Origin of the sequence: Erwinia aphidicola, from assembly GCF_014773485.1 — a bacterium.
In the GTDB taxonomy this organism is placed as follows: Bacteria; Pseudomonadota; Gammaproteobacteria; order Enterobacterales; family Enterobacteriaceae; genus Erwinia; species Erwinia aphidicola.
Genome location: NZ_JACXBP010000001.1, coordinates 627,484 through 685,154 on the forward strand (window position 1 = coordinate 627,484; position 57,671 = coordinate 685,154).

A 57,671-nucleotide genomic window follows, 5' to 3' on the forward strand; every position below is an offset into this window, starting at 1 on the left:
CTGGCGATGGGGGGATTTCCGCAGGGCGGCTGATAGTATCGCCTGTTGTAAACCCTTGCGCGGACTGAATAAAGTGATTTATGCCTGAAAAAGTGGGTGAGTTCAATCAGCGCTTTAGCATATTCATGTGCTGTTACCGGGTTACAGGCGACTCAACGCGGGGACTCCGCTACACTAGAGCTATCTATAACATAATGTAAATTAAGGCGGATTGAGTGGATCTACTCTCTTATTATGGACTCTTCCTGGCAAAAACCGTCACCGTGGTGATTGCTATAGTGGCAATTGCGGTGGTGATCGCCAACCTTGCGCTGCGCAAACGCGCGCATAATGGCCAGCTCAAGCTCACTCAGCTGGGTGAGAAGTACAGTGATATGCAGGACGATATGCGCCTGGCGAAGATGAAGCCGCATCAGCAAAAACAGTGGCACAAAGAGCAGAAGAAAAAAGAGAAGCTGACGGCGAAAACGGCCAAACAGCAGGCGAAGCTGGGCCGCCCGGAAGAGAAAGCCAAATCCACGCTGTACGTGCTCGATTTTAAGGGCAGCATGGATGCCGGCGAAGTCTCTTCGCTGCGTGAAGAGGTTTCTGCGGTGATGGCGGTGGCAGCACCGGGTGACGAAGTCCTGCTGCGTCTTGAAAGCCCGGGCGGCGTAGTTCACGGTTATGGACTGGCTGCTTCACAGCTGCAGCGCCTGCGTGATAAGGGTATTCCGCTGACGGTAGCCGTGGACAAAGTCGCCGCCAGCGGCGGGTATATGATGGCCTGCGTGGCGGACCGTATCGTCGCCGCGCCATTTTCCATTATCGGTTCCATCGGCGTGGTGGCGCAGATCCCTAACTTCAACCGCCTGCTCAAGCGCAATGAAATTGACGTTGAGCTGCACACCGCCGGCGAGTTCAAGCGTACCCTGACGCTGTTTGGTGAAAACACCGAAGAAGGGCGTGAAAAATTCCGCGAAGACCTTAATGAAACCCACCTGCTGTTTAAACAGTTCGTGCATCAGATGCGCCCAACGCTGGATATCGACAGCGTGGCGACCGGGGAACACTGGTACGGCACCCAGGCGCTGGAGAAGGGACTGGTGGATGCGATTGGCACCAGTGACGATCTGATCATCGATCGGATAGAGAAACATCAGGTGATCGGCGTGCGCTATGCGCGGCGCAAAAGCATGATGGACCGCTTCACCAACAGCGCCACGCTGAGCGTTGAACGCCTGCTGCTGCGTATCTGGCAGCGCGGTGAAAAACCGCTGCTGTAACTGCCACGGTTCACCCTGCTTAACGCCCGCACCCGCGGGCGTTATTTTTCCAGCCGGTAGCGCGCCGAGAGATTCACCGCCAGCGCTTTATAGACGTTAAACACCGTGGTGCTCTTTGCCGTCGCCAGGCCCTGGTCATCAAGATAGTAGTTGCCGCGAAATACCAGGACGTCTCCCTTCTGCTCGACATCGTCAACGCTCAGGCCTGAGAAATAGTCTGGATGGTTGACGATCATTTCCCGGGCCAGCGCCAGCAGATGTTCACGATTGACGGCTTGCTGTTGTGACATGGTCCTTTTCCTTCTTTATATAGTCATTTTCTGGCCGCCATTGTACGCCAGCCCGTTAAATCCGCAATCTTTGTAGTGATATACAAAAGTGACTCTTTTTTCTTAGTTTTCTGGCGTAAATGGGGCATGGATGCTAATTAAGTTGCGTAACAGATTTTATCAGGTAGAGTGTGGGCGTTTCGGGTTCCGGGCGTAAAACAGACTTTACGCCTTGTTAGAGATTCGCTTAACAGGTAGTAAAAAGTACCGTTAATCAACGTGTTGTAACGTCAGATTTCGCACTGGAATCGATGAAAAAGTTGTTCGGGTTGAATTCATTTTCCCCAATAACCTTATCCTTAGTGCGCTGCGTAGCTTCAGGAATACGGCACAACTTACTCTCGGACGTTTTAATCAGGTAAAGGTAACTATGGGAAAAGCTCTCGTAATAGTTGAGTCCCCGGCAAAAGCCAAAACGATCAATAAATATCTCGGTAATGACTACGTGGTGAAATCCAGCGTGGGTCACATCCGTGATTTGCCGACAAGTGGATCAACAGTTAAAAAGAGCGCTGACTCTACAACCAGTAAAACCGGCAAGAAGGTCAAAAAAGACGAAAAGACTGCCCTCGTTAACCGTATGGGCGTCGATCCTTATCACGGCTGGGATGCGAATTATCAAATCCTGCCAGGTAAGGAAAAGGTCGTTGCTGAACTGAGAGCACTGGCCGAAAAAGCTGACCACATCTATCTCGCAACGGACCTTGACCGCGAAGGGGAGGCCATTGCATGGCACCTGCGGGAAGTGATCGGTGGCGATGAATCACGCTACAGCCGCGTGGTGTTTAACGAAATTACCAAAAACGCTATCCAGCAGGCATTTGAAAAGCCGGGTGAGCTGAATATTGACCGCGTCAATGCTCAGCAGGCACGCCGCTTCATGGACCGTGTGGTCGGTTATATGGTCTCCCCGCTGCTGTGGAAAAAAGTCGCACGCGGCCTTTCTGCGGGGCGCGTGCAGTCAGTCGCCGTTCGCCTGGTGGTTGAGCGTGAACGTGAGATCAAAGCGTTTGTCCCGGAAGAGTACTGGGATCTGAATGCTGACCTGACTACGCCGAAAGGCGTTGACCTGCCAATGCAGGTGACTCATCAGGCCGACAAACCGTTCCGCCCGGTTAATCGTGAGCAGACTTATGCTGCCGTTAGCCTGCTGGAAAAAGCCCGCTACGTGGTGGCCGATCGCGAAGACAAGCCAACCAGCAGTAAGCCAGGCGCACCTTTTATTACCTCTACGTTGCAGCAGGCGGCAAGTACCCGCCTTGGCTTCGGCGTGAAGAAAACCATGATGATGGCGCAGCGTCTGTATGAAGCGGGTCATATCACCTATATGCGTACTGACTCTACCAACCTGAGCCAGGATGCGGTGGGCATGGTGCGTGGCTACATTGAGGATGAATTTGGCGCGAAATACCTGCCGAAAGCCGCCAATGTTTACAGCAGTAAAGAGAACTCTCAGGAAGCGCACGAGGCCATCCGTCCTTCGGATGTCAAAGTGCAGTCTGAGCAGCTGAAAGATATGGAAACGGACGCGCAGAAGCTGTATCAGCTGATCTGGCGCCAGTTCGTGGCCTGTCAAATGATGCCAGCGCAGTACGACTCTACGACACTTACCGTAGAAGCAGGCGATTTCAAACTGAAGGCCAAAGGGCGCACGCTGCGCTTTGACGGCTGGACGCGAGTAATGCCGGCGCTGCGTAAAGGTGATGAAGATCGCGTACTGCCACCGGTTGAAGTAGGCAGCGAACTGAGCCTGCAGCAGTTGGTACCCAGCCAGCACTTCACTAAGCCACCGGCGCGTTTCAGCGAAGCTTCGCTGGTGCGTGAGCTGGAAAAACGCGGTATTGGTCGTCCTTCTACTTATGCTTCGATCATCTCAACGATTCAGGATCGTGGCTATGTGAAAGTGGAAAGCCGCCGCTTCTACGCTGAGAAAATGGGCGAGATCGTTACTGACCGTCTGGAAGAGAACTTCCGTGAGCTGATGAATTACGACTTCACCGCGCACATGGAAGACAATCTCGATAAAGTAGCGAACAACGAAGCGCAGTGGAAAGCCGTGCTGGACAAGTTCTTTGGCGAATTCAGCCAGCAGCTTGAGCAGGCAGAGAAAGACCCGGAAGAGGGCGGCATGCAGCCGAACCAGATGGTGTTGACCTCTATTGACTGCCCGACCTGTAGCCGTCAGATGGGTATCCGTACCGCCAGTACCGGGGTATTCCTCGGCTGTTCCGGCTACGCGCTACCGCCGAAAGAGCGCTGTAAGCAGACCATTAACCTGATCCCAGAGAATGAAGTACTGAATATTCTCGAAGGGGATGATGCGGAAACTAACGCGCTGCGCGCCCGCCGCCGCTGCCAGAAGTGTGGCACCGCGATGGACAGCTACCTGATCGACCCCTCGCGCAAGCTGCACGTCTGTGGTAACAACCCGGAATGTGACGGTTACGAGATCGAGCAGGGCGAGTTCCGTATTAAGGGGTACGACGGGCCAATCGTTGAGTGTGAAAAATGCGGCTCTGAAATGCACCTGAAAATGGGGCGCTTCGGCAAGTACATGGCCTGCACCAACGACGACTGTAAAAACACGCGTAAAATTCTGCGCAACGGCGAAGTGGCGCCACCGAAAGAAGATCCGGTGCCGTTACCTGAGCTGCCGTGTGAGAAGTCAGACGCTTACTTCGTGCTGCGTGACGGCGCTGCGGGCGTATTCCTTGCGGCGAATACCTTCCCTAAATCGCGTGAAACCCGCGCGCCGCAGGTTGAAGAGCTGCAACGCTTCCGTGACCGGCTGCCCGAAAAGCTGCGTTACCTGGCCGATGCTCCGGCAACGGATGCCGATGGCAACAAAGCCGTGGTACGCTTCAGCCGTAAAACTAAACAGCAGTATGTCAGCACCGAGAAAGACGGCAAAGCCACCGGCTGGTCCGCCTTTTATGTTGACGGTAAGTGGGAAGTGAGCGCGAAGAAATAATTTGTTGCTTCCCCCAGTGAGCGAGCCGCCTCGTGCGGTTCGCTCAGGCTTCATCTTCCTCACGCTTTCCCCTTCCGATGCTATACATATCCCACTTTTTTGATATAGTTGTTATAGATAACACCTTTCTTATTATCAATTTGCATTAGACCGTGAACCCGATCGCAGCGCGAGCTTGCTGACGGGGATTCGGCGCGTTGCTTCAAACCCTGGATGGAATGAAAAATGAAATTGCAGCAGCTGCGTTACATCGTTGAAGTGGTGAACCATAACCTCAACGTCTCTTCAACGGCCGAGGGCCTGTATACTTCACAGCCCGGCATCAGTAAGCAGGTGCGCATGCTGGAAGATGAGCTGGGCATCCAGATTTTCGCCCGCAGCGGTAAGCACCTGACTCAGGTTACGCCCGCCGGGCAGGAGATTATCCGCATCGCGCGTGAAGTCCTGTCAAAGGTTGATGCAATCAAATCCGTGGCGGGTGAGCATACCTGGCCTGATAAAGGCTCACTGTACGTGGCGACCACGCATACGCAGGCGCGCTATGCACTGCCAAACGTGATTAAAGGCTTTATCGAACGCTATCCGCGCGTCTCGCTGCATATGCATCAGGGCTCGCCAACGCAGATTGCTGAGGCCGTGTCGAAGGGAAATGCCGACTTTGCCATTGCCACTGAAGCTCTGCATCTTTACGACGATTTGATCATGCTGCCGTGCTATCACTGGAACCGTGCCATTGTCGTCACGCCTGACCATCCGCTGGCGGCGAAGAGCAAAGTGTCGATTGAAGAACTTGCAGAATATCCATTAGTCACCTACACCTTCGGTTTTACGGGCCGTTCAGAACTGGACACGGCGTTTAACCGTGCCGGGCTGACCCCACGGATTGTCTTTACTGCAACCGATGCTGACGTGATAAAAACCTATGTCCGGCTGGGACTGGGGGTAGGGGTAATTGCCAGTATGGCGGTGGACCCCGTATCCGACCCTGACCTGGTGAGAATTGAAGCGACCGACGTCTTTAGCTACAGCACCACCAAAATTGGCTTCCGCCGCAGCACCTTCCTGCGCAGCTATATGTATGACTTCATCCAGCGCTTTGCGCCGCATCTGACGCGTGATGTTGTTGATACTGCTGTAGGTTTACGCTCGAATGAAGATATTGAAGCGATGTTCAAAGACATCAAGCTGCCGGCAAAGTAGTAACCCACAATATTATTGATGATATACGTGGGCCGCTTGCGGCCCACTTTTTTTATGATTGGTGCCACCGATTACTGCAAACGTTAACCCCATTTCATTATTTTTTCGTAAATGAAACATGTATCACATGTTCCTTCATTGTTATTTCTTAAATGAGAAACAGTACACACTTTTCATTGTCGCTCTTTGCGCCAGGATAGGATGATTCTCATACTCTAGTTAAAAGGAGTGGAGATCGCCTGTGGCCTGAGGCGTGCTAAATTTATCTCTAATTTAGGCTGGACCTAATAGAGGGGCCAATGAAACCAGTTTGGGTTAAGGGGTAATTATTCCCCTTAAGTTAATTTAGCGTTTTTAATTAATCTTTTTGATGCTTGATAAATCCTGTTAATCGTTTTGTTCAATAAAAATTACTGGATTTTGCAACACAGAATGTTTAGGATTCATCCTAATTTCTGATTGGTTCAAACAATCGTTTTAATGAGAGTGATTATCAAAAACTATGGCTACTAGATTATCTGTACAACCCGACTTCGGGGACAAAACCATCAAGGTTGAGCGTAACAGCAATCTGAAACGCAAAGCCTGGCTCACGGTATTCGCTGCTTCCTCATTGTTCTGGGTTGTGGTTGCTTTATCTGTCTGGCGTATTTGGGGGTAACAATGCAACTTGGACTGCACGATCGTAAAGCACAGCAGGTACGTAAAACCGAGCGTTTTTGCAAAGGCAAAAATGACACTCAGGATTCGATTCCAGCATCATGGAATCTGAATGAACTGCAGCGTAATTTTATTGAGTCAATGTTCGAAGACAAGAAAGCAAAATAAGTCACGACGTGACTATTTCCCAGGCAACCTTGCCGGGCAATATTATTAAAACAGATTCATTTAATCTTAAGACCGAACCACTGGTCAGGGCTTCTTGACGCCCAATTCTGATGGTAACGCCATCATTTAACGGTGAAATCCTTGTGGTAGATGCCGAGGGTTTAATGCGGTACGTTTTGGCCAGCAGTGGCCTGAGAGAGAATATGATGAATTTAACCCAAATTACCTGGTTCAGCACCTGGACATTTTCAGCCCTGTTCTGGACTAGCGCGTTATGGCTTGCAATGGTGATGCGCTAATCGCGCATTTAATTAAAAGCTTAGCGTAATAAACAATAACGCCCTGCTGACCTGTACAGCGGGGCGTTTTGTTTTTTAATTTTCATTTTGTTTCAGCTGTTGTCAATTAGTGTTGTTATCAAAACGTTGCTGCCGAGTTGTGCTATGTTTAATCAAACCTTGCAATCACTAAGGTTATGATTATTCGAGCGCACGAATGGAGGAGCAATGTCGACATTAAGCCAAATCAGTCAAGACACGCTGGAAGTCAACGATCAGCGCTACCATTTCTACAACCTCACGAAAGCACAATCAGAGCTGGGCGACATCAGCCGCTTACCCAAATCAATGAAAGTCCTGCTGGAGAACTTGCTGCGCTATCAGGATGGCGATTCCGTCACGGCGGAGGACATCAGCGCACTTGCCGGCTGGCTTAAAGACGCCCATGCCGACCGGGAAATAGCCTATCGCCCGGCACGGGTTTTAATGCAGGACTTTACTGGAGTGCCGGCGGTGGTCGATCTTGCGGCCATGCGCGAGGCGGTTAAGCGTCTCGGCGGTGATGTTGCCAAAGTCAATCCACTGTCGCCCGTCGATCTGGTCATCGACCACTCCGTCACCGTGGACCACTTTGGCGACGACGACGCGTTTGAAGAGAACGTGCGCCTGGAGATGGAGCGCAACCACGAGCGCTACGTGTTCCTGCGCTGGGGGCAGAAAGCCTTTAACCGCTTCAGCGTGGTGCCTCCAGGTACCGGTATCTGTCACCAGGTAAACCTTGAGTATCTCGGCCAGGCCGTCTGGCACGAAGAACAAAATGGCCGCCAGGTCGCTTACCCCGACACGCTGGTTGGCACTGACTCGCACACCACGATGATCAATGCGCTCGGCGTACTGGGTTGGGGCGTTGGCGGCATTGAAGCCGAAGCGGCGATGCTCGGCCAGCCGGTGTCGATGCTGATCCCGGATGTGGTGGGCTTCAAATTAACCGGCAAGCTGAAAGCGGGGATCACCGCCACCGACCTGGTGTTAACCGTTACGCAGATGCTGCGCAAGCACGGGGTGGTTGGTAAGTTCGTGGAGTTCTATGGCGACGGGCTGGATGACCTGCCGCTGGCCGACCGTGCGACCATTGCCAATATGGCGCCAGAATATGGCGCAACCTGCGGCTTCTTCCCGGTCGATGACATCACCCTCAGTTATATGACGTTGACCGGGCGCAGCAGCCAGCAGATTGCGCTGGTCGAGGCCTACGCGAAAGCGCAGGGGCTCTGGCGTAATAGCGGGGACGAACCGGTGTTCACCAGCAGCCTGTCGCTGGATATGGGCGTGGTTGAGTCCAGCCTCGCCGGACCGAAGCGCCCGCAGGACCGTGTGGCCCTTGGCGATGTGCCTGCTGCCTTCCGCGCCAGTAATGAACTGGAAGTGAATCGCGCGCAGAAAGATCATAAAGCCATTACTTACCGCGACAGCCACAGCGGGCAAGAATATCAACTGGAAGACGGTGCGGTGGTCATCGCTGCTATCACTTCCTGTACCAATACGTCAAACCCTAGCGTGCTGATGGCCGCCGGCCTGCTGGCGAAAAAAGCCGTGTCGCTTGGGCTGAAACCAAAACCGTGGGTTAAGGGTTCACTGGCACCAGGCTCCAAAGTGGTGTCTGACTATCTGGCCAGCGCGGGGCTGACGCCCTATCTCGATAAGCTTGGCTTTAACCTGGTCGGCTATGGCTGTACCACCTGCATCGGTAACTCGGGTCCGCTACCTGCAGAGATTGAGAGCGCGATTAAGCAGGGCGATCTCACCGTGGGCGCCGTGCTGTCCGGCAACCGTAATTTTGAAGGGCGCATTCATCCGTTTGTGAAAACTAACTGGCTGGCTTCACCTCCGCTGGTTGTCGCCTATGCGTTGGCGGGCAACATGACCCTGAATCTGCACAGCGATCCTATCGGCGCAGACACCACCGGCAAACCCGTGTATCTGAAAGATATCTGGCCGTCGCCGGAAGAGATTGCCGAAGCGGTACAGTTAGTTTCGACCGATATGTTCCACAAAGAGTATGCCGAAGTCTTCGAAGGCACCCCGGAGTGGCAGCAGATCAAAGTCAGTGAGGCGGCGACCTATGACTGGGATGAGGGCTCTACTTATATTCGTCTCTCGCCGTTCTTTGATGACATGGGCAAAGAGCCGAAGCCGGTGCAGGATATTCACGGCGCGCGCGTACTGGCAATGCTGGGAGACTCGGTGACCACTGACCATATTTCGCCTGCGGGCAGCATCAAGGCGGACAGCCCTGCCGGGCGCTACCTGCTGGAGCATGGCGTGGAGCGCACGGACTTTAACTCCTACGGTTCGCGCCGTGGTAATCACGAAGTCATGATGCGCGGAACCTTCGCCAATATTCGCATTCGCAATGAAATGGTGCCGGGCGTGGAAGGGGGCATGACCCGCTTTATCCCGGGTAATGAGCAGATGGCGATTTATGATGCCGCTATGCGCTATCAACAGCAGGGTACGCCACTGGCGGTGATTGCGGGTAAAGAGTACGGCTCCGGTTCCAGCCGCGACTGGGCAGCGAAAGGCCCGCGTTTGCAGGGCGTGCGCGTAGTCATTGCTGAGTCGTTCGAACGTATCCACCGCTCGAATCTGATTGGTATGGGTATTCTACCGCTGGAGTTCCCGCAGGGCGTAACCCGCAAGACGCTGAAGTTGACCGGGGATGAACTGATCGATGTCCACGACCTCAACCAACTGCAGCCGGGAGGGAGCGTCAAAGTGACCTTAACCGGCGTGGATGGGGCTAAGGAAGTGCTGGAGATGCGCTGTCGTATTGATACCGGTAATGAGCTGACCTATTACCAGAATGACGGCATTCTGCACTATGTGATCAGGAATATGCTGGATTAGCGCGAGTCAGAAGAGAGAGCGGGCCAGGACAGGCCCGCTTTTTTTTGCACTTATTTAGATAACAAATGGCCCATTTTGGCGGCTTTGGTATCCAGATAGTGGGCATTTTTTGGGTTGCGCCCGACGATCAGCGGAACGCGCTCGACGATGTTGATCCCGGCTTCACTGAGGATCTCCACCTTGCGCGGATTGTTGGTCAACAGGCGAACTTCTTCCACGCCCAGCAGCTTAAACATATCGGCGCACGGGGTGAAGTCACGCTCATCAGCGGCAAAGCCGAGCTGGTGGTTAGCTTCAACCGTGTCGTAGCCTTTATCCTGTAGCGCATAAGCGCGGATCTTGTTCAGCAACCCGATATTGCGGCCTTCCTGACGATGGTAAAGCAGAATGCCGCGGCCAAGTTCGGCAATCTGCGCCATTGCGGCTTCCAGCTGGAAACCACAGTCACAGCGCAGGCTGAACAGGGCATCGCCAGTCAGGCATTCAGAATGAACGCGGGCCAGCACCGGTTTGTTATCAGATATATCGCCATAAACCAGGGCAACGTGGTCATGACCGGTTGCCAGTTCTTCAAAACCGACCATGAGGAAATCTCCCCATGGCGTGGGCAGATTGGCTTCTGCCACCCGTTTAAGCTGCATGTGACTCTCCAGAAACTTCAGGTAGTACGCTATCATCAGATAGCGCTTTGTCAGTCGCCTGACGCAAACAATCCCTCTATTTTGCCACAACACAGGCCGGGGCGGTTAACACGTTAGAGCGATTGTTGTAATACAGCACAAATATCATAAGTACTATCCTTATGTTATTATTTTTTAAGATAATCTTATTACATTGTTGTCAATCAGAGATGCGTAAAAGGAACAAGAATGGCTGATATCGTTAAACGCACCACCCTCGGCGCACTGCTGTTACTGATTATGCCGCTTGGCGTGATGCTATCTGGCTGGCAGTGGCAGCCGGGCGAAATGGGAATAGGCCATCTGGTTCTGTTTTGGTTCACCGAAACGGTCACCAGCCCGTGGGGCACGCTGACCAGCGCGGTTTTGTGCATTTGGTTTCTCTGGTGCCTGCGTTTCCGCCTTAAACCTGCCATATTTTTATTAGCGATAATCATTGGCACGCTGCTGGCTGGTCAGTACACCAAAAGCGTGATTAAAGAGGGGGTGCAGGAGCCGCGCCCTTATGTGCTGTGGCTGGAAAAGACCCACAACATCAATGAACGGCAGTTCTATGAGCAGAAGCGTACGCAGCGCAGTGAGATGGTGCGCAGTGCGGTGGCGAACGATCCCCAGCTGCCCGAATGGCTGAAAAAGCACTGGGCGTTTGAAACCGGATTTGCGTTCCCTTCGGGTCACAGCATGTTCGCCGCCAGCTGGGCGCTGCTTGGCGTCGGGCTGCTATGGCCGCGTCGCCGCACCGTGACGATTGTTATCCTGATGGGGTGGGCGGTGACGGTGATGGGCAGCCGCCTGCTTCTCGGAATGCACTGGCCAATTGATCTCATCACCGCCACGCTGATTAGCTGGCTGTTTATCACTCTGGCAACCTGGCTGGCCCAGCGTTTCTGCGGCCCGCTCACCGTGCCGCCGCAGGAGCAGCAGGAAATAAGCGCGCGTGAAACCGAAGCGGATGGATTGTAAAGAGGGCATTTGACCCCATATCTTACTTTTCGCCGGCGCCGTGGCGAAGGAGAGTCAGGGCGCTGTTTCATGTTCTGCCGCGGTTTGCACTCATCAATGCAAGCATCAGGACGATTTTTTTGGCATAATTCATCTGCTTAACTCCGGCATATGGGACGAACTGTGAAATATTTGCTCATTTTTTTAGTGGTTCTGGCGATTTTCGTCATTTCGGTCACGCTTGGCACCCACAACAATCAGGTGGTGACCTTTAACTACCTGCTGGCACAGGGCGAATTCCGCATTTCAACGCTGCTGGCATCGCTGTTTGCGGTCGGTTTTCTGCTGGGCTGGGCGATCTGTGGGCTGTTCTGGCTGCGCGTGCGGGTTTCGCTGGCGCATGCTCAGCGTAAACTCAAACGAATTCAGCAGCAGCTAAGTACGGCTGAAAGCAACGTGACCTCGTCACAGCATCCTGCCGTCAAGGAATAACACTTTATGTTAGAGCTGCTCTTTCTGTTACTTCCCATCGCCGCCGCTTATGGCTGGTACATGGGGCGCAGAAGCGTGCAACAGGATAAGCAACAGGAGGCCAGCCGCCTGTCACGTGATTATGTCACTGGGGTGAACTTCCTGCTTTCTAACCAGCAGGACAAGGCCGTTGACCTGTTCCTCGATATGCTTAAAGAGGACAGCGGCACGGTTGAAGCACACCTGACCCTCGGTAACCTTTTCCGTTCGCGTGGCGAAGTCGACCGCGCCATTCGCATCCACCAGGCACTGATGGAAAGTGCTTCTCTGACCTACGATCAGCGTCTGCTGGCAATTCAACAGTTGGGCCGTGACTATATGGCTGCCGGTTTTTACGACCGGGCGGAGCAGATGTTTGGTCAGCTGATCGATGAAACTGATTTTCGCGTGAGCGCACTGCAGCAGCTGCTGGTGATCCATCAGGCAACCAGCGACTGGCCTAATGCGATTGAGGTCGCTGAGCGGCTGGTGAAGTTGGGTAAGGATCGCCTGCGGATGGAAATCGCCCATTTCTACTGTGAGCTTGCGCTTCAGGCAATGGGCAGTGATGACCTTGACCGTGCGATGAACCTGCTGAAAAAAGGGGACTCTGCCGATCGCAACAGCGCCCGCGTCTCGATCATGATGGGGCGCATTCATATGGCGAAAGGCGAGTATGCTAAAGCGGTAGCGCACCTGCAGCGTGTTATCGAGCAGGATAAAGAGCTGGTCAGCGAGACGCTGGAAATGCTTGAAAGCTGTTACCAACACCTGGAACAACCGCAGGCGTGGGCCGACTACCTTCGTCGCTGCGTCGAAGAGAATACCGGAGCGTCAGCCGAGCTTTACCTTGCTGGCATCCTCGATCGGGAAGAGGGCGCGGAAGCCGCGCAGACCTACATCACTCGTCAGCTTCAGCGCCATCCAACCATGCGGGTGTTCCATCGCCTGATGGACTTTAATTTGCAGGAGGCCGAAGATGGCCGCGCGAAAGAGAGCCTGATGGTACTGCGTGAGATGGTGGGCGAACAGATCCGCACCAAGCCACGCTATCGCTGCCATAAATGCGGGTTTACCGCCCATGCGCTTTACTGGCACTGCCCATCCTGCCGCGCCTGGTCATCGGTCAAACCCATCCGCGGCCTCGACGGCCAATAACCTTCTGTTTTTATTAGCTATCACCCTTTTTATTGTAGGGGCTGACCTTCTTTTCCGGTCAGCCCGTAAAAGATTCTAAGCATTATTAGTTACAACATACTAAGGTGTTTAATTTAATAGCGGTTCCAGCCGCACCCGTACTCTCCTGTGCTTAACAGGGAAGGATAATTGTCAGCGTAAACTGTGAATTTCCCTGCGCTATAGGTAGAATGCTCCCCGTTTATCGTTTGCGCCGTGCGGTGCACCAATTAAAGAGGGTATATCCATGCTTTCACCTCAGGTTACCGGCTCACCGATTGTGGTCGCGTTAGATTATGCCGATCTCAATCGCGCAATGGCGTTTGTTGACCAGATTGAGCCCGGCAGCTGCCGCTTAAAAGTCGGCAAAGAGATGTTTACCCTGTTTGGTCCGCAGCTGGTGCGCGATCTCCAGCAGCGCGGGTTCGAGGTGTTTCTCGACCTCAAATTCCACGATATCCCCAACACTACCGCGCATGCCGTTGCCGCCGCAGCCGATCTCGGCGTATGGATGGTAAACGTGCACGCCAGCGGCGGGGCGCGGATGATGAACGCCGCGCGTGAAGCGCTGCTGCCAATGGGGAAAGATGCGCCGCTGCTGATTGCCGTAACCGTATTGACCAGCATGGATGCTGATGACCTGCGCGGCCTGGGCATTGAGCTGTCGCCGGCAGAGCAGGCTGAGCGTCTGGCGCGCCTGACCCACCAGTGTGGTCTGGACGGCGTGGTCTGTTCGGCTCAGGAAGCCAGCCACTTCAAGCAGGTTATCGGACAGCAGTTCCGTCTGGTGACGCCTGGCATTCGCCCGGCAGGCAGCGATGCTGGCGATCAGCGCCGTATCATGACGCCCCAGCAGGCTGTGCAGGCTGGCGTCGACTATATGGTGATCGGTCGCCCGATTACCCAGTCCAGCGACCCGGCGGCGACGCTGCGTAACATTCTCAGCGAACTGCAGGGGGCATAATGGCCGATGATAACAGCCGCCTGGTTTACTCCACGGAGAGCGGGCGCATCGATGAGCCGAAAGCGGTGGTGCAGCGGCCAAAAGGCGACGGCATCGTGCGAATCCAGCGTCAGACCAGCGGCCGTAAGGGCAAAGGCGTCTGTCTCATCAGCGGAATTGACCTTGATGATGCGGAGCTGACAAAGCTGGCTGCCGAGCTGAAAAAGAGATGCGGCTGCGGCGGTGCGCTAAAGGATGGCATTATTGAGATCCAGGGGGACAAGCGCGATCTGTTGAAAACCCTGCTGGAAGGCAAAGGTTTTAAGGTCAAGCTGGCTGGCGGTTAATCGTTCGCTGCGCTGAAAAGAAAAGAAGGCCGCGATAAATCGCGGCCTTCTGCATGTAGATGTGCGTGCGGAGCCAATTTCTTATAGTTAGTCGACCTGATGGCCGATAATCCCACCAACGGCAGCGCCGCCTACGGTGCCGAGACCACTACCGTTGGTCAAAATTGACCCACCAATTGCACCGGCACCTGCACCGATGGCCGTATTACGATCGCGTTTCGACCAGTTTGAACAGGCGCTCAGGGAAAGAACTAACGTTGCTGCCAGTACGGCGGCGGTGATGCGTTTTGCATTGATTGACATTATGACTACTCCTTAGTTACAGCGTCAGAAATACCTCTCAAGTATAGAAGAGGGTTGGTACACAAGGCGCTTTTACTGGTGATTTATGTCACTGTTCAGGTAAATAGCGCTTAAAAATAGAACAATTTATCGTGCCATCCACCCGGCAGATGAAGATGAATCAAACCTTTAGGTCTCTAACTATCACCTGCGGCCAGAACAGATAAGCTAATTCTAGATATTGCTGAATATATTTACAGGTAAAAAATCTTAATTCCTACCAGACCTGGCTGTTATTGCTGCCGCAAATCGCAGTGAACAGCCGGAATCTGCCACTTATCCAGCAAATGCTTCCATACCCGCTTTGCCTCCTGCCGCTGACAATAAGTCAGATATCAACACGGAGATAACAGCATGCTGGAACAACTAAAGCAGCAGGTACTCGAGGCAAATCTGGCGCTGCCGCGTTATGGTCTGGTGACCTTTACCTGGGGCAACGTGAGCGCGATTGACCGCACGCAGGGCTTAATGGTGATTAAGCCTTCCGGGGTGAGCTACGAGGCGATGCAGCGTGACGATATGGTGGTGGTTGATGTGGCCAGCGGCGAAGTGATCGAAGGGAGTAAGCGCCCGTCGTCAGATACTGACACTCACCGTGCCCTCTATCTTGCCTGGCCGCAGATTGGCGGTATCGTTCACACCCATTCGCGTCACGCCACTATCTGGGCGCAGGCGGGGAGAGATCTCCCCGCATGGGGGACGACTCACGCCGATGATTTTTACGGCGCCATCCCTTGTACGCGCCAGATGCGCGCCGAAGAGATCGCCGAGCGCTATGAGTGGCAAACCGGGCAGGTCATTATTGAAACGCTGCAGCAACGCAATATCGATCCTCTGGCGATCCCTGCAGTGCTGGTCAACTCGCATGGCCCGTTTGCCTGGGGGAACAGCGCTGAAGCTGCGGTACACAGCGCCGTAGTACTGGAAGAAGTCGCCTACATGGGGATCTTTAGCCAGCAACTTACGCCGGAGTTGCCTGCGGTACAGCAGGTATTACTAGATAAACACTACCTGCGAAAACATGGAAAAAACGCGTACTACGGACAAGAGTAGTTAGCCCGTATCTCCGCCCGGTTGCCACTCTCGGGCGGCATCAGCGTGGCTAAAATCCGGCTTATCAGTGGCGAAATATTTCACTATACGCTGCAGTTGTCACCCCATCATATCGCTTTATGTTTAATCAATTATTTAACGCTATTGCATACTTAACTCAATTTCATCTGGCGTTTATCTGTTAATTTACCTTAAAAATCAAACGCCCTTTTAGCAGGGTCACACTCTGGATTAGGCTGGAGCTGCGTTTAACGCATAACTAATCAGAGGATAATAATATGACCGTTGTAAATCAGACTACCTGCAGGCTCTTTAGCGAAGCTGGACAAATGACTCAGCTCTCCGCCTATTACGAAGAAGAGCGTCGGACTATGTGGATGATGCTTCGTGCACAGCCGCGACCGAGCTTCAATCATCAGCTGATTGAGGAGATTATGAACCTCAGCTACGCCGCACAACGATCCGGACTGAAGATCGATTTCTGGGTCACCGGTTCGCTGGTGCCGAGCATGTTCAATGCCGGTGGCGATCTGCGTTTCTTTGTCGAATCGATTAAAAACGGGCGTCGTGAAGCATTGCGATCGTATGCCCGCGCCTGCGTTGACTGCATTCATGCCGCCGCGCGCGGCTTTGATACCGGCGCCGTGACCATTGCAATGGTGGAAGGCAGTGCATTAGGCGGCGGGTTTGAAGCCGCCCTGGCGCATCACTTTATTCTGGCGCAAAACAGCGCGCGCATGGGCTTTCCGGAGATTGCCTTTAATCTGTTCCCGGGGATGGGAGGCTACTCTCTGGTGGCGCGCCGTTCGGGGATGAGGCTGGCGGAAGAGCTGATCTGCGAAGGGGAGTCGCACACCGCAGAGTGGTTCGAAACTCGCGGCCTGGTTGATAAACTGTTCCAGCCGGGAGAGGGTTACCGCTGCACGCGTACCTTCATTGATACCCTGCAGCCGAAGCTAAACGGCGTGAGAGCGATGCTGAAAGCGCGTCAGCGCGTGCTGCAACTCACTCGGGCTGAACTGATGGATATCACCGAAGACTGGGTGGATTTCGCCTTCACGATTGAGCCGAAAGATATTGCCTACATGGAGCGACTGGTCCAGCTACAAAACCGCCACAGCGCACAGCTGCTGAAAGCGGGCTAACTGTTAACCCCCTCAGGATGTGATCCCGGCATGATGCTGCGTGAGCCAGTGCTCGAGCTGTTCAGCGGGCATTGGCTTTGCGTACAGATAACCCTGACGAATATCAACGCCGTTCGCCATGACAAAGCGCGCTTCCTCTTCGGTTTCGATACCTTCCGCAATCACCTGTAAATTGAGCGCTTTCGCCACGGCGACGATCGCCCGCACCAGCGACTGCGACACTTCCTGCTGATTCACCCCGCGCACAAAACTCTGGTCGAGCTTAATAGCATCGATAGGCACTCGCGCCAGCTGAGACAGCGAGGAGTAGCCGGTACCGAAGTCATCCAGATGTACCGCCGCCCCCAGCGCCTGAAATTGCCCCATCAGCGCCAGCGCCAGCTGCTCATTTTCAATCAGGCAGCTCTCGGTCAGTTCAATATCAATCGGGCTGCTGTCCAGCCCGGCCTCATCGAGCGCCAGTTTTAGATCGGTATAAATACTCTGGTCAATCAGCTGCCGGGCGGAGACGTTAACCGCCACGCGCAGATTGATCCCCTGCTTGCGCCAGATGAGCACCTGCTGCAGCGCGCTCAGCATCACCCAGCGCCCCAAAGGAATAATCAGACCAGACTCTTCGGCATAAGAGATAAAGCTGTCAGGGCGCACCAGCCCGCGCTCTGGCGACAGCCAGCGCACCAGAGCCTCAACGCTGGTCACGCCGCCATCCGCATCAATCTTAGGCTGATAGTGCAGCACCAGCTGGTGTTGCTCCAGCGCTTTACGCAGATTGGTATCCAGCCACAAATACTCAAATACCCGCTGGTTCATCTCAGCGCAGAAGAGGCAAAACTTACCGCGGCCATTCTCTTTGGCGGTGTACATTGCGGTATCGGCATTGCGGATCAGGCTTTCACGGTCCTCACCATGCTGAGGGGCGAGGGCGATACCAATGGAGCAGCCGGTATAAACTTCGATCAGGCCGATACGGAAAGGCTGCTTCAGGCGTTCAAGGATCCGCGATGACATCGCTTCTAACACGGCCTGGCTGGTGTTCTCCGCCAGCACGATAAACTCATCACCGCCGAGGCGCGCCAGCGTCTGGTCCTTGTCAAGGCAGCTGAGAATAGCCAGTGAAACCGCCTGCAGCAGCTGATCGCCAAACATATGCCCGTAGGCATCGTTCACTTTTTTAAAGTTATCGAGGTCAAGATAGACCACACCAATCTGCTCACTGGTGCGTTTTTCCAGCGCTTCGGTAATTTCATGATTGATGGCGTTGCGGTTAGGCAGCCCGGTGATGTTATCGGTGTTGGCCAGCACGCGCAGGCGCTCCTGCGCGCGGCGCTCTTCGGTAATATCGGTGCCGGAACAGATCAGGAAGATTTCATTTTTGCCGCTGCCGCTGTGCACGAATTTGTTGCGGAACAGAAACAGCCGCTGGCCTTTTTTGGTTTTGATCCAGCGCTCAACCTCATACGAACTGCCTTCGCGGAAAAAGCTGCTGATATTGCGTCGCGAGGCCGCCGCTTCCTGACGCGACATAAACAGCTGGAAGACGTTGCGGCCGATAACTTCCTGCTCTTTCAGGCCGGTGTACTCTTCGCACAGGCGATTAAAACGCTGGATATGGCCCTGCTGATCGACAATCACAATCACCGAGTTAGCCTCGGAAACCACCTGTTCAGCAAAGGAGAGGCCCAGTACCAGATCGCGCGCCACTGAGGAAGTATCGCCCCAGGCTGAAGCCGTACCGGCCCACGCCACCTGGGAGACTTTCCTGCCAACCAGATGCATCGACAGGGAGTTACCGTACAGGGTAATCGTCAGATTAACGCTGGAGGTGATCACCGTCATCCCGCGGATCATATTAGCCTGAGGCGTGGTCAGAGGAACGGCGATATTGGTTTCACCGTCTTCATCTTCAGCAAATTGAATCGCATCACTATCAGCAGATAAACGCCAATGAGGGCTGCTGGTACCAAAGTAAGCATACAACAGCGTTTGCCCCTGTTCATCGGTCATCTTTTGTCTCCCTCAGTGCTACTTTGCTGATGATATCTTATTATTTTAGCAACAGTATTCGGCGAGCAGGAGAATCACAATACATAAGGGCGATATTTTTTTAAAGCGCTAAATAAGTTCTGGCATAAAGCAGGAAAAACAGGTGATTAAACCCTCGATTGGCAAGGGATAAGCGGCATCACCAGAACAGTGTCAGCGCCAGCGCAGCGACCCAGCAAATTGAAGAGAACGATAACAGAGTAATCCAGCTAAACGAACGCAGCATGCCAGCATCTTCAATTGTGTTAATCATGTTTTTCATCGTAGTCTCGTTAATGTTGTCGGCGGAGGAGTTCCTGTCCCGAATCTGAGGCTATTTTGGCAGATGGCGGGTTATGACAATATCGGACGCGGCTTAGGGAACTGTAGGAAGGTGGTCGATCTTTTGTAGGAAAAGTACGACGATCGGCAAAAAAAAACCCCGCACGTCAGCGGGGGGGACCAACCTGTTACCGCGCTTGGTAACAGGGGGAAAGACTTCAATTAATCAACTGTAATGAAAAATTGCTTTCGTCGCTCTGGCGGCGACTTACGCGGGCATCAGCCTCGCGCAGTACGGGTTCGGTTTCGAGCAGAAGTGACAGGCTTTTACCTTTCACCCCATTTCCATTCGCAGCAACCACCTGCAGGTTGAGGTCAGGCTTGAGGTTCAGATTACCCGCCGCGCTGACTTTCGCCATTGGCAGCAGCCTGACCTGCACCGGTTGCCCGTCGAGCGTGGCCTCTTTGAGCACGATGCGCAGTTCACCGTTGCGACCGTAACGGAACCCGCCCGCGGAATTACGATCCCCGTTCACCACCAGCTGCATACTTTGTGAAAACGGGCAGGTGACGTTGACATTGAAATCTCGCTTGCCGAGCGACAGCTTATCGCCACCCTCAGCCGCCGGCTGCAGCTGCCAGCGGGAGAGGTTACCCAGGTCGGCTTCACGCGAGTTGCTGCTCATACTGCAACGGGTATCAACCGGTATCGCCGGAGCCTGTAAGGGGGCAGGCAGCTGAGCGGCCAGTGCCTGGCTGGCCACCAGCAGCAGTAACAGCGACAGGGAAGTTTTTATCATCTTAATTGACCGCTGCATCATAGCTGTTAACGGTAAAGCCCCAGGTCGTGGCCGGTGAGATACGCACCTGTTTGCTGGCGCTCAGCGCTTTACCCTTGCTGTTTTCCAGGGTGATGGTCTGGCCAGGTAACACGTAGTTATTCTGCATGTTCCAGTCAGCGTTATCCGGCAGGGTTTTCACTGCCGACGACATCCGCACCACGTAAGGTGATGGGTTGGTCACGACCAGCTTGCCGCCCTGATTCGACCACTTCAGCTCTTTCCACGGTGCGTCATTTTTAGCCAGCCCAGCAGGGCGGATCAGCACGGGCAGATTTTGCCGCACTGTCATGCGCACTTCATTTTTGCCTTTCTCTTTTGGCGGTACCCCTTCAAAAATCACCCGCTTCAGGCGTTCCGTTTTCAGCGGGGTTTTGCTGGTCAGAATAAAGCGCACGCGCTGCGATTTTCCCGCTTCGACGCGTGCAGCCGGTGGCGTCACCAGCAGCAGGGATTCGTTATCGTCTGGGATATTTTCCAGCGTGGTCATCAGCAATACCGGGAAGCTGTCGCTGTTTTTTACGTTAATGGCGCCTTCGCCATCAGCCGCCTCAACGATGACTACCGAGGTTTCAGGGATCATGCCGGTGGCATGGCTCTGTCCCGCCATCAGGGCCAGTGACATTGCGCTCAGGGTGAGGAAGTAAGTGGATTTTTTCATAGCAGTAATCTCGACGTGTTTAGGTTAATTAAGGGTTATTGCATCTGACTCTCTGTTCAGATTTCTGTGTGGCGCTTCCCTGCACACCGGCAGTGCTTTGCCGTTGATCCCTGCATCAGCTCTCAAGGAGGTGATGCCTCGTTCCGTTGAGTGAGGCTATTATTGCGGATGGCTGGCTGGAAATTAATCAGAGTGCCAGCCTGCTGTTGCAGGGCAGAGAGAGCAGATCTGTAGGCCGTGGACTACAGCGTGGGGAGGCGGGGAAGATGATGTAAAAAACCCCGCGGTGGCGGGGTTGATTAGCGAGTCAGAGGGGAGATTAGAGGTAGCTCACTTCAATGCTGGTCAAACCATCGAGGTGGATCGGTTTGGTCAGGTCGAGCTGCGAACGCTGGTTAATATAGGCCTGAACGCCGAGTTTGACATTCATGGTATTAAAAGCCAGTGGCGCCAGAGTGGTTGACTCGCCTGGCGTGAGGGCACGAGACCAGGTCGGGTCGAAGAAGATCTCTCGCGTGGTTGGCCTGGCCCATGCTGCTCCGCCGCCGGTGCGCGACAGCAGGCGCACTGCGTTACCGTCTGCGGTCAAGGTGCTCTCCACCAGGCGCATGGAGTAGCCGCCAATCTTCGCACTGCCATCCAGCCCCAGCCCGACGCCGCCGACGCCACCCATGCCGAACACCTTGACGGGCATACGGCCGGTCAGGTTACCGCTTTCGGTTGCGCCAGCCATAGAGCCGGAACGACGGTTATAACCGCCAATCGAGACCTTGGTCGGGGAATCACAGTTAATAGCGAAATCCAGCTGCTTCTCCGCCAGGGTGGTATAACCGGTGGCGTTCAGGCTCTGGGCTTTGATAGTGCCGTAATCAACGGTACCGCCACCGGACAGCGTTGGCGTGCAGGCGGCCGGTACAATGGTGCCGATAACCCTGACGTCGACAGAGTCAGCGAGGGCCGCAGTGGCACTGGTCGCCAGTACGGCCAGCGCAATAACAGAATGTTTTATCATGGTCACATTTCCTAAAATGGTGATCAAAGCTGCCCGGTATGGGCAGCGCTGTGTTGTCGTAGCGTCCGTAAATCAGGCGGATCGCCAGTGCGTCACAGTGTGTGCCTGGCGCCGCCGCGAAGAAATCAGAGTGCTTGCCGAACGGTGAAGGAAAGCTGTCACTGCGTGTCGGACGGAGATGACAGGCTGACTGCACCCGCTAGCGGCACACGGCAGTGGCCTCCTCGTAAAGTCCCGGCGCGCTGACCTTCTCCGGCAGGGTCAGGGTAAAGCGGCAGTCGCTTTTACCGGACTGCTCCACGGTGAAGGTGCTGCCTGAGACCGCGTCGTTAATAAATACCGTGCTTTTCTCCGCCACTACCGCGCTGAAGCTGTTGTCCGCAGCAAACACGCTGGCACCGGTCAGCAGCGGCTGGCCCTGCGCATCCTTAACCGTAACCAGTACGCGGCGGTTGCGCACCACGCCGAAATCGATATAGCTGACCGAACCGCGCGCGGCTGCCGTCTCATAAAAGGCGTTATTAATATCGACGTTTTTGCCCAGCGAGCGCGTGTCCACCTGAACGGCAGATTTGCTGTAGCTGGTGATTTGCGGGATCACCGCAAAACCGCGGCTGTCGGTCCAGGTCGGCCCGGCTGGCGTTTCCACACGCACGCCTTTCTCATCGCCAATTTTCGCAATGCCAAAGGTATCGCCGACCTTATACGGTGACAGTGTCACTCCGTGATTATGGACCACCGCCGCGCCGCTGGCGCGTCCTGACAGGGTGGTATAGCCATCGCTGTCGCGACCGATGCCGGCGCTCAGCTGGCTCACCGGGGTCACCATATCGAAGTTGCCGTTGGTCGAGGTGCGGTTGCTGCCGGTATCGTGCTCGGTCGACAGGCTGTAGTTACGATCCTGGCTCAGGCGCTCGCTGTAGCGTAACCCGGCACGGTTACCGTTTTTCGCCCCGTTAACCCAACTGCTGACGCTGCGGTCGCCAAACGGCACGCTCAGCGTCAGATAGAAGCGATCTTCACCGCCGTTATAGCCGCCGCTGCTGCGCTCTACGCTGGCACCGAGATAGGCACGACCGAAACTCTTACTCCAGCCACCGCGCAGATAGTTTACGTTGCCGCTGCCGTAGGTCTGTGCCTGAGAGAAGGCCAGATTAAACGCGCCGAGGTCCGTTCCTGACCAGCCGATACCCAGGCCGTACTGGCGACTGCTGCGGTTTTGTTCGGCGGGATCTTGCGCTACGGCATCACTCAGTTCGCGAAAGCCGCTGGTCTGCTGTGAGGCGTTGGCTGACAGGTTAATGCGCTCGGTCAGGTTGTAGCCCACGCTGGTATTCAATGACGCACCCTGACCGCCATTTTTACTGTCTCTTGCCGCGGTAGCCTGCACGGCCAGCAGGGTGTCGTTAAAGGGTTGAGCATCCACACCGACCGCTGCGGCCTGATAGGGTGCTGAAGCCAGCACGCCGCTGTTCAGCAACAGCCCGGGCGAGAACTGCCACCCTTTAGCCGCCGTTGCCAGCAGGGGCGACTCTGCGCTGCCCTGCTGATCGAGCCGACCGGCACCGAAGGCCCAGCCAGGCGCAATACGGTTGCCGTTCAGCAGAAAGGCGGCTGCCGGCACAATAAACTGCCTTTTTTCGCCGCCGCTACCGGTCACGCTGACTTCAAGATCGGAGCGGCTGTTGAGCAGGGTAAAGTCGCGCAGTGAAAACGGGCCAGCGGGAACGGTGGTGGTGTGGATCAGCACCCCGGACTGACGGATCTCGACCACAGACTGGCTGTCGGCAATCCCCTCGACCAGCCCCATACCGCGCCCTTTACCCTGTAGTGCCTGGTCGGGGAACAGCTGAAAACCGAGTACCTGCCCGGTGCCAAACATCGAGTTGCCAAGGCTAATCTGCCCGGCCTGGAAAATCTTTTTGTACTCTTTGAGCGTGCGCTGGGCGTAGGCATTCTGGTGCTGCAGCGTATCGCTGTTATTAAAGTGGGTCAGCGTCTGGCGGCTGCGGAAAATCCAGTCGCCGGCGTTGAATCCCGCTTCGCTAAGGACCTGATAATAGTTCAGCTTGCCGCTGCTGCTACCGGAGGCGCTCAGATACTGTGCGTCATAGTTCAGCAGCCCGGCAACACCGCCGTGGCTCCAGTTCTGCTGCTCATCGTCACTTACGATGGCATCAGCAGGTACGGTCAGCGTGATGCTCTCATCCCCCGGGTTGAGCGTCAGCTCGGTTTGCGGCCACAGGGCTTTGAGATCGTAGCACTGCGCGCTGGCGCCGGGGAGTTGCAGTCCGGCAGCCTTGAAGAACGGGGCGTCGGCACACAGCTGTCCCTGCCGATCGAAGCTCGCTGTCACTTTACCGCGTGCGCGACCATTTACCGTCAGGCTTACGCTGGTTTCACCCGTAGTAAATCGCGGGGCATTTTTAAAGGTTTCAGCAATGCGCGGATCGATGCCGCGCGATTTTAACGCTTCGGTATCGAATTCCGTCTCCTCAGCGGCATAGAGCGCCGGTACGGATACCAGATTACCGAGGATCAGCAGGCTGAGTAGCGACAGCCGGAACAGTGACGGAGCAGATTGAACAGCAGATGCGGCTTGGGCCAGTTTCATTTTGGTATCTCGACGTGTTTAAAGTTAAGCGATAAGCCTGAATCTGTGTCCAGGTGGGATCTCTTTTTGCTGGGGGAATTTTCGCAATTTATTGGAAACTTCTTAATCAGAGCCACGTCAGCAATCAGCAGGGCAAGGGATCGCGATCTGACAGAAATGGACTACATGGATGACGATGGGAACAAAAAAAACCCGCTCAGGTGAGCGGGTTCGCTTTGATAAGGTGTAATTACATGTAGACCAGGGTGATCGTGGTCAAACCGTCGAGGTTAATCGGTTTGGTCAGGTCCAGGTTTTCACCTTTGTTGATATAAGCCTGCACGCCCAGTTTACCCGCGAGGTTAGTGAAGGCGACAGGCGTGGTGCCGCTGGTGCTCCAGGTGGTGTTGCGACTGTAGTTAGGGTCGAAGAGAATACCTGCGTAGTTATCCTGGATCCAGGTTGTGCCGCTGTCAGCTTTACGCAGGTTGTTGGCCGCGACGCTATCAACGGTCACTGAACCTGGATTAATGCGTACCGCGTAGCCACCAATTTTATCAGCGCCATCCATGCCGAGACCCACAGCGGCAACCAGGCCCATGCCGAATAAATTAACCGGTGCTGTGCCTGCTGCCTGAGCTGACTCGGTTACACCCGCGGTGGTGCCCGGGCGACCGCTTACAGCTTTTAATGCGACTTTGGCAGGTGCATCGCACTGGATAGAGAAATCAATCTCTTTGGCAGGCAGCACGGTGTAGTCAGTCGCGCTGATGGTATCAGCCTTAATAGTGCCGTAATCCACGGTGCCGCCGCCGGAGAGGGTTGGGGTACAGGCCGCAGGAACGATAGTACCAATCACGCGCACGTCAACGCTGTCGGCAGCAAAAGCAGAGGCGGTAGTGGCCAGCAGAGCCAGCGCCAGAACGGTTTTCTTCATCATGATAAACATCTCAATAATAGATAATTTATTAGGCGGGCTGACACAGCCCACATTTAGCCACGGTGGCCGGTTAAATAATCCATTCTGGCGGCAGATTTCTGACGCGGCTTAATGGCTTATTTGTCCGCAGAGGAGAAGCTCTTCTCTGTTGATGGCAGAATTATGCGTGCTTTCTTCAGGGGGAAATATCGGAGCGGAGTCGCCATCGCGTGTGAATAATACGCCAGCAGCGTATGAAAAGGATGACAGGCAGAGAAGGGCAATTTCGCAACAAAAAAACCCGCTCAGGTGAGCGGGTTAGCATCAGAAACGGTGGGAAATTACAGGTAAAGCAGAGTAATAGTGGTCAGGCCATCCAGGTGAATGGGCTTGGAGAGATCCAGCGCTTCACCCTTATTGATATAAGCCTGCACGCCCAGCTTACCGGCCAGAGTGGTGAAGGCCACTGGCGTACGAGTACCCGGCTCTGCCCAGCTTGTCATGCGTACCTGTGAGAAAGGTGAATAAACGATACCTGCCCAGGCGTCGTTGGTCCAGGCGGAAATCACGCCCGCTCTGTTATCAGCACGCAGGCTGTCAACCGCCGCGCCGTCAGCCGTCACGGTACTGTTGTCAATACGAACAGCGTAACCGCCAATCTTATCACTGCCGTCCAGACCCAGCCCCGCTGCTGCTACGCCCTCAAGCCCAAACAGGTTGAAAGGGGGATAGGCCACACCCTGGTTGGTCTCTGTGCCCGCTGCGACAGAACCCGGGCGGCCAGTCGCCGCGGTCAGTGCCACTTTGGCCGGTGCATCGCAGCTGATGGAGAAGTCAATCTGCTTCTCTGCCAGCACGGTGTAGTCAGTCGCGCTGATGGTATCAGCTTTAATGGTGCCGTAATCCACGGTGCCGCCGCCGGACAGGGTCGGGGTACAGGCCGCAGGAACGATAGTACCAATCACGCGCACGTCAACGCTGTCGGCAGCAAAAGCAGAGGCGGTAGTGGCCAGCAGAGCCAGTGCCAGAACGGTTTTCTTCATCATGATTAACATCTCAATAATAGATAATTTATTAGACGGGCTGACACAGCCCGCGTTTGGCCACGGTGGCCGGTTAAATAATCCATTCTGACGGCAGAACTCTGACGCGGCTTAATGGCTTATTTGTCCGCAGAGGAGAAGCTCTTCTCTGTTGATGGCAGAATTATGCGTGCTTTCTTCAGGGGGAAATATCGGAGCGGGGCGGTGCGGATGACTGAAACTCAGCCATGGTTTGTAGGACAAGGATGACGCGCTGGCCTTTGCGCCCGCCAGGGCGCGGCGGCAGAGATTGATTACAGGTAATAGAGTTCCAGCGTGGTCAGTCCGCTTAGCGGGCTGCGCTGGCGGTTCTCAATTTTCATCTGGCCATTGGCGAGAGGGCGCAGACGGTAATTTTCCGTTTCACCCGGGCGCAGTGACAGAGCGCGTAAGTTCACTGCTTTATTCTGCTGACAGCTAACGCTTACCGTTAACTGTGCTCTGTTGCTGCCCGCGGCTGTGGGCTGGCAGGCTTCCGGCACGATCACCCCGGTGACGCGTACGCTCAGGCTTTCCGTGGCAAAAACGCCATGACTGGCCATTAGGCCAGACAGTAATAGTGCAAATGTGATTTTTTTCATCTTGATTCTCCTGTTCAGGTGCAGCCTTATTATGGCGCATTAGGACCCGGTATAAGAATCGGCATTTTGGGCAACGACCTAAATATTTTTTGAAAAAGCAGCCGCCCGCAGAAGAGGAAAATCGAAGGGGTTATCTTTACTGAATAAAATCAACAGGTCAGTATGTTGAAGGGGAAGGCGGAATGGAAGGGCACTTTAAAGCAGAACCGATGCGTGCCCCTGACAAGGCAACGCATCGTGAAAGATATTAAACGCTACTCTGACTACCAGCTCCAGCGCACCCCGAGGCTGCCGCCGAGCGGGGCTTCAACTTTGTTGCCTTTGCTGTAGTCCACCTCGCCATACATCTGCAGCGACGGCGTCAGCTGGGCGCTGACCCCCGCGCCATACTGGCCGCGCAGCCCGGAGGGGTTATTGCTGAAGCGAATACCATTGAGCACCACCGGGTTACTGTCGACGAACTCGTTGATCGCCGCCGCTTTCAGCCACGGCTGGATCTGCGCACCGCTCTCCAGCGTCAGGGTGCGGCCAACCACCAGATTCAGCGCTGCCTGCTGCGAACGCATCGCCCCGGTTTTAACCTGCATGCCATTATCCAGCTGCCACGGCTTACCGTTAATCCAGCCGGTTGACAGCAGGGCGGAAGGCTCGATAAACAGCCCGCGATCGAGGTCAATATGGCGGCCGAGTTCAGCCGAAAGCGCCAGCCCGGCTGTATTGAAACCGCCTTTAGCAAGATTGCCACCTGCCATCAGCGCGCGGGTGCGGGTGCTGTAGTTATTGGCTTTGGCGACCGCGTCCAGATACCAGCCATCCTCAAGCAGCCAGGTGTTATAGGCACCAATAAAGAAGCTGTTGATTTTACCGCTGCTGCGGTCGGCCAGGTCGAGCTGGCTGTCGCTGAAACCGCCAAACACGCCCAGCAGCATCTGCTGCTCACCGACTGCTTTAGCGGCATCCGCACCCAGCATCATGCCCTGCTGATCGATCTTCACGCTGCTGTTCTGAATCCCGCTGAGATGTGAACGGTTACCTAACATCCTTATCCACGCTCCACCCTGCTGTTTACCCAGGCGAATATCACCCAGTCGGGTGCGTAAGGTGCTTAGCTCACTCTGTGCCACCTGCGGCAGCGCGTTGGAGATCCCCAGCGCGCTGCGCGCCGAGGCGCTAAGCTGCGGGTTAACTACCGGCTTAACCACCGGTCGGACAACGGGATTGACTCCCGGTGGCGTAACGGGGGCTACGATTGGCGGCGTGTCAGTGTCAGTACCCGGCTCTGATGGCTGCGTTGGCTGTTCCGGATTGTCCTCGCCCGGCGGTAGATCAATATCTGGCGTATCCGGGTTGGCTGATTTTGCCGCCAGTACCCAGTCAGCACCGCGCTGCTGAAGCTCATACTGATAAACACCGGCATCCACCGCGCCATTTTTCAGGCTGAAGATCGCGTTGCCGCCGCCCGTCAGCACCACCGGAAGCACGCCTTCGCTGTTAGCCGGTTCCGCGCCGCTGTCATTAATGCTCAGCTGGTGATCCCCTGCTGCGGTGCCGTGAATATCCAGCAGGTCGCCGCGCAGCGCGGCAATATCGGTATTCATGGCAAAGCTACCGTTACCGCTCAGTGAATCCAGCGTCAGGGTAGAGAAGGCACCGGGGTGAGCAACAAAATTGACCTGGCCATTCTGTTGCAGTGCGCCCACGCTCGAGTTGGCGCTCAGATTCCAGCTGCTGTTATCCAGCGTTAGCGAGGAGATATTTTGTGCCGCGCCGGTCAGCGTAGAGAGCTGACTTAACGTAACGTTGACACTGTCCGCGGCGGTCGCTCTGAGATCGCCATTAATCACCACCTGATTATCTGCCTTCAGATCGATCTGACTGCCGGCGTTGACATCCAGCGCTACGCCGCTGCCGCTGTCGACGGTGGTCCCGTTGCTCAGCTGCACGCGGCTGTTGGCGCTACTGGCGATGATTGCCCGGTCGCGCTCGCTGCTGAGGCGGCTATTATCCAGCGTTACGCTGCTGGCCAGGCCCGCGCTATTACTGCTTAGCGATAAACCTGCCGCTGCGCCGTGGGTGCAGAGGTCGCTGTTGGCAAGATTCAGGGTTCCCGAACGGGTAGCCAGCGCGTAAGCACTGTCGCCAGCGGTATTGACCGTCAGGTTATCACCATTGATGATCGATCCAGAATAGGCCAGCAGGCCGGTTGCACCGTCGCCTGTGGTGGTGATGTCGCTATTGGCCAGTGAGATCGCGCCCCCATTGGCGGCAAAAACCCCCAGCCCACCGCGGCCGTCGCTGTTAACCGTGACCTTATCACCGTCAACGCGCGATTCGCTGTACAGGCCATAGCTGCTGACGCCATGAGTGGTGAGCTGCGAGTTGCTGATAATCGCCGGACCGTACTGCGCGTTAAACGCATGGGCACCGTTACCCTCGGTGGTAAAACGGCTGTCGCTGACATCGGCGCGGGAATTCGCATCGGCAATCCACACCCCATCGGCTCCGTTGCCGCTGGTGTGGATCTGGCTGCCGCTGACCGTGGCGCTGGCATTTTTATTCACGTTAATGCCAATGCCGTTTTGGGTAGCAATCTGGCTGTTAATCAGCGTGATATCGCCTTCAAGCAGCCAGACGCCATTGCCGTTAGCGGTGGTAATGGCGCTGTCGGTAATGGTGGCCGTGGCGTGCCCGCCGTTAGCGTTATACAGATTGATACCGTCATTGAAGTCAGCCGTCACCAGAGTCAGATTGCTGCCGGTCAGCTCCCCGTTGCCCAGCATCAGCGCACCCTGATAACCGCTACCCAGCACGCTAATGGTCGAATCGCTCAGAGAAGCCATCACCCCTTGGCTGCTGTCAGAGAGGCTGTAGGCCAGCACAACGCCTTTCGCTTCGTTGCCGCTGGAGGAGATGGCCAGATTGCTGGTGCTCAGCGTGCCGTCAGCAAGCAGCACGCCACTGCTCTGTGCGCCGGTGGTGGTTAACGTCAGCGGCGTGGTCGCGCTGCCGTTCAGGGTTAACTGTGCCGCACGCGCCCCGTTGACGGCGGCACTGTTGACGCCCTGGGTGGTGACCTTACCGCCGCTCAGGGTCAGACTGGCATTGTTGACGCGCGCCCCATCTGCCATCAGACCATTGGTGGCCAGAGTTGCGTCACGCAGATTCATCGCCGCCTGACTGGTGGCATAAGCCGCGAAAAGCATACTGCCGGAGGTGGAAAACGTCAGCGGCTGATTGGTTTCGAGCAGGCTACCCACATCGCTGGCGAACAGAGGATAGTCACCGGCAATCGCGCTGCTAAAATCATTGAGGGGCTGCATATAGTTGCCGCCGGTCGCACTGTAACCTGCCTGGGCATTAAAGCTTAAGGTGCATGAAGAGATCGCGAGCAAACAGCACTGAGATAATAATGAACGTCGCATAAGTATCATTTCTTCTACAAAGATAAGTGAACAGGGAAAATTAAATAAAGCGAATCTGTGAATTAAATTAATAACGGCTTCAACAGATCGGCTTTATGTGATGTTAATTTGAAAACCCTATGATCCTACGCCCTTGCAGGGAGGTTTTAATAAGACGCAACATGTTGCTGAGTGGGCATATTCTTTTATTTAGTGGTCCTTTTCCTACCGGCTTACACGCCCCAGGATATTTCTGGTTTTTTTTATTCTTTCGCTTTGCCAAAACAAAATGATGTGACAGTATTTAATCAGACTTAAATAATGACATGAGGCCATCCATGGCAAACATACTTGTGATTGACGACCATCCGGTTGCCCGCTTAGCGATCAGAATGCTGCTGGAAAAAGACCAGCACAACATCGTCGCCGAGGCTGACGATGGCCTGCAGGCGCTTGCTCTGGTGCGCAAGCTCTCGCCCGATCTGGTGGTGGTGGATATTGATATCCCCTCGCTTAGCGGGATTGAAGTCATTGAGAAACTGCGTGCAGGAGGCTTCAAAGGTGGTTTACTGGTGCTAACGGCGCGGGATGATGAACACTACCTTGGCCGCTGCATGAGTATTGGCGCCGATGGTTTTGTCAGTAAGAAAAATAACCTGGAAGAGCTGGGTGACGCGGTACGCGCCGTGGTTCGCGGCTATGGTTATTTCCCGTTGAAACGCAGCAATGGCGATGCGGTACACGCGCCTGAAAAAGAGATGGAACTGATTAAATCACTCTCCAGCCGCGAGTTGCAGGTGCTGCGCTGCCTGGCGCGTGGCATGAAGGTAATTGATATTTCACTGCAAATGCATATCAGTAATAAGACCGTCAGTACATATAAAACCCGGGTTATGACCAAACTTGAACTTAGCAGCACGCTGTCGATGATCGATTTTGCCCGCCGCAATAATCTGGACTAATACCGTGAAAAAAATGCTGATTGTCGTTGCGCTGTTAGCCGGGTTTTCAGTGAGCGCGGCGGAAGCGCCAGCCGAGCCTCCTGAACCTTTGCAGATCAACAGCCGTGAGAGTTACAGTCCGCATCAATTTTCCCTCAGTGACTATGAGTGGCGCTGGCTGGGGCAGAAGAGAGAATTAAAGGTCGGCGTATGGCTGGCAGAGACGCCGCCGTTTGATATGTTCACCGAAGCGGGGAAGTTTGAAGGCATTGATGCTGACTACACCCTGCTGTTAACGCAATATCTCGGCCTGCGCTCGCAGGTGTTGCGTTACGATTCACGGGATGCAGCCCTGCAAGCCCTGAAAAATAATCAGGTGGATCTGGTGCTGGACCCCAATGGCAATCCGTTACCCTCCTATAGCAGCCTGATCGGTAGCGATCCCTTTATGGAGGATCGCCCGACCTTAATTCGTCGTATCGATGCGCCGGTTAGCAATATCAATCTGGATAAACGGCCGCTGCACCTGGCCGTGGCGTCCAGCTATCTCGACAGTGCCTGGTTAAACCAGCATTTCCCTGAAGCGCATATTAAGCGTTTTAATGACGATAGTGCCGCGCTTGCCTCGCTGGCATTCGGTGACAGTGACTTTTATCTCGGTAACCTCACTACCGCCAGCTATCTGATTGGCCGCAACTACAATAACCTGCTGGCAGTTCAGTCAATTTTTCCGGCCAGAGCGCCCGGCAGCCGTTTTCTGCTGCGCAGCGAAGACCAGCTGCTGGTCAATGCCGTGAATAAAGTGATTGCTGCTATTCCTCCCTCGCAGAATCAGGTGATTTATCAGCAGTGGAGTGAGGGCAGCGATATGCTGCCGGCGCAGCAGAGGCTGCAACTGACCGAAGCAGAAAAACGCTGGCTTAGTGCCCATCGCACCATTCCAGTAGTGGTTAATTCGCTGTATGCGCCTTTTACCATGTTTGACCATAATGGTGACTTTTACGGTATCAGCGCCGACATTCTGCGCTTAATTCGTTTGCGTACCGGCCTCAACTTCACGCCAGTTCAGGTTGATTCAGTCGGGGATATGTTTTCCGCTGTCAAAGAGGGAAAGGGGCTGTTTATTGGCGCCATCAGCTACAGCACGCTGCGCGACTCCAGCCTGCGTTTCAGCCGGCCCTATTTCAGCTCGCCGTTTGTGCTGGTGGTGAATCGTAAAACCGCATTACCTTTTACCCTCAGTGCAAAGGTACGCATTGCCATCACGGCGAATAATCAGCTGATCCCTGAGCTAAAGCAGCGCTACCCGGGCATCCAGCTGCTGACGGTTGATAATGCCAGCCTGGCGATGCAAATGGTCAATGAGGGGAAAGCGGATGCGGCGATCCACACTCTGGCAGGGGCAGGATATATGATCGATCGCTACTTTCGCGACGATCTGAAAATTGCCACGACGATGGATGAGAGCAACCCGGCGCAGCTGGCATTTGCCGTGCGTCGCGATCAGCCAGAACTGTACAGTATTCTCAATAAAGCACTGGCGGATATCTCCCCGCGTAGCCTGACCCGGGTGATTAATAAGTGGCAAACCACCCCGGATGTTCGCCTCGATACCTGGACTGCCTACCGCAAGCAGTTCTGGCTGCTCGGGGCTATCACGGCGGTGATTGGATTGACCTCGCTGGTGTGGATCTACTATCTGCGCAGGCAGATAGCCGCGCGCCGTAAGGCGCAGTTCAGCCTGCAATCGCAGCTGCAGTTCAGCGATACGCTGCTAAACAGCGTGCAGGTGCCGGTCTATGTTATCGATCTTAACGGTGGGCTGGTGCTGTTTAACGATCCCTGGCAGCAGTTTTTCAAGGCAGAGAGGCTCACGCAGGCCAGAGGCAGCATTGCACAGAGTGACAACCCGCTGCATGTCATCTGGCAGTCGATGGCAGGCGAGGTGAAGAGTGCGCACCAGCAGAATTTTTCGCTGTTCAACGGCGAAAGCTGGCGCAGTGTGACGCACAAAGCCGTGCCCTACGTGGATGATAAGCAACAGGTTATTGGGCTTATCTGCAGCTGGGTAGATATCACTGAGCACCAGTCGCTGACCTCTGAACTCTCTGAGGCGCGTGAACGTGCAGAGCAGGCAAATCGTGCTAAGAGCACTTTCCTTGCGACGATGAGCCATGAGATCCGCACCCCGGTCAGTGCGATCATTGGCCTGCTCGAGCTGGCCGTGAGCGCCCCCGGTAAAAAGACCGATGAGGATGAACCGGTCAGGGTGGCATGGGAATCTGCCCGCTCGCTGATGGGGATCATCGGCGATATCCTGGATATGGCGCGTATTGAGTCAGGCAAGCTGGAACTGGCCCCGGAGTGGGTGCGAACCCGCGAACTGGCCCCCCCGGTGGTCAGGGTGTTTGAAGGCCTGGCGCGCCAGAAGAGTCTGGTTTTACGCTACGCTGAGCCGAACGTCATGCCGTATGAACTGCATATTGACGCGCTGCGTTTTCGCCAGATTTTGTCTAACCTGGTGAGCAATGCGATTAAATTTACCGAAAAGGGCGGCGTTGATGTGGATATTAATCTGCTCAAGCAGTCCCCGGGTGAAGTGATATTAAGCGTAACGGTTAACGACAGTGGCCGCGGCATTGAAATCACTGAGCAGCGTGATATTTTCAACCCTTGGGTACAGGCGCAGGCTGGACGCAAGCAAAGCGGTTCAGGCCTGGGGCTGGCGATCTGTTCACAGCTGGTACAGATGATGGGCGGTAACATCTTCATGGAGAGCCAACCGGGTAACGGAACGCGCGTCACCTTTACCCTGACGGTGCCTGCGCGTGACTATACCCCTGCAGCCGTTTCTGCACCGACAGATGCCGATGACGGTGAAATCACTTCACTGCGCATTCTGGCGGTTGACGACCACCCGGCTAACCTGATGCTGCTGCGTCGCCAGCTGGCGCGTCTCGGGCACACCATTAGCGAAGCCTGTGACGGAGAACAGGGCTGGGAGATGTGGCAACAGCAGGAGTTCGATCTGGTGATTACTGATTGCAGTATGCCGGGCATGGACGGCCTGGAGCTGACGCGCTTGATCCGCCAGCACCAGCACCAGCAGCGGCCGGTGATGATAGTGGGATTAACGGCGAACGCCTGGCCGGAGGAGCGCGCTCGCTGTCAGCAGGCGGGTATGGACGACTGCATGTTTAAACCGCTTCAGCTTCCTCAGCTTAAAACCATGCTGCGCCAGGTATCCAGGCAGCTGGGCGAGACACAGATACCGACTGAAGAGCGCCCGGTGACGCTGGAGCAGCTGGTGAATTTCCCGGCGCTGCAGCAGCTGACGCAAAATGATGACGAGCTGCTGCATGAGCTGCTGCAAACCACTTCGGCAACCAACCAGCAGGATCTGGTGCAGGCAGGGGATCTGGTCGAACTTGAGGACTGGCCGGAACTGGCAAAATGCATCCATCGTCTGTCAGGCGCCGCACAGATAATCAGTGCGTTTAAGGTGGAAGCGCTGTGCCGGGAGCTGGAGAGTGTCTGCCGCGAAGAAAATGTCGACCGCCAGCGCGCGCATCAGCTTTGGCAGCAGGTGCAGAAGGATTCGCAGGTGCTTGAGGCTGCCATGCAGCGGTGGTTAAGTCAGGATTATAAAGAGTAGGGGGCGCCAGCCCCCTACTGTCAGGTTCAGGCGACCGGACGAGCCACGATGCTGCGGGTTTCCATGCGCACTTCGGCGATGGTCACCTCAATCAGGTCGGTGACGCGATAGACCACCTCACCTTTGATCTGCACCGTGCCGTTTTCATTGCTCAGCACCAGCTCATCGCGTACCGCATGAATAAACGGTGCCGGGATAAAGGCGACAGCGCCGTTATCCTGCAGACGAACACGCATGCCGCCGCGCGAGACGTCGATAACCTCGGCGCTAAAGCGCCGATCGGTGCCGACCGCTTTCTCAAGGAATCGCGAGTAGAGCCAGTCACCGACATCGCGCTCCGCCATGCGGTTTTGACGGCGGCGCTCGGCCATTTTCACCGTCAGCTCATCGGCAGGGCGCTCAGCGGCTTCACCTTTGATCATCGCTTTCAGCAGGCGGTGGTTAACCATGTCGCCGTACTTACGAATAGGGGAAGTCCAGGTGGCGTACGCCTCAAGGCCAAGACCGAAGTGCGGGCCAGGAGTGATGCTCACCTCAGCAAAAGACTGGAAGCGGCGAATGCGGCTGTCAAGGAACTGGGTGGGCAGCGCATCCAGCTCACGGCGCAGGTTACGGAAACCGTCCAGCGTGGCAATCGCCAGCGGATCGGCTGTGACGCCGTGGTTGGCCAGCACGCCAGCAGCCAGCTCCGCGTTAGCTGCATCAAAGCCGAGGTGCACGTTATACACGCCAAAGCCCAGCTTATCGCTCAGCACGGTGGCAGCGCAGATATTAGCAAGGATCATCGACTCTTCCACGATGCGGTTAGCAATGCGGCGGTGTTCGGCGACGATATCCAGCACTTCGCCTTTCTCACCCAGCAGGAAGCGGAAATCAGGGCGATCTTTAAACACCAGCGCATGCGCCTGGCGCCACGCGCTGCGTGCCAGGCACAAGCGGTGCAGCAGGCGGATCTGCTCAGCAATCGCTTCGCTTTCCGGCTGCCATTCGCCGCTATTTTCCAGCCAGTCAGACACGTTGTCGTAGACCAGCTTGGATTTTGACTCAATCCAGGCGGCGAAGAAGTGGATATCCTCACCCAGCGTGCCATCCGCAGCCACGGTCACGCGGCAGGCCAGCACCGGACGGCGCTCACCGGCACGCAGTGAACAGGTGTCATCAGACAGCTGGCGCGGCAGCATCGGGATATTAAAGCCCGGCAGATAGTTGGTGAATGAGCGTTCAGCGGCGACCGCATCCAGCTTGCTGCCGACCGGCACGTAAGCCGTCGGGTCAGCGATGGCGATAGTCAGATTCAGCGCGCCGTCGGCGGCCTCTTCCACATAGAGCGCATCATCCATATCTTCGGTGCTGGCGCTGTCGATGGTGACGAAGTTCAGAGCAGTGAGGTCTTCACGCTCCAGTCCTTCATCCAGCATCTCTTCAGGCGCAGCCACGTCCGGTGCTTCACGCTCCAGATTGTGGCGCGACAGCGTCACCCACCACGGAGCCAGATGGTCATCCGCAGTGGTAATAAATTCGGTCAGTTCAGCATAGAAGGTGCGGTCGCCCTTCAGCGGATGGCGGCGCATCTCTGCCACCGCCCAGTCTCCGGCCTGAAAGTCATGCTTCACGCTGCGCTCTGCGCGGCACTGGATCGCATCTTTCAGCAGGGGATGGTCGGGAACGATCGACAGGCGGTCGTCTTTTCTCTGTACCCGGCCAACAAAACGCGTCAGGAAAGGTTCAATCAGCGTTTCAGGATCGGCAACTTCGCGATCTTTGTCGGTCTGAATCACTGCGCTCACGCGGTCACCGTGCATCACTTTTTTCATGAACGGTGGCGGAATAAAGTAGCTTTTCTGCGGGTCGACTTCCAGGAAGCCAAAACCTTTTTCCGTGCCTTTTACCACACCCTCAACACGCGGTGTCTGGGAGTGGAGTTTCTCTTTAAGCTGCGCGAGCAGCGGGTTATCCTGGAACATAATTTCAACGTTTTCGTGGCCTAAGAGCGGCAGACAGTTTTACGCGATTAACCGCGCTACGGCAAGAAAAAACCCCGTTTCCGGGGTCTTCAGGGGCGACCATTTTTTCCGGCCGCCTGGTTAAATCAGCCTGCCGTTATGAGCGCATCAGGCAATGCGCAGGCCCGGCGTCACCGGTGAGAGGGTAATTTTTACCGGCACGGACTTGGAGGTCGGGGTACCGCTGCCGTCACCAAAACTGGAAAGCGGAACCAGCGGGTTAGTTTCCGGATAATAGGCCGCGAGATTACCGCGTGGGATGGCGTAAGGCACCAGCTTGAAGCCGCTCACTTTGCGGGTAATTCCATCGTTCCACAGGGTTTCAATATCCACGTTGTCGCCGGCGGCGTAGCCCATGCTTTCCATATCCTGCGGATTGATGAACAGCACCTCGCGCTGGCCATATACGCCACGGTAACGGTCATCAAGGCCGTAAATGGTGGTGTTGTACTGATCGTGAGAACGCAGGGTCTGCAGCGTAAACGGCACTTCCTCATCCAGCTGCGGGAACAGCGAGGTGGGCAGGGCAGCGGCGCTGAACTGGGCTTTCTCATTCAGGGTAGTAAAGCGCAGCTCTGCGGCAGCATTACCCAGGTAGAAACCACCTTTCAGATCGCATTTGGCGTTGAAATCGCTAAAGCCCGGAATCGTGGCGGCAATATGGTCACGGATTTTGTTGTAGTCACCGGCAAGCGATAACCAGTCAACTTTATCGCTGCCCAGCACGGCATTGGCGATCCCCGCGACAATCCAGGTTTCTGACCGCTGGGTATCGGCGAGAGGTTTGCCGACGCCCTCGGAGGCATGCACCATGCTGAAAGAGTCTTCGACGGTAATAAACTGCGCACCGCTGGCCTGCACATCCTGCTCGGTACGGCCAAGCGTTGGCAGGATCAGCGCATCGATCGCCCCCGGGCAAAGATGGCTGCGGTTAAGCTTGGTGCTGATTTGCACGGTCAGGCCGCAGCGTCTCAAGGCTTCTTCGGTGCGAGGGCTGTCCGGGGCGGCTGCCGCGAGATTGCCACCGAGGGCGATCAGCACTTTAACCTCATCGCGCAGCATCGCTTCCAGGGCTTCAACGGTGTTATGGCCGATTTCACGCGGCGGCTCAAAGCCGAAATGCTGACCCAGGCTGTCGAGAAACGCTTTAGACGGTTTCTCATCAATGCCCATAGTGCGGTTGCCCTGCACGTTACTGTGGCCGCGCACCGGACAAAGTCCGGCACCTTTTTTACCCAGTTGACCAAACAGCAGCTGCAGGTTGACGATCTCACGCACGGTATCCACCGAGTGCTTATGCTGGGTAATGCCCATCGCCCAGGTACAGATCACCCGCTCGGAGTGTTGATAGATGGCGGCGGCTTCGCGAATTTGCTGTTCACTCAGGCCGGACTGGCTGACAATGTGTGACCATTCGGTGGCGTCGACTTCGGCCAGATAAGCCTCCATCCCTTCAGTTTTGGCATTGATAAACACTTCATCAAACAGGCCCTTTTCACCCTGCGCCACTCGCGCACGATGGTTTTCTGCCAGCACTTTCACCATGCCGCGCACCGCCGCCATATCACCGCCGAGATTCGGCTGATAGTAGGTCGAGCTGATTTTACCGGCCATGCTGGTCACCACTTCCAGCGGTTTTTGCGGATCGGCAAAACGCTCCAGCCCGCGCTCGCGCAGGGTATTGAACGTGACGATTTTCGCCCCGCGATCGGCGGCGTGGCGCAGGCTGTGCAGCATACGCGGATGGTTGGTGCCGGGGTTCTGACCGAACACGAAAATCGCATCAGCATGGTCAAAATCGTCAAGGCGGATGGTGCCTTTGCCGACGCCGATGCTGCGTTTCAAACCGGTGCCGCTGGCTTCGTGGCACATGTTAGAGCAGTCGGGGAAGTTATTGCTGCCGTTCATGCGGCCAAACAGCTGATACAGCCAGGAGGCTTCATTACTGGCGCGCCCGGAGGTGTACAGCTCCATCTGGTCAGGATTGTCCATCGCCTTGATATGGGAAGCGATAAGCTGGAAGGCATCGTCCCAGCTAATGGGCTCGTAGCGGTCGGTGGCGCGGTTATAGCGCAGCGGATCGGTCAGACGCCCCTGATATTCGAGGAAGTAATCGCTCTGCTGATACAGTGCCGAGACGCTATGCTGTGCAAAGAAATCGGCACCGATATTGCGGCGGGTAGCTTCCCAGGTCACCGCTTTCGCACCGTTCTCGCAGAAGCTGAAGGTACTTTTATTATCATCACCCCAGGCACAGCCCGGGCAGTCAAAGCCTTTCGCTTTGTTCATGCGCATCAGATTGCGCAGATTTTTGATCACTTGCTTGCTGTCAAAAACGAAGCGGGTCGTGGCTTCCAGTGAACCCCAACCGCCCGCAGCGGCCTGGTAAGGTTTGATGGCTTCTTTAAATTTCATTATCTCGCAGGCTTATGTTGAATAATTGTTATGAGTATATGTCTTCTTTATGGCAATTCTGCGAGTGGCAGGGGGATTTGTCTAATTGATTGAGGAAATGGTGCGATAGGCGCTGTTTATCATGGCAGGCGCAGAAGTGTGATTACGCTCAAGAATTAACCGTTAAAATTGCCGCTGAAGACGATCTTAATCAAGCACGCGACTAATACTTAGCTCTTTGCAGTCAGAGCGGGAGAGGTCAGATGAAAGAGTTTGCCAGCAAGATCCACGCCTTCGGCAAAGCGCTGATGATGCCGATTTCGGTGATTGCCGCCGCCGGCATTTTCCTTGGTGTGGCGGCGGCGTTGCAAAATCCGGCGATTACCGGGGAGGCCTTCGCCAGCATGCAGACGCCCCAGCTGATCATTGGCTTTATCCGTAAGGTCGCCGGGGCGCTGTTTGCTAACCTGCCGCTGTTCTTTGCCGTTGCCAGCGCCATTGGCCTGGCAAAAGCGGAGAAACCGACGGCCGCCTTTGCCGCGGTGATAGGTTTCATCGCTATGCACGTGGGCGTTAGCGCCACGCTAGCCGCCAAGGGTCTGACCGCTGCCACCACCACACCCGCCGCGCTCCAGCAGCAGGGCATGGACCAGACAGCAGCGATGATGACCTCGGCGGAATATATCCCGATGCTCGGTATCTTTACCTACAACATGAGCGTGCTGGGCGGGGTGATTGCCGGGCTGCTGACGGTGGCGATCCATAACCGCTGCTACACCACTCAGCTGCCGACCGCCATCAGCTTTTTCGGCGGGCGGCGCTTTGTGCCGATTGTCACCGTGCTGGTGCTGCCGCTGGTGGGCGTGCTGCTGGCGTTAATCTGGCCGACGATTGGCGCCGGGATTGCCTGGGTCGGGGAGCTGATTGGCAAAAGCGGCCAGTACGGCGCATTGCTCTACGGTACCAGTGAACGCCTGCTTATCCCGACCGGGTTACATCACATCCTCAATGAAACCGTGCGCTTCACGCCGATTGGCGGCATTGCCACGGTAGACGGGCAGACGATTGTCGGCGCGCTGAACATCTTTAACACCTCACTGACGCATCCCGGCTCGGTGCCGGATGCCACGGTGCAGGAGGCCACGCGTTTCCTCGCCCAGGGTAAAATCCCGGTGATGATGTTTGGCCTGCCCGCCGCCGCGCTGGCGATTTATCACTGTGCGCGACCGGAACATAAACAGCGGGTGAAGGCGCTGGTAATGGCCGGGGCGCTCACCTCGTTTACCACCGGGATCACCGAGCCACTGGAGTTCTGCTTTATCTTTGTCTCGCCGGTGCTCTACATCCTGCACGCCCTGCTGAGCGGGCTGTCGTTTATGCTGATGTCGCTGATGCACCTGATGATTGGCAACATTCAGGGCGGTGCGATTGATCTGGTGGTGTTCGGCATTCTGGGCGGCAGCAAAACGGCCTGGTGGTGGAGCGTGGTGCTCGGGCTAATCTACGTGCCGATCTACTACTGCGGCTTTAAATTCATCATCCTGCGGATGCGGGTGGAAACCCCGGGGCGAGAATCCGGGCAGGAACCGCAGCAGGAGACCGTTGCCGCCGACGAGCGCACCCGCGTGATTATCAGCGGGCTGGGTGGGAAGGCCAATATAGAGGACGTCGATTGCTGCTTCACCCGTCTGCGCGTGCGCGTTAAGCAGATGAACGAGGTAGTGGACCAGACGCTGATGAGCACCGGTGCCAATGGCGTAAATCGCGTTAGCGATCGCGATGTGCAGGTGATTTATGGGCCGCAGGTAGAGAAAATAGCCAGCGAGGTGAAAAGTGCGCTGGGCGTGGCATGAAGTCGCGTTTTTGGCTCTCAGGCTGTTACTATTAGCCAAAATTTACCAATAAAATAACCATTATGGATATCAAGCAGCTCATCTACCTGTGCAACCTCGAGCGCGAGCGCCACTTTGGCCGAGCCGCAGAAGCCAGCTTTGTCAGTCAGCCCACGCTTTCGATGCGCCTGAAAAACCTGGAAATTGAGCTGGGGCTGTCGCTGATTAACCGCAGCAATAACTTCGACGGCTTCACCCCGGAAGGGGAGCGTGTGCTCTCGTGGGCGCGGGAGATCGTCTCCGTCTATCAGGGCTTAAAGCTGGAAGTTGAGTCGTTGAAGCACGGGGTTAACGGCACGCTGCGCATCGGCGTGGTGCCCCAGTGCAGCATCTCGCTGCCGGTGATGCTGAAGGCGATTAGCGAGCGCTATCCGCAGCTGGATTACCGCGTGGCGGTGCTGAGCGCCGATCAGCTGCTGGAAGCGCTGAATAGCCATACGGTGGATGTCGGCATTGGCTTCTTTGAGCTGTCGACGCTGCGCGAACTGCATTTTCAGGCAGAAACGCTGGCGGATAATGGCGTGGAGCTGCTGTTTCATCCGCAGCATTTTCCGCAGTTGAACGGCACTGAGCCGCTGACGCTGCCAGAGATCGCCGCGCTGCCGCTCTGTCTGGCCGATCAAACCCGCTATTTTCGCCGCTATGTTGACGGGCATTTCCGCGAAGCCGGGCTGGAGCTGCGCGTGGTGCTGGAGACCACCTCAGTATTTCAGCTGCTGCAGGGCGCGCAGGTGGGCCTGGGCTGCCTGATTTCTCCCGTCGGGCATCTGATCGCGGGGATGAGCGGTGAGCTGAGCCGCCGCGCGGTGGCGATGCCGCCGATGTCACGCCAGGCTGCGGTGGTGATCGCCGAGCCTGGTCGCGCCACTCCGCTGGCACAGCATTTCTTCGATGAAGTACGGCGCTGGCTGATGGGCTGAGCTAACGCGCTGCCGTGCTGCCCAGGCCCTGCATAAGGCGGTTGCCCCAGCTGGCGTTGGCCACGCTAAGGATTATCGCAAACACTTGCGCGGTACTCAGCCCGGCCTCTTTCAGCGGTTGCACGTGCGCCGCGTTAACCCGCTCGGGCGAGCGCGTTAGCTGGGCTGCCAGCTGGATTACCGCCTGCTGCTGCGGGTCAGCCAGCGCCAGCGCGTGATCGACACTCGCCTGCAGTGCATCACGCAATTCGCCCAGCGCTAAGCGGCCAAAGCAGGCAGCACTGCCGTTAATCCTTGCGGTCACTGCCGCCGCCAGCGTGGCCTGCGGCGAATGACGGATTTCAGACAGTGCCTGCAGCAGGCTCGCCCAGCCGTACAGGGTTTTGCCGTCGTGCGCGAACAGCCAGGCACCGGCTTCCAGCTCGGCTATCGGCTGACAGAAAGTCAGGGCCTCTAACTGATCGGTTGCGGCGTAACGCATTTCGAGCGGCGGCAGGCTGGGCTGCCACTCTGCCGCGGTGCTGAACAGCTCGGGGTCCGCGTCTGCAGGCACCGTTACGCCCGGCATCCAGCGCACGGGCAGCGCCAGCAGGGCATGAATTCCGGCCACCACGCGTGCCTGGTAGCTGACAAAGCCAATAATCTGGCTGAGCGTGACAATATCCGACGCACTGAGCCCCACATCATCCAGATGCTGTACGGCAGCGGCGTCAATCAACGTTGGCTGGCTGGCAAGCTGGCGGGCATACTCGGTGATTTGCGTCAGGCGGCGATTGCTCTCACGTGATGAATCCGGCCCAGGCAGCGGGTTAAGCCGCGCCGCATAGTGATTACACAGGCGCTGAACGCCGGTAACCTGCGCCACCGTCAGCGCGCTGCTCAGTCGGTCATACAGCGTAAGCGTGTGGGTCAGGCTGGTGGTTAATTCGTTGGGGAACAGGATCTGATAGAGATCGCGGGAGGCCAGCAGTGCGGGCTGCACCTGCTGCAAAGTGGGGATCAGGTCGCCCTCGACCTGCTGCGCCAGACCAAGCAGGAAACGGTCTTCAATAGTGGCAGCTTCGGGCACCAGCGGCGCGCGCTGCGCGGGCAGGCTGGTCTGGGTTTCATGATACCAGTGGTTGTTGCCGGTAAAGCGGCGCTGTTCCATGATCATTCCTTTTCAATTACGGCACGGGTATCCTGGCGTAAGCGCTAAAGCGAAAGAAATAATGTTCGGTGCTATCAAATAGCTGGATGGCATAAGCGGTGCCGTCGTAGGGGCGAGGCATGCCTCGCCCTGGTCAGCAATTGCCGGGTCAGGCATGCCTGACCCCTACGGGTAGGAGGTTAGCGGTCTTTACGCCACGCGTCGGCGGTCAGCGCTTCACCGAAGTGGCTGGAGATCAGGCGTTTGGTGAGATCGTGCAGCGGGCAGGCCAGCACGTCGGCGGTGCTGCCGCGCTCCACCACTTCGCCCTGATGCATCACCAGCAGCTTGTCGCTGATATGTTTCATCATACCCAGATGCTGCGTGACGTAGATATAGGCAATACCGTGCTTGTCCTGCAGCTCCAGCATCAGATTGATCAGCTGCGAGCGCATCGACATATCCAGCGCCGCCAGCGCTTCATCCGCCACAATCACCTTCGGCTGTAAAATCAGCGCGCGCGCCAGGCCGATGCGCTGCTTCTGACCCGGGGCCAGCATGTGCGGATAGTAGGAAGCGTGGTCGCGCAGCAGCCCGACCTGGCGCAGCGTGGCGATAATACGTTTCTCGCGCTCATCTGCATTCAGCTCGGTGTTGAGGCGCAGCGGGAAATCGAGGATCTGGCTGATGCGCTGGCGTGGATTCAGGGAGGTCGACGGATCCTGGAATATCATACGAATACGCTGACTGCGATAGCCGTAATCGCCATACTCCAGTGGACGATCGTCAATCACTATTTCGCCGGATGAGGGGGCAATCATCCCGCTCAGCATTTTCGCCAGCGTCGATTTGCCCGAGCCGTTTTCACCGATAATCGCCAGCGTCTGGCGCTCGCGCAGGGTGAAGCTGACATCCTTCACCGCCTCAACATGCTGGCGGCGGAACAGCCCGGTGCGGTAGCGGTAGGTTTTGCTCAGGTTGCGCACTTCCAGCAGCGTTTCAACCATTACTGACTCTCCATATTCAGCGGGAAGTGGCAGGCAAACATATGACTCTTCGACCCGGTTAAGCGCGGGGTCTCAATACAGGTTTTCTGGGCATAAGGGCAGCGCGGGCCCAGGCGGCAGCCAATCGGCAGGTGTTCAAGCGAGGGGATGGCACCCGGCAGCGTATTGAGTCGGCTCTTATGCGGCAGCGAACGGCCAAAGTCCGGCATTGCGCGGATCAGCGCCTGAGTATATGGGTGATGCGGCGCGCTAATCAGCTCGTCGCTGAGCGCGGTTTCCACCGTCTGCCCGCAGTACATCACGTTAATTTTATCCGCCCACTGGCTCAGCATCTGCAGGTCGTGGCTGATCAGCAGAATAGTGGTGTTATTGTTTTGGTTGAGCCGGGAGAGCAGGCGGAAAATCTGCGCCTGGGTGGTCGGTTCCATGGCGTTTGTTGGCTCATCGGCAATCAGCAGGCGCGGCTGATTCGCCAGGGCGATGGCAATCATCACCTTCTGGCACTCGCCGTCGGTCAGCTCATACGGGAAGCTGCTCATAATATCTTTATGATCTTTGATGCCAACGCGGTGCAGCAGCTCAATGGCGCGGCGATGGCGCCAGCCAAAGCGCTGATACCAGCGGCCTTTCCACGTCCAGCCGGGGATCGCCTGCTTGATCTGAGTGCCGATACTTTCCGACGGGTCAAGGCACGACTGCGGCTCCTGGAAAATCATCGACACGTTATGACCGACAATTTTACGCCGTTCACGCGGCGTCAGGTGCAGCAGGTCGATGTCGTTAAAGCGCATGCGGTCAGCGGTGATGCGCCAGTTATCCTTGGTGACACCGCAGATCGCCTTGGCGATCAGGCTCTTGCCCGAACCGGATTCTCCCACCAGCCCGCGCACTTCACCTTCGCTCAGCGTGATGCTGACCCGGTCGACCGCTTTTACCGGCCCTTCGGAGGTCATAAATTCTATCGTCAGGTTACGAATATCGAGCAGCGGCATTATTCAACTCCCGCAACGATGGCCCGGCGTGCGCCGTCACCCAACAGGTTAACAATCAGTACACTAAGCATAATCGCTGCGCCCGGTAACATCACGGTCCAGGGAGCAACATAAATCAGCTCCAGCGAATCGCCCAGCATCGCGCCCCACTCCGGGGAGGGGAGCTGCGCACCGAGGTCGAGGAAGCCGAGTGCGGCGATATCGAGGATCGCCATCGACAGCGCGCGGGTAAATTCGGTCACCAGCAGCGCCAGAATGTTAGGCAAAATGGCATACCAGAGAATATCCAGGCTGCTGGCGCCGTCGAGACGCGCGGCCACCACGTACTCTTTTTCCAGCTCATCATGCACCGCGCTGTAAATGGCGCGCACCAGGCGCGGCAGAATGGCCAGGAACACCGCCAGCATCGCATGTTCCAGCCGTGGACCCATAAAGGCCACCACGATGATAGCCAGCAGCAGAGAGGGGATCGACAGCAGCGTGTCGAGCACGTGATTCATCACCGCCGAGCGCAGGCCGTGCGTCAGCCCGGCCAAAACGCCAAGCACCATCGCGCACAGCGCCGCCGCCAGCGTGACCACAATCGCGGAGCCGACGGTCGGCGCCGCGCCGCTCAGCAGGCGGCTGAGCAGATCGCGCCCCAGATCGTCCGTACCGAGAAAGAACGAAACATCGCCATAGCGTGACCATGAAGGCGGCAGCAGCTGGAAGCCGAGAAACTGCTGGTCGAGGCCGTAAGGCGCCACCAGCCCGCCAAAAATGCACAGCAGCAGCAGCGCGATAAAGCCATAGAAGCCAATCATCGCCGTGGTATCGCGATAGAACAGCCCCCACGTGTGGCGCAGCGGGCTGGGCGGCCGCTTCTCGGAGTAGATATTATCTGAGGGCATACCATTCCTTATGCTTCAGCGGGTTTGTCATGGCACCCAGAATATCGGAGAGCACGTTCACGGCGATCACCAGAGCGCCAACCACCATCACGCCGGCGGAAATCGCCGCATAATCCTGCTGGCGAATGGCGTTAATCAGCCAGCGGCCGAGGCCTGGCCAGCTAAACACCACTTCAGTAATCATCGCCAGCGTCAGCATGGTAGAGAATTGTAGCCCGAGACGCGGGATCACCGGCGGCAGGGCATTATGCAGTACGTGACGGCGTATAACGGTGAAGCGCGACAGCCCGCGCGTGGCGGCGGCTTTCACATAGTTCTGCTCCATCACCTCGCGGGTGCTGATGCGCAGCAGGCGGATCACCTCAGTGGTGGGTGCCACGGCCAGCGCGGTAACCGGCAGGATCATATGCTTAAGCGCGCTGATAATCATCTCATGGCGCCACGGCGAGTCCGTCAGCCAGGCATCAATCAGTGCGAACCCGCTGATGTGCTGCACCGGATAGAGCAGGTCAAAGCGCCCGGACACCGGCAGCCAGCCGAGATTAAGCGAGAAAAACAGCGTCAGCAACAGCGCCAGCCAGAACACCGGCAGGGAAAAGCCGAGCAGGGCCACGGCGCTGATGGCTTTATCCTGCCATTTGTTACGCATCACCCCGGCGACAATACCCAGCGGAATACCGACCAGCAGTGCCAGGCTGAAGGCCATAAAGCACAGCTCCAGCGTGGCGGGGAACACTTCACGCAGCTGCAGATTAATCGACTGACCGTTAATACTGGACACCCCGAAATCCAGCTGCACGATGCCTCTGAGCCAGAACAGCAGCGCATCCCACAGCGATGCGCCCTGCAGCGGCGCATGCGGCGTGAAATAGCTCAGGCTGAAGCCAACCAGCGTCAGCATAAACATCGTGACGATAAACAGCACCAGGCGGCGCAGCGTATAGATAATCACGGCGATTTCTCCTCACCACTTTCGCGGTGGACACCCGCAAAGGAAGCATTACCAAACGGGCTAAGCACCAGGCCTTTGATATCGTGGCGGTAGGCCTGCAGGCGCAGCGAATAGGCCAGCGGCAGCACCGGCAGCTCCTGCGACAGCAGCGCCTGGGCGCGATCGTAATAGTCGATGCGGTTAGCAAGCTGCTGTGACAGCAGGGCCTTATGCAGCAGCTCATCAAACGCCGAGTTACACCAGTGGGCAAAGTTGGTCTGTGAGGCGATGGCCGCGCAGCTCAGCAGCGGGCGGAAAAAGCTGTCCGGGTCATTACTGTCGGTTGCCCAGCCGGTCAGCGTCAGGTCGTGGTTATTCTCCATCAGCCTGGCTTCCTGGAAGCGCCCCTCTACCTGCACGATGGTCACTTTAACGCCAACCTGCGCCAGATCGGCCTGAATCAGCTCGGCGGTTTTCAGCGGGCTGGGGTTCCAGGACTGTGAGGCAGAAGGCACCCACAGGTTGAGGTGCAGGTTCTCAATGCCCAGCGCCTTTAGCTCTTCACGGGCTTTCTGCGGATTATAGGGCGTGACGCGCGCATCGGTATCATAGGCCCATGAAGCGCGCGGCAGAATCGAGGCTGCGGTCTCGGCGGTGCCGTAATAAATCGACTCCATCAGGCGTTCATTGTTGATTGCCAGCGCCAGCGCCTGGCGCACCTGTGGACGATCGAGCGGCGCTTTGCGGGTATTAAAGGCCAGATAGGCGATGTTCATGCCCGGGCGCAGCGTCAGGCGCAGGCGCGGGTCGTCACGCAGAATAGAGAGCTGGCTGGCGGCTGGGTAGGCCAGCACGTCGCACTCGCCGGTCAGCAGCTTGGACAAGCGCCCGGTGCCGCCCGCTGCCATATCGACCACCACCTGCGCCATGCGCGGCTGGCCTTTCCAGTAAGCGTCATTGCGCTGCAGGCGAATGTACTGTCCGCTGCGGTAATCATTCAGCATAAACGGACCGGTGCCAACGGGCTCGCGATCGAGCTGCTCCTGGCGATCAATTTTGCTCAGCCGATCGGCATACTCGGCTGACAGCACCGGCGCGTAATGGGTGGCAAGGTGCCAGAGGAAGGACGCATCCGGGCTGTTAAGGCGGATTTCTACCGTATCCTTATCCAGCTTCTTCACGCTCTGCACCGCATCGGAAAATTGCAGGCTGTCAAAGTAGGGGTAGCTGCCGCCGTTGACGTTGTGCCACGGGTGCTTGCGGTTAAATACGCGCTCGAAGCTAAACACCACGTCATCGGCATTCAACGGGCGGCTGGGTTTGAACCAGGCGGTGTGCTGGAAGGCCACGTTGTGACGCAGGTGGAAGCGATAGGTGGCGCCGTTATCCAGCACTTCCCAGCTCTCTGCCAGCTCGGGGATCAGGCGATAGGTGTAGGGATCGACGTCAAGCAGGCGGTCATACAGCTGGGCGGCGAGGGTATCCACCACCAGCCCACCGCTGGCCATCTGCGGGTTAAAAGTATTCATTACGCCGTTAACGCAATACACGAAGCCGCTCTGGCGGATATCACCGGGCGTTGCGGACCAGGCCGGGGCGCTTAGCACGCTCAGGCTCAGAAGCAGAGTGGAGATTAGTTTGCGCATAACTCTTCTGAAAATTCAGGCAATAAACACAGTGTACCGCACTCTCAGGCTGCACCCAAAGTTTGCTGCATAGTGGCGGGGCGATTCCGCTATATTAATAAGCACATTAACCAGAGGGTGTTGAAAATACGCACAAAGTTGTTATGGAAATGAGAAAGATTCTCAACAAAATGCTTTACAAGCAAGACTGAGAATGATTATTATTCCCCTGCGCTTCACCGGTGGCTCTGCCGCTGAAGAGCACGACATTGCTCACATTGCTTCCAGTATTTTTAGCCCACCCTGCGTGGGCTTTTTTTTGCCGTAAAACCAGGGTCGGGCATGCCCGACCCCTACGAGGGTGCGGCACAATACCGTAGGGGCGATGGCATGCCCGACCCCAGCGAAGGTACGGCGCAACACCGTGGTGCGACGGCATGCCCGCCTCCTGTGAGGGTGCGGCGCAACACCGTAGGGGCGATGGCATGCCTCGCCCGCCGTTAATTATGATGGATTCAAATCGTGTTTCTTCAGCATGGCGCGCAGCTGATGATAGGTCACGCCCAGCAGCCCGGCGGCGCGTTTCTGATTAAAGCGCGCCTGCGCAAGGCTTTTCTCCAGCAGCGCTTTCTCCTGTTCGTGCTGCCAGCGGCGCAGATCCAGCGGCAGCGCGGGCAGGGCGTCCGCGGCGGGCTCCTCCAGCGGGATAGGCGCAGTGCGCTCGAACGGATTGATAATGATGTTATCCAGCGGTTCCTCAATGCTGGCGTGGCGATACACCGAGCGCTCCACCACGTTTTTCAGCTCGCGCACGTTGCCCGGCCAGCCGTAATCCAGCAGGCGCTGTTCAGCCGCCGGAGAAAAACCGGGAAACAGCGCCAGCCCCAGCTCGCGGCACATCTGAATGGCGAAGTGCTGCGCCATCACCAGAATATCGCTGCGCCTTTCGCGCAGGGGCGGGAGCTGCACCACGTCGAACGCCAGGCGGTCGAGCAGGTCGGCACGGAATCTCCCTTCCTGCGCCAGCTTCGGCAGGTCGTCATTGGTGGCGCACACCAGCCGCACGCTGACCTGCAGCGGCTGGCTGCCGCCGACGCGCTCCAGATGACCATATTCAATCACCCTCAGCAGCTTCTCCTGCACCAGCATCGGCGCCGTTGCCAGCTCGTCAAGAAACAGCGTACCGCCGTCAGCGCGTTCAAAGCGGCCAAGATGGCGTTTCTGCGCGCCGGTAAAAGCGCCGGCCTCGTGGCCGAACAGCTCCGAATCCAGCAGGTTTTCATTGAGCGCGGCGCAGTTGAGCGAAATAAACGGCCCCTGCCAGCGGTCGGATAAATAGTGCAGACGGCTGGCGATCAGCTCTTTGCCGGTGCCGCGCTCGCCAATAACCAGCACCGGCTTATTCAGCGGCGCGAGGCGGGAAACCTGCTCCAGCACTTCCAGAAAGTTGTTTGATTCACCGAGCAGGGCATCAGGATTTTCGCTCATCATTAATTTCACCAGGTGTTAGTGATAAAAACCACTTTAGCCGCTGTGGCTGAGGGTGTAAAGCCGCCCGGCCCAGTAAAATCAGCAACATAAAAACTGGCACGCTATTTGAATAGTAATAACTCACAGCGCAATATCCTTTGTGCCGACAACTGACTGAAGAGGATTTCGATAATGGGTATTTTTTCTCGCTTCGCCGACATCGTGAACGCCAACATTAACTCGCTGCTGGAAAAAGCAGAAGATCCGCAGAAGCTGGTGCGCCTGATGATTCAGGAAATGGAAGATACGCTGGTTGAAGTGCGTTCCACTTCTGCCCGCGCGCTGGCTGAGAAAAAACAGCTGCTGCGCCGCATTGACCAGGCTGAAAGCCAGCAGGCGGAATGGCAGGAAAAAGCTGAACTGGCACTGCGCAAAGAGAAAGACGACCTGGCGCGCGCTGCGCTGATGGAAAAACAGAAGCTGACCGATCTGATTGCCACGCTGCAGCAGGAAGCCACTCAGGTAGAAGAGAGCCTGGCGCGTATGAAAGGTGAGATTGGTGAGCTGGAAAGCAAACTGAGCGAAACCCGCGCCCGCCAGCAGGCATTGACCCTGCGTCATCAGGCCGCTTCCTCCTCACGTGATGTGCGCCGCCAGCTGGACAGCGGTAAAATTGATGAAGCGATGGCGCGCTTTGAATCGTTTGAGCGCCGCATCGATCATATGGAAGCCGAGGCCGAGAGCCACAGCTTCGGCAAGAAGAAAACGCTCGATCAGCAGTTTGCCGATCTGCAGGCCGACGATGAAATCAGCGAGCAGCTGGCCGCGCTGAAAGCAAAAATGAACCGCAGCGAATAATGTAACGGGCCACGAAAGTGGCCGGATAACCTATGCTTAACCCGCAAGGAGAGTGAATGAGCGCGTTATTTTTAGCCATCCCCCTGACGATCTTCGTGCTGTTCGTGGCACCGATCTGGCTCTGGCTGCACTACAGTAATCGTCGCAGCGGCAGCGCTGAGCTGTCGCAAAATGAACTGCAGCGTCTGCAGCAGTTGACCCAGGACGCACGCAAAATGCGCGAGCGCATTCAGTCGCTGGAAGCTATTCTCGACGCTGAGCATCCGAACTGGAGGCAGCCATGAGTAAGAACAAACTGTATCGCATTCCGCAGCAGGGCAAGCTGAAAGGCGTCTGTGCCGGGATTGCCGATTACCTCGGTATTCCGGTGCTGCTGGTACGCGTGATTGTGGTGCTGTCGATGTTCTGCGGGCTGTTTATCTTTACCCTGATTGCCTACTTCGCGCTGGCGGCGGTGCTCGACGAAATGCCGCTCAGCGTGCAGGGGCAGGATAAACCGCTGAGCGCCCATCAGCTGCTCGATGAGCTGAGTGCAGAACTGAATGGCGGAGAGCAGCAGCTACGTGAGGTTGAACGCTACGTGACTTCTGAAACCTTCAGCGTGCGCAGCCGCTTCCGTCAGCTGTAATACTAAAACCGGTCTTCAACGGAGAAATACGATGCGCCAATGGCAACGACATGCCCCGGCCCTGAAAAAGGCAGGTAAGTTTATTCTGATTAATGCGGTCACCTATGGCCCGGCAGGCCTGAGCGGCTGGGCGGTGAAATCCGTTGCCCGCAGGCCGCTGAAAATCCTGCTGGCCTGGGCACTTGAGCCGCTGGTGCGGCGCGTAATGAAGCGCGCGACCGCTCGCTGGGTCAAACCGACCCGGTAAAGGATTGTGCGGTGCTGGCCTGATGTTACGATAATGGAATAACTCGCAATAAGGATGGCAACCCCACAGATGAAAAGACTGCAAAATGAATTACTTTCTCTGGTCAATCGCGGCGTGGATCGCCATCTGCGCCTTGCGGTTACCGGCCTGAGCCGCAGCGGAAAAACCGCTTTTATCACCTCTCTGGTTAATCAACTTCTCAACGTTAACGCCGGTGCGCGCCTGCCGATGTTTTCCGCCGTGCGCGAACAGCGTCTGCTGGGCGTGAAGCGCGTGCCGCAGCGCGATCTCGGCATGCCGCGCTTCACCTACGATGAGGGGCTGGCGCAGCTGTATGGTACGCCGCCAAACTGGCCCACGCCGACGCGCGGCGTCAGTGAAATGCGTCTCGCGCTGCGCTATCGCTCGCGCGATTCCCTGCTGCGCCATTTTAAAGACGCTTCAACCCTGTACCTGGAGATCGTCGACTATCCCGGTGAATGGCTGCTCGACCTGCCGATGCTGGCGCAGGATTACCTGAGCTGGTCGCGTCAGATGACTGGCCTGCTGCAGGGCGACCGCGCAGCCTGGTCCCAGCGCTGGCAGCAGCTGTGCGCCGATCTCGACCCGTTAGCGCCCGCCGATGAAAACCGTCTGGCAGAGATCGCCGCGGCCTGGACCGAATATCTGCAGCGCTGCAAGCAGGAGGGGCTGCACTTTATCCAACCGGGGCGCTTTGTGCTGCCGGGTGAGATGGCGGGCGCCCCGGCACTGCAATTTTTCCCATGGCCGGCGGTGGATGAGGGCGGTGAAACGCGCCTGATGCAGGCCGATGCCTCCACCAATATCGGCATGCTGCGCGCGCGCTACCAGTACTACTGTCAGCACGTGGTGAAGGACTTCTATAAGAATCACTTTCTGCGCTTCGATCGCCAGATCGTGCTGGTGGACTGCCTGCAACCGCTCAACAGCGGGCCGCAGGCGTTTAACGACATGCGCCTGGCGCTGACCCAGCTGATGCAGAGCTTCTCCTACGGGCAGCGCACGCTGTTTCGCCGCATGTTTTCTCCGGTGATCGACAAGCTGCTGTTCGCCGCCACCAAATCCGATCACGTCACCGCCGACCAGCACGCCAATCTGGTCTCGCTGCTGCAACAGCTGGTGCAGGATGCCTGGCAGAATGCTGCCTTTGAAGGCATCACCATGGACTGCGTGGGGCTGGCATCGGTGCAGGCCACCCAGAGTGGGCGCGTCGATCATCAGGGCGAGAGCATCCCGGCACTGCGCGGTCACCGGCTGGCGGACAATGAGCCGCTGACGGTCTATCCGGGTGAAGTGCCGCCGCGCCTGCCTGGCAATGCATTCTGGCAGCAGCAGGGGTTCCACTTTGAACAGTTCCGTCCGCAGGATCTGGATGTCGATCGTCCTCTGCCGCATATCCGCATGGATGCGGCACTGGAATTTTTACTGGGAGATAAACTGCGATGAACGCACCGATTAAACCACGCATTGATTTTGCCGCACCGTTAAAAGAGGACGCGGCCGCGCCGCTGCGCCCAACCCAGGCCTTTGCCGCGCAGCAGGATAATTTCGTGGTCGTCGATCCAGAGCGCGAAGCCGAAGAAGAGGGCGCAGGCGAGCAGGCCGTCGAAGCCGCACTGCGCCCGAAGCGCAGCCTGTGGCGCAAAATGACCATTGCCGGGCTGGGGCTGTTTGGCGTCAGCGTGGTGGCGCAGGGCATACAGTGGATGCATCAGGCCTGGGTGACGCAGGACTGGATTGCGCTGGGCGGCGGCGCGGCGGGCGCACTGGTCGTTGCGGCCGGAGCCGGATCGCTGATAAGCGAATGGCGGCGGCTCTATCGCCTGCGTGAACGTGCGGAAGAGCGCGACGTGGCGCGGGAGCTGCTGGCCAGCCACGGCATCGGTAAAGGGCGCGCATTCTGTGAGAAGCTGGCCAGCCAGGCCGGACTGGATGCCGGTCATCCGGCGCTTCAGCGCTGGCAGGCCTCCCTGCATGAAACCCATAACGATCGCGAAATCGTCGCGCTCTATGCGCAGCTGGTGCAGCCGGTGCTCGACCGCCAGGCGCGCCGGGAAATCAGCCGCTATGCCGCTGAGTCAACGCTGATGATTGCCGTCAGCCCGCTGGCGCTGGTGGATATGGCATTTATCGCCTGGCGCAATCTGCGGCTGGTGAATCGTATTGCCGCGCTGTACGGCATTGAACTTGGCTATTTCAGCCGTATTCGCCTGTTCCGTCTGGTGCTGCTCAATATCGCTTTCGCCGGTGCGTCTGAACTGGTGCGCGAAGTCGGCATGGACTGGATGTCACAGGACATTGCCGCCCGGCTCTCAGCCCGGGCGGCGCAGGGAATTGGCGCCGGGTTGTTGACGGCACGCCTCGGTATTAAAGCGATGGAGCTGTGCCGCCCGCTGCCGTGGCTGGAAGGGGAGAAACCACGCTTAGGTGACTTCCGCCGCGATTTGATCGGCCAGCTGAAAGAGAGCATGCAGAATAGCGGCAAAAGTGACAAATAAGCTCAGGATTACAGCGACTGTCAACATTTCCTGACAGACTTCTTTTGGAGCTACAAAGGATAGCGTATTATTTCGCAATCATTTATCGGCTGTATCGGGCGAGGCATGCCTCGCCCCTACGCAATCATTAGTAGGGGCCAGGCATGCCTGGCCCGTTAAGCTTGATAACGCGCGAATTGTTATGATCACACTAAAGGTTAATACGCATGCGTCTTGAAGTCTTTTGCCAGGACCGAATCGGTCTGACCCGCGAACTGCTGGATCTGCTGGTCGAGCGCAGCATCGACCTGCGCGGCATCGAAATCGCCGCCATTGGCCGCATCTATCTGAATTTTTCCAGCGTCAGCTTCGACCAGTTCAGCCAGCTGATGGCAGAAATTCGCCGCATACCCAGCGTGACCGACGTGCGTACCGTCTCTTACCTGCCTTCCGAACGTGAACATCGTGCCCTGAGTGCGCTACTGGTGGCGCTGCCGGAGCCGGTATTCTCCATCGATCTGAAAGGCAAAGTTGAGCTGGCGAACCCGGCAGCGCAGACGCTGTTCGCCCTGAATGAAGAGAAGATGCGTAACTACAGCGCCGGTTCGCTGATTAGCGGCTTCAACTTCCAGCGCTGGCTGGAGAGCGAGCGCATCGAAGCGCAGGCGCATCACGTGGTGCTGCAGGGGCGCGACTTCCTGATGGAGATCACCCCGATTCATGCCCAGGATGAAGAGGGGGGAACGCCGGGTCCGGTTGGCGGCGTGGTGATGCTGAAATCCACCGCGCGTATGGGCCAGCAGCTGCAGAACCTGGCGGTCAATGATGACAGCGAATTCCAGCATATTGTCGCCGTCAGCAGCAAAATGCGTCAGGTTATCGACCAGGCGCGCAAGCTGGCGATGCTCGATGCGCCGCTGCTGATCGTCGGCGATACCGGCACCGGAAAGGATATGCTGGCACGCGCTTGCCACCTGCGCAGCGCGCGCGGCAAAAAGCCGTTCCTCGCGCTGAACTGCGCTTCGCTGCCGGACGACGTGGCGGAAAGCGAACTCTTTGGTCACGCTGCCGGGGCCTACCCGAACGCGCTGGAAGGTAAAAAGGGCTTCTTCGAGCAGGCCAGCGGCGGTTCGGTGCTGCTGGATGAGATTGGGGAAATGTCGCCGCGCATGCAAACCAAGCTACTGCGCTTCCTTAATGACGGCACCTTCCGCCGCGTTGGGGAAGAGCATGAGGTGCACGTCGATGTGCGGGTGATCTGCGCGACGCAGAAAAACCTGATGGAAATGGTGCAGCGCGGCGAATTCCGCGAGGATCTGTTCTATCGTCTCAACGTGTTAACCCTTAATCTGCCGCCGCTGCGCGACCGCCCGCAGGATATCCTGCCGCTGACCGAAATGTTTGTGGCGCGCTTTGCCGACGAGCAGGGGGTGGCAAGACCGAAACTCTCCGCGCAGCTCAATGCCTTCCTGACCCGCTACACCTGGCCTGGCAATGTGCGTCAGCTGAAGAACGCGCTCTATCGTGCATTAACTCAGCTGGAAGGTTACGAATTGCGCCCGCAGGATATCGTGCTGCCGGAGTATGCGATGGAGCTGCCGCTGGGGGATGATGCGATTGAAGGGTCGCTGGATGAGATCACCAGCCGCTTTGAACGTTCAGTGCTGACGCGCTTATATCTTTCGTATCCAAGCACGCGCAAGCTGGCGAAACGACTCGGGGTTTCACATACGGCGATTGCCAATAAGCTGCGGGAATATGGGCTGAGCCAGAAGAAGAGCGAAGCGGAATAGGCCGTGATTGTCGGGTAAACGGGCCGCTCGAAAAAGAGGATCGGCCCCTACAATTCGGGCCGATCGAAAAAGAGGATCGGCCCCTACATTTTTAATTGAGTGATGCCAGGGCGGCATCGTAATCCGGCTCGGTGGTGATCTCGTTCACCATCTGGCTGTAGATAACGTTATCTTTTTCATCCAGCACCACAACGGCGCGCGCAGCCAGGCCTTTCAGCGGGCCATTAGCAATCGCCACGCCATAATCCTGCAGGAATTCGTTGCCGCGCAGCGTGGAGAGGGTCACCACATTGCTCAGGCCATCAGAGCCGCAAAAACGCGACTGGGCAAACGGCAGATCGGCAGAGATGCATAACACCACGGCATTGTCGACTTCACCCGCCAGCTGGTTGAATTTACGCACTGAAGCGGCACATACGCCGGTATCAATGCTCGGGAAGATATTCAGAACTTTGCGCTTACCCGCGTAGTTTGACAGAGAAACTTCGGAAAGGTCTTTGGCCACCAGGGTGAACGGTTTTGCGCTCTGGCCCGGCGTTGGCAGCTGGCCGTCAACGGAAACCGGATTGCCCTGAAAGTGTACGGTCTGAGACATAATCTATCCTTTTAATGTTAATGGTGTTTAACCTGGTCCAGTGTATGCCATGCTTGAGGTGTGCGACAGTTTAATATCCGTCATGCTGTCCAATTATAATGAAATCAGGGAGCTGAGTATGAGAGCAGTCAAGGTCTACCCGGAAAGCTGGCCGTTGCACAGCCCGTTTGTCATTGCCCGCGGCGCGCGCAGTGAGGCGGGCGTGGTGGTGGTCGAACTGGAAGAGGATGGCATAAAAGCCGTTGGTGAGTGCACCCCTTATCCCCGCTATGGTGAAAGTGAAGCCTCCGTACTGGCGCAAATTACTCAGCTGCTTCCCGCGCTGCAACAGGGGATGGATCGCGCCCAGCTGCAGCGAAGCCTGCCCGCAGGGGCGGCACGCAATGCCCTCGACAGCGCGCTGTGGAACCTGGAAGTGCAGCGTACGCAGCGCAGCCTGTGGCAGTTAACCGACAGCGCACAGTCACAGGTGATTGAGATGGCGCAGACCGTCAGCATCGACGGGCCGGAAATGATGGCCAGCAGCGCGCTGGCGCTGTGGGAGAACGGCGCCAGGCTGCTAAAAATCAAACTCGACAATCATCTGATTACTGAGCGGCTGGTGGCGATCCGCAGCGCGGTGCCGCAGGCGACGCTGATTGTCGACGCTAACGAATCCTGGCACGGCGAAGGGCTGGCAGCGCGCTGCCAGCTGCTGGCCGACCTCGGGGTGGCGATGCTGGAGCAGCCGCTGCCTGCGGGTGATGATGCGGCGCTGGAAAACTTTATTCATCCCCTGCCGATCTGCGCTGATGAGAGCTGTCATACCGTCGACAGCCTGCCTGCACTGCGCGGCCGCTATGAGATGGTGAATATCAAACTAGATAAAACCGGCGGCCTGACCGCCGCGCTGGAG

The 57,671-nt window shown here is 56.7% G+C and carries 48 protein-coding genes (1 of these 48 running past the window's edge); 25 read left to right on the plus strand and 23 right to left on the minus strand.

Annotated features, from left to right (window positions below; genetic code table 11):
- The first annotated feature begins 215 nt into the window (after positions 1-215).
- The gene (sohB, locus tag ID864_RS02995; RefSeq protein ID WP_187496828.1) at positions 216-1,265 is read left to right on the plus strand and encodes a protease SohB; all 1,050 of its coding nucleotides are present in this window, start codon (positions 216-218) and stop codon (positions 1,263-1,265) included.
- Between the two features lie 41 nt (positions 1,266-1,306).
- On the opposite strand, the gene ID864_RS03000 is transcribed toward sohB, so the two are convergent.
- Positions 1,307-1,555, minus strand: coding sequence for a DUF2498 family protein (locus tag ID864_RS03000; protein WP_191149373.1), 249 nt, complete (start codon positions 1,553-1,555; stop codon positions 1,307-1,309).
- A 409-nt stretch (positions 1,556-1,964) separates the two neighbouring features.
- On the opposite strand from ID864_RS03000, the gene topA reads away from it, so the two are divergent.
- The 5 genes from topA to acnA all read left to right on the plus strand — a co-directional run bounded on the left by topA (position 1,965) and on the right by acnA (position 9,778).
- Positions 1,965-4,565, plus strand: a complete 2,601-nt coding sequence (topA, locus tag ID864_RS03005) for a type I DNA topoisomerase (protein WP_191149374.1) — start codon at positions 1,965-1,967, stop codon at positions 4,563-4,565.
- Positions 4,566-4,790: 225 nt separating this feature from the next.
- A complete protein-coding gene (gene cysB, locus ID864_RS03010) occupies positions 4,791-5,765 on the plus strand; it encodes an HTH-type transcriptional regulator CysB (RefSeq protein ID WP_048915959.1) in 975 nt (324 codons plus the stop codon).
- A 502-nt stretch (positions 5,766-6,267) separates the two neighbouring features.
- Positions 6,268-6,426 (plus strand): YmiA family putative membrane protein, encoded by a 159-nt coding sequence (locus tag ID864_RS03015; RefSeq protein WP_099754619.1) that lies wholly within the window; start codon positions 6,268-6,270, stop codon positions 6,424-6,426.
- A 2-nt stretch (positions 6,427-6,428) separates the two neighbouring features.
- A complete protein-coding gene (locus ID864_RS03020) occupies positions 6,429-6,593 on the plus strand; it encodes an AraC family transcriptional regulator (RefSeq protein ID WP_099754620.1) in 165 nt (54 codons plus the stop codon).
- Between the two features lie 506 nt (positions 6,594-7,099).
- Positions 7,100-9,778: an aconitate hydratase AcnA gene (acnA, locus tag ID864_RS03025; RefSeq protein ID WP_191149375.1), complete on the plus strand. Its 2,679-nt coding sequence runs from the start codon at positions 7,100-7,102 to the stop codon at positions 9,776-9,778.
- Between the two features lie 50 nt (positions 9,779-9,828).
- Here the strand turns inward: acnA and ribA are convergent, their stop codons facing one another.
- Entirely contained in the window at positions 9,829-10,419 is a 591-nt protein-coding gene (gene ribA, locus ID864_RS03030; protein WP_048915961.1) for a GTP cyclohydrolase II, read from the minus strand.
- 228 nt (positions 10,420-10,647) lie between these two features.
- On the opposite strand from ribA, the gene pgpB reads away from it, so the two are divergent.
- From pgpB to yciH, 5 genes are all read left to right on the plus strand, one after another.
- Complete coding sequence (gene pgpB, locus ID864_RS03035) at positions 10,648-11,421, plus strand: phosphatidylglycerophosphatase B (RefSeq protein ID WP_191149376.1); 774 nt, start codon at positions 10,648-10,650, stop codon at positions 11,419-11,421.
- A gap of 162 nt (positions 11,422-11,583) precedes the next feature.
- Positions 11,584-11,892: a LapA family protein gene (locus ID864_RS03040; RefSeq protein WP_048915963.1), complete on the plus strand. Its 309-nt coding sequence runs from the start codon at positions 11,584-11,586 to the stop codon at positions 11,890-11,892.
- Between the two features lie 6 nt (positions 11,893-11,898).
- Positions 11,899-13,068 (plus strand): lipopolysaccharide assembly protein LapB, encoded by a 1,170-nt coding sequence (gene lapB, locus ID864_RS03045; protein WP_048915964.1) that lies wholly within the window; start codon positions 11,899-11,901, stop codon positions 13,066-13,068.
- Positions 13,069-13,333: 265 nt separating this feature from the next.
- Entirely contained in the window at positions 13,334-14,050 is a 717-nt protein-coding gene (gene pyrF / locus ID864_RS03050; RefSeq protein WP_048915965.1) for an orotidine-5'-phosphate decarboxylase, read from the plus strand.
- A complete protein-coding gene (yciH, locus tag ID864_RS03055) occupies positions 14,050-14,376 on the plus strand; it encodes a stress response translation initiation inhibitor YciH (RefSeq protein ID WP_048915966.1) in 327 nt (108 codons plus the stop codon). Before pyrF ends, yciH begins: the two co-directional genes overlap by 1 nt.
- Positions 14,377-14,463: 87 nt before the next feature.
- Here yciH and osmB read toward each other — a convergent pair whose 3' ends face one another.
- On the minus strand, positions 14,464-14,679 hold the full coding sequence (gene osmB, locus ID864_RS03060; RefSeq protein WP_048915967.1) for an osmotically-inducible lipoprotein OsmB: 216 nt from the start codon (positions 14,677-14,679) through the stop codon (positions 14,464-14,466).
- Positions 14,680-15,072: 393 nt separating this feature from the next.
- On the opposite strand from osmB, the gene araD reads away from it, so the two are divergent.
- Both araD and ID864_RS03070 read left to right on the plus strand, forming a co-directional pair.
- On the plus strand, positions 15,073-15,771 hold the full coding sequence (araD, locus tag ID864_RS03065) for an L-ribulose-5-phosphate 4-epimerase (RefSeq protein WP_062818249.1): 699 nt from the start codon (positions 15,073-15,075) through the stop codon (positions 15,769-15,771).
- Positions 15,772-16,049: 278 nt separating this feature from the next.
- Positions 16,050-16,916: a crotonase/enoyl-CoA hydratase family protein gene (locus ID864_RS03070; RefSeq protein WP_048917952.1), complete on the plus strand. Its 867-nt coding sequence runs from the start codon at positions 16,050-16,052 to the stop codon at positions 16,914-16,916.
- A 12-nt stretch (positions 16,917-16,928) separates the two neighbouring features.
- On the opposite strand, the gene pdeR is transcribed toward ID864_RS03070, so the two are convergent.
- The 10 genes from pdeR to ID864_RS03115 form a co-directional block, all read right to left on the minus strand.
- Positions 16,929-18,920, minus strand: coding sequence for a cyclic di-GMP phosphodiesterase (gene pdeR / locus ID864_RS03075; protein ID WP_048917953.1), 1,992 nt, complete (start codon positions 18,918-18,920; stop codon positions 16,929-16,931).
- Between the two features lie 178 nt (positions 18,921-19,098).
- Positions 19,099-19,221 (minus strand): hypothetical protein, encoded by a 123-nt coding sequence (locus ID864_RS23845; RefSeq protein ID WP_263575951.1) that lies wholly within the window; start codon positions 19,219-19,221, stop codon positions 19,099-19,101.
- A 217-nt stretch (positions 19,222-19,438) separates the two neighbouring features.
- Positions 19,439-20,020 carry a DUF1120 domain-containing protein gene (locus ID864_RS03080; RefSeq protein ID WP_191149377.1) on the minus strand — a complete coding sequence of 194 codons (582 nt, stop codon included), beginning with the start codon at positions 20,018-20,020 and terminating at the stop codon, positions 19,439-19,441.
- 1 nt (position 20,021) lies between these two features.
- Positions 20,022-20,720, minus strand: coding sequence for a fimbria/pilus chaperone family protein (locus ID864_RS03085; protein WP_099755076.1), 699 nt, complete (start codon positions 20,718-20,720; stop codon positions 20,022-20,024).
- Positions 20,721-21,039: 319 nt separating this feature from the next.
- Positions 21,040-21,732 (minus strand): DUF1120 domain-containing protein, encoded by a 693-nt coding sequence (locus tag ID864_RS03090; RefSeq protein WP_191149378.1) that lies wholly within the window; start codon positions 21,730-21,732, stop codon positions 21,040-21,042.
- 199 nt (positions 21,733-21,931) lie between these two features.
- Positions 21,932-24,346, minus strand: coding sequence for a fimbria/pilus outer membrane usher protein (locus tag ID864_RS03095; RefSeq protein ID WP_191149379.1), 2,415 nt, complete (start codon positions 24,344-24,346; stop codon positions 21,932-21,934).
- A 229-nt stretch (positions 24,347-24,575) separates the two neighbouring features.
- Positions 24,576-25,265, minus strand: a complete 690-nt coding sequence (locus ID864_RS03100) for a DUF1120 domain-containing protein (RefSeq protein ID WP_224750363.1) — start codon at positions 25,263-25,265, stop codon at positions 24,576-24,578.
- 320 nt (positions 25,266-25,585) lie between these two features.
- The gene (locus ID864_RS03105; RefSeq protein WP_224750364.1) at positions 25,586-26,290 is read right to left on the minus strand and encodes a DUF1120 domain-containing protein; all 705 of its coding nucleotides are present in this window, start codon (positions 26,288-26,290) and stop codon (positions 25,586-25,588) included.
- Between the two features lie 290 nt (positions 26,291-26,580).
- Complete coding sequence (locus ID864_RS03110; protein WP_191149380.1) at positions 26,581-26,907, minus strand: hypothetical protein; 327 nt, start codon at positions 26,905-26,907, stop codon at positions 26,581-26,583.
- A 263-nt stretch (positions 26,908-27,170) separates the two neighbouring features.
- The gene (locus ID864_RS03115) at positions 27,171-30,227 is read right to left on the minus strand and encodes an autotransporter outer membrane beta-barrel domain-containing protein (RefSeq protein WP_191149381.1); all 3,057 of its coding nucleotides are present in this window, start codon (positions 30,225-30,227) and stop codon (positions 27,171-27,173) included.
- A gap of 419 nt (positions 30,228-30,646) precedes the next feature.
- Here ID864_RS03115 and ID864_RS03120 point away from each other — a divergent pair, with 419 nt between their 5' ends.
- Together ID864_RS03120 and ID864_RS03125 are read left to right on the plus strand one after the other, a co-directional pair.
- Entirely contained in the window at positions 30,647-31,270 is a 624-nt protein-coding gene (locus ID864_RS03120) for a response regulator (protein WP_048915968.1), read from the plus strand.
- Between the two features lie 13 nt (positions 31,271-31,283).
- Positions 31,284-34,904 carry a response regulator gene (locus tag ID864_RS03125; RefSeq protein WP_191149481.1) on the plus strand — a complete coding sequence of 1,207 codons (3,621 nt, stop codon included), beginning with the start codon at positions 31,284-31,286 and terminating at the stop codon, positions 34,902-34,904.
- Positions 34,905-34,930: 26 nt separating this feature from the next.
- On the opposite strand, the gene ID864_RS03130 is transcribed toward ID864_RS03125, so the two are convergent.
- Both ID864_RS03130 and ID864_RS03135 read right to left on the minus strand, forming a co-directional pair.
- Positions 34,931-36,868: an exoribonuclease II gene (locus tag ID864_RS03130; protein ID WP_191149382.1), complete on the minus strand. Its 1,938-nt coding sequence runs from the start codon at positions 36,866-36,868 to the stop codon at positions 34,931-34,933.
- A 147-nt stretch (positions 36,869-37,015) separates the two neighbouring features.
- The gene (locus ID864_RS03135; RefSeq protein WP_048915970.1) at positions 37,016-39,322 is read right to left on the minus strand and encodes an FdhF/YdeP family oxidoreductase; all 2,307 of its coding nucleotides are present in this window, start codon (positions 39,320-39,322) and stop codon (positions 37,016-37,018) included.
- 242 nt (positions 39,323-39,564) lie between these two features.
- Here ID864_RS03135 and ID864_RS03140 point away from each other — a divergent pair, with 242 nt between their 5' ends.
- Complete coding sequence (locus ID864_RS03140) at positions 39,565-41,154, plus strand: PTS transporter subunit EIIC (protein ID WP_099754198.1); 1,590 nt, start codon at positions 39,565-39,567, stop codon at positions 41,152-41,154.
- 62 nt (positions 41,155-41,216) lie between these two features.
- Positions 41,217-42,113, plus strand: coding sequence for a LysR family transcriptional regulator (locus tag ID864_RS03145; protein WP_191149383.1), 897 nt, complete (start codon positions 41,217-41,219; stop codon positions 42,111-42,113).
- Position 42,114: 1 nt separating this feature from the next.
- Here ID864_RS03145 and ID864_RS03150 read toward each other — a convergent pair whose 3' ends face one another.
- From ID864_RS03150 to pspF, 7 genes are all read right to left on the minus strand, one after another.
- Entirely contained in the window at positions 42,115-43,263 is a 1,149-nt protein-coding gene (locus tag ID864_RS03150) for a CMD domain-containing protein (RefSeq protein ID WP_099754196.1), read from the minus strand.
- 179 nt (positions 43,264-43,442) lie between these two features.
- Positions 43,443-44,249 carry a putrescine export ABC transporter ATP-binding protein SapF gene (gene sapF, locus ID864_RS03155; RefSeq protein ID WP_048915975.1) on the minus strand — a complete coding sequence of 269 codons (807 nt, stop codon included), beginning with the start codon at positions 44,247-44,249 and terminating at the stop codon, positions 43,443-43,445.
- Positions 44,249-45,241 carry a putrescine export ABC transporter ATP-binding protein SapD gene (gene sapD, locus ID864_RS03160; protein WP_048915976.1) on the minus strand — a complete coding sequence of 331 codons (993 nt, stop codon included), beginning with the start codon at positions 45,239-45,241 and terminating at the stop codon, positions 44,249-44,251. Before sapD ends, sapF begins: the two co-directional genes overlap by 1 nt.
- On the minus strand, positions 45,241-46,131 hold the full coding sequence (gene sapC / locus ID864_RS03165) for a putrescine export ABC transporter permease SapC (protein ID WP_099754195.1): 891 nt from the start codon (positions 46,129-46,131) through the stop codon (positions 45,241-45,243). The genes sapD and sapC overlap by 1 nt, the downstream gene beginning before the upstream one ends.
- On the minus strand, positions 46,118-47,083 hold the full coding sequence (sapB, locus tag ID864_RS03170) for a putrescine export ABC transporter permease SapB (protein WP_099754194.1): 966 nt from the start codon (positions 47,081-47,083) through the stop codon (positions 46,118-46,120). The genes sapC and sapB overlap by 14 nt, the downstream gene beginning before the upstream one ends.
- Complete coding sequence (gene sapA, locus ID864_RS03175; RefSeq protein ID WP_048915979.1) at positions 47,080-48,708, minus strand: ABC transporter substrate-binding protein SapA; 1,629 nt, start codon at positions 48,706-48,708, stop codon at positions 47,080-47,082. The genes sapB and sapA overlap by 4 nt, the downstream gene beginning before the upstream one ends.
- Positions 48,709-49,191: 483 nt before the next feature.
- Positions 49,192-50,178, minus strand: a complete 987-nt coding sequence (pspF, locus tag ID864_RS03180) for a phage shock protein operon transcriptional activator (RefSeq protein ID WP_048915980.1) — start codon at positions 50,176-50,178, stop codon at positions 49,192-49,194.
- A 171-nt stretch (positions 50,179-50,349) separates the two neighbouring features.
- Between pspF and pspA the strand changes: the two genes are divergently transcribed.
- The 7 genes from pspA (at position 50,350) to tyrR (ending at position 56,181) form a co-directional block, all read left to right on the plus strand.
- Entirely contained in the window at positions 50,350-51,015 is a 666-nt protein-coding gene (gene pspA, locus ID864_RS03185) for a phage shock protein PspA (protein WP_099754193.1), read from the plus strand.
- 56 nt (positions 51,016-51,071) lie between these two features.
- The gene (pspB, locus tag ID864_RS03190; RefSeq protein WP_048915982.1) at positions 51,072-51,299 is read left to right on the plus strand and encodes an envelope stress response membrane protein PspB; all 228 of its coding nucleotides are present in this window, start codon (positions 51,072-51,074) and stop codon (positions 51,297-51,299) included.
- Entirely contained in the window at positions 51,296-51,643 is a 348-nt protein-coding gene (gene pspC, locus ID864_RS03195) for an envelope stress response membrane protein PspC (protein ID WP_048915983.1), read from the plus strand. Before pspB ends, pspC begins: the two co-directional genes overlap by 4 nt.
- A gap of 31 nt (positions 51,644-51,674) precedes the next feature.
- On the plus strand, positions 51,675-51,890 hold the full coding sequence (pspD, locus tag ID864_RS03200; RefSeq protein WP_048915984.1) for a phage shock protein PspD: 216 nt from the start codon (positions 51,675-51,677) through the stop codon (positions 51,888-51,890).
- A gap of 69 nt (positions 51,891-51,959) precedes the next feature.
- Positions 51,960-53,357 carry a YcjX family GTP-binding protein gene (locus tag ID864_RS03205; protein ID WP_099754202.1) on the plus strand — a complete coding sequence of 466 codons (1,398 nt, stop codon included), beginning with the start codon at positions 51,960-51,962 and terminating at the stop codon, positions 53,355-53,357.
- Entirely contained in the window at positions 53,354-54,409 is a 1,056-nt protein-coding gene (locus tag ID864_RS03210) for a YcjF family protein (RefSeq protein ID WP_048915985.1), read from the plus strand. Before ID864_RS03205 ends, ID864_RS03210 begins: the two co-directional genes overlap by 4 nt.
- A 206-nt stretch (positions 54,410-54,615) precedes the next feature.
- Positions 54,616-56,181 carry a transcriptional regulator TyrR gene (tyrR, locus tag ID864_RS03215; RefSeq protein ID WP_048915986.1) on the plus strand — a complete coding sequence of 522 codons (1,566 nt, stop codon included), beginning with the start codon at positions 54,616-54,618 and terminating at the stop codon, positions 56,179-56,181.
- Between the two features lie 91 nt (positions 56,182-56,272).
- On the opposite strand, the gene tpx is transcribed toward tyrR, so the two are convergent.
- A complete protein-coding gene (gene tpx, locus ID864_RS03220; RefSeq protein WP_048915987.1) occupies positions 56,273-56,776 on the minus strand; it encodes a thiol peroxidase in 504 nt (167 codons plus the stop codon).
- Positions 56,777-56,894: 118 nt separating this feature from the next.
- Here tpx and ycjG point away from each other — a divergent pair, with 118 nt between their 5' ends.
- Positions 56,895-57,671 carry the 5' portion of an L-Ala-D/L-Glu epimerase gene (gene ycjG / locus ID864_RS03225; protein ID WP_191149384.1) on the plus strand. It continues 207 nt past the right edge of the window, so 777 of the gene's 984 nt are visible here — the first part of the coding sequence; its start codon is at positions 56,895-56,897; the stop codon falls past the right edge of the window.

Coding starts and splice junctions, on each gene's coding strand:
- ID864_RS03000 (WP_191149373.1), bottom strand. CDS start 1,555: ATGTCACAACAGCAAGCCGTCAATCGTGAACATCTGCTGGCGCTGGCC.
- topA (WP_191149374.1), top strand. CDS start 1,965: ATGGGAAAAGCTCTCGTAATAGTTGAGTCCCCGGCAAAAGCCAAAACG.
- cysB (WP_048915959.1), top strand. CDS start 4,791: ATGAAATTGCAGCAGCTGCGTTACATCGTTGAAGTGGTGAACCATAAC.
- ID864_RS03015 (WP_099754619.1), top strand. CDS start 6,268: ATGGCTACTAGATTATCTGTACAACCCGACTTCGGGGACAAAACCATC.
- ID864_RS03020 (WP_099754620.1), top strand. CDS start 6,429: ATGCAACTTGGACTGCACGATCGTAAAGCACAGCAGGTACGTAAAACC.
- acnA (WP_191149375.1), top strand. CDS start 7,100: ATGTCGACATTAAGCCAAATCAGTCAAGACACGCTGGAAGTCAACGAT.
- ribA (WP_048915961.1), bottom strand. CDS start 10,419: ATGCAGCTTAAACGGGTGGCAGAAGCCAATCTGCCCACGCCATGGGGA.
- pgpB (WP_191149376.1), top strand. CDS start 10,648: ATGGCTGATATCGTTAAACGCACCACCCTCGGCGCACTGCTGTTACTG.
- lapB (WP_048915964.1), top strand. CDS start 11,899: ATGTTAGAGCTGCTCTTTCTGTTACTTCCCATCGCCGCCGCTTATGGC.
- pyrF (WP_048915965.1), top strand. CDS start 13,334: ATGCTTTCACCTCAGGTTACCGGCTCACCGATTGTGGTCGCGTTAGAT.
- yciH (WP_048915966.1), top strand. CDS start 14,050: ATGGCCGATGATAACAGCCGCCTGGTTTACTCCACGGAGAGCGGGCGC.
- osmB (WP_048915967.1), bottom strand. CDS start 14,679: ATGTCAATCAATGCAAAACGCATCACCGCCGCCGTACTGGCAGCAACG.
- araD (WP_062818249.1), top strand. CDS start 15,073: ATGCTGGAACAACTAAAGCAGCAGGTACTCGAGGCAAATCTGGCGCTG.
- ID864_RS03070 (WP_048917952.1), top strand. CDS start 16,050: ATGACCGTTGTAAATCAGACTACCTGCAGGCTCTTTAGCGAAGCTGGA.
- pdeR (WP_048917953.1), bottom strand. CDS start 18,920: ATGACCGATGAACAGGGGCAAACGCTGTTGTATGCTTACTTTGGTACC.
- ID864_RS23845 (WP_263575951.1), bottom strand. CDS start 19,221: ATGAAAAACATGATTAACACAATTGAAGATGCTGGCATGCTGCGTTCG.
- ID864_RS03080 (WP_191149377.1), bottom strand. CDS start 20,020: ATGATAAAAACTTCCCTGTCGCTGTTACTGCTGCTGGTGGCCAGCCAG.
- ID864_RS03085 (WP_099755076.1), bottom strand. CDS start 20,720: ATGAAAAAATCCACTTACTTCCTCACCCTGAGCGCAATGTCACTGGCC.
- ID864_RS03090 (WP_191149378.1), bottom strand. CDS start 21,732: ATGATAAAACATTCTGTTATTGCGCTGGCCGTACTGGCGACCAGTGCC.
- ID864_RS03095 (WP_191149379.1), bottom strand. CDS start 24,346: ATGAAACTGGCCCAAGCCGCATCTGCTGTTCAATCTGCTCCGTCACTG.
- ID864_RS03100 (WP_224750363.1), bottom strand. CDS start 25,265: ATGATGAAGAAAACCGTTCTGGCGCTGGCTCTGCTGGCCACTACCGCC.
- ID864_RS03105 (WP_224750364.1), bottom strand. CDS start 26,290: ATGATGAAGAAAACCGTTCTGGCACTGGCTCTGCTGGCCACTACCGCC.
- ID864_RS03110 (WP_191149380.1), bottom strand. CDS start 26,907: ATGAAAAAAATCACATTTGCACTATTACTGTCTGGCCTAATGGCCAGT.
- ID864_RS03115 (WP_191149381.1), bottom strand. CDS start 30,227: ATGCAGCCCCTCAATGATTTTAGCAGCGCGATTGCCGGTGACTATCCT.
- ID864_RS03120 (WP_048915968.1), top strand. CDS start 30,647: ATGGCAAACATACTTGTGATTGACGACCATCCGGTTGCCCGCTTAGCG.
- ID864_RS03125 (WP_191149481.1), top strand. CDS start 31,284: ATGCTGATTGTCGTTGCGCTGTTAGCCGGGTTTTCAGTGAGCGCGGCG.
- ID864_RS03130 (WP_191149382.1), bottom strand. CDS start 36,868: ATGTTCCAGGATAACCCGCTGCTCGCGCAGCTTAAAGAGAAACTCCAC.
- ID864_RS03135 (WP_048915970.1), bottom strand. CDS start 39,322: ATGAAATTTAAAGAAGCCATCAAACCTTACCAGGCCGCTGCGGGCGGT.
- ID864_RS03140 (WP_099754198.1), top strand. CDS start 39,565: ATGAAAGAGTTTGCCAGCAAGATCCACGCCTTCGGCAAAGCGCTGATG.
- ID864_RS03145 (WP_191149383.1), top strand. CDS start 41,217: ATGGATATCAAGCAGCTCATCTACCTGTGCAACCTCGAGCGCGAGCGC.
- ID864_RS03150 (WP_099754196.1), bottom strand. CDS start 43,263: ATGGAACAGCGCCGCTTTACCGGCAACAACCACTGGTATCATGAAACC.
- sapF (WP_048915975.1), bottom strand. CDS start 44,249: ATGGTTGAAACGCTGCTGGAAGTGCGCAACCTGAGCAAAACCTACCGC.
- sapD (WP_048915976.1), bottom strand. CDS start 45,241: ATGCCGCTGCTCGATATTCGTAACCTGACGATAGAATTTATGACCTCC.
- sapC (WP_099754195.1), bottom strand. CDS start 46,131: ATGCCCTCAGATAATATCTACTCCGAGAAGCGGCCGCCCAGCCCGCTG.
- sapA (WP_048915979.1), bottom strand. CDS start 48,708: ATGCGCAAACTAATCTCCACTCTGCTTCTGAGCCTGAGCGTGCTAAGC.
- pspF (WP_048915980.1), bottom strand. CDS start 50,178: ATGATGAGCGAAAATCCTGATGCCCTGCTCGGTGAATCAAACAACTTT.
- pspA (WP_099754193.1), top strand. CDS start 50,350: ATGGGTATTTTTTCTCGCTTCGCCGACATCGTGAACGCCAACATTAAC.
- pspB (WP_048915982.1), top strand. CDS start 51,072: ATGAGCGCGTTATTTTTAGCCATCCCCCTGACGATCTTCGTGCTGTTC.
- pspC (WP_048915983.1), top strand. CDS start 51,296: ATGAGTAAGAACAAACTGTATCGCATTCCGCAGCAGGGCAAGCTGAAA.
- pspD (WP_048915984.1), top strand. CDS start 51,675: ATGCGCCAATGGCAACGACATGCCCCGGCCCTGAAAAAGGCAGGTAAG.
- ID864_RS03205 (WP_099754202.1), top strand. CDS start 51,960: ATGAAAAGACTGCAAAATGAATTACTTTCTCTGGTCAATCGCGGCGTG.
- ID864_RS03210 (WP_048915985.1), top strand. CDS start 53,354: ATGAACGCACCGATTAAACCACGCATTGATTTTGCCGCACCGTTAAAA.
- tyrR (WP_048915986.1), top strand. CDS start 54,616: ATGCGTCTTGAAGTCTTTTGCCAGGACCGAATCGGTCTGACCCGCGAA.
- tpx (WP_048915987.1), bottom strand. CDS start 56,776: ATGTCTCAGACCGTACACTTTCAGGGCAATCCGGTTTCCGTTGACGGC.